This is a genomic window from Ruegeria sp. HKCCA4812 (assembly GCF_013034245.1).
GTDB lineage: Bacteria > Pseudomonadota > Alphaproteobacteria > Rhodobacterales > Rhodobacteraceae > Ruegeria.
This window is the reverse complement of the sequence record NZ_WQFQ01000004.1, coordinates 57,672-114,410: the sequence shown is the minus strand read 5'-3', so window position 1 is coordinate 114,410 and position 56,739 is coordinate 57,672. Positions and strand designations below refer to the sequence as shown.

General features: G+C 59.7%; 52 protein-coding genes and 2 tRNA genes (2 of these 54 running past the window's edge). 24 read left to right on the top strand and 30 right to left on the bottom strand.

Annotation, left to right across the window (positions count from 1 at the left end; all coding sequences use genetic code 11):
• From cueR to GOW04_RS13010, 6 genes are all read right to left on the bottom strand, one after another.
• Window positions 1–162, bottom strand: partial view of a Cu(I)-responsive transcriptional regulator gene (gene cueR, locus GOW04_RS13035; RefSeq protein WP_171118663.1) — the 5' portion only. 228 nt of this gene lie to the left of the window's left edge; the window shows 162 of its 390 coding nt (coding positions 1–162); the start codon lies at window positions 160–162; its stop codon lies beyond the left edge, outside the window.
• On the bottom strand, window positions 159–2,627 hold the full coding sequence (locus GOW04_RS13030; RefSeq protein ID WP_171232839.1) for a heavy metal translocating P-type ATPase: 2,469 nt from the start codon (window positions 2,625–2,627) through the stop codon (window positions 159–161). The genes cueR and GOW04_RS13030 overlap by 4 nt, the downstream gene beginning before the upstream one ends.
• A gap of 78 nt (window positions 2,628–2,705) precedes the next feature.
• Window positions 2,706–3,470 carry an SDR family oxidoreductase gene (locus GOW04_RS13025; protein ID WP_171232838.1) on the bottom strand — a complete coding sequence of 255 codons (765 nt, stop codon included), beginning with the start codon at window positions 3,468–3,470 and terminating at the stop codon, window positions 2,706–2,708.
• Window positions 3,467–4,399 carry an SDR family oxidoreductase gene (locus GOW04_RS13020; protein ID WP_171232837.1) on the bottom strand — a complete coding sequence of 311 codons (933 nt, stop codon included), beginning with the start codon at window positions 4,397–4,399 and terminating at the stop codon, window positions 3,467–3,469. Before GOW04_RS13020 ends, GOW04_RS13025 begins: the two co-directional genes overlap by 4 nt.
• Window positions 4,396–5,298: a bile acid:sodium symporter family protein gene (locus tag GOW04_RS13015; RefSeq protein WP_171232836.1), complete on the bottom strand. Its 903-nt coding sequence runs from the start codon at window positions 5,296–5,298 to the stop codon at window positions 4,396–4,398. Before GOW04_RS13015 ends, GOW04_RS13020 begins: the two co-directional genes overlap by 4 nt.
• Window positions 5,295–6,611, bottom strand: coding sequence for an NAD(P)/FAD-dependent oxidoreductase (locus GOW04_RS13010; RefSeq protein WP_171232835.1), 1,317 nt, complete (start codon window positions 6,609–6,611; stop codon window positions 5,295–5,297). Before GOW04_RS13010 ends, GOW04_RS13015 begins: the two co-directional genes overlap by 4 nt.
• Before the next feature lie 65 nt (window positions 6,612–6,676).
• On the opposite strand from GOW04_RS13010, the gene GOW04_RS13005 reads away from it, so the two are divergent.
• Both GOW04_RS13005 and GOW04_RS13000 read left to right on the top strand, forming a co-directional pair.
• Entirely contained in the window at window positions 6,677–7,336 is a 660-nt protein-coding gene (locus tag GOW04_RS13005; RefSeq protein ID WP_171232834.1) for a TetR/AcrR family transcriptional regulator, read from the top strand.
• A gap of 256 nt (window positions 7,337–7,592) precedes the next feature.
• On the top strand, window positions 7,593–8,288 hold the full coding sequence (locus tag GOW04_RS13000; RefSeq protein WP_171232833.1) for a THxN family PEP-CTERM protein: 696 nt from the start codon (window positions 7,593–7,595) through the stop codon (window positions 8,286–8,288).
• Window positions 8,289–8,676: 388 nt separating this feature from the next.
• Here the strand turns inward: GOW04_RS13000 and GOW04_RS12995 are convergent, their stop codons facing one another.
• Both GOW04_RS12995 and GOW04_RS12990 read right to left on the bottom strand, forming a co-directional pair.
• Entirely contained in the window at window positions 8,677–9,297 is a 621-nt protein-coding gene (locus GOW04_RS12995) for a pyridoxamine 5'-phosphate oxidase family protein (RefSeq protein ID WP_171118650.1), read from the bottom strand.
• A gap of 12 nt (window positions 9,298–9,309) precedes the next feature.
• Window positions 9,310–9,774: a nuclear transport factor 2 family protein gene (locus GOW04_RS12990; RefSeq protein WP_171206217.1), complete on the bottom strand. Its 465-nt coding sequence runs from the start codon at window positions 9,772–9,774 to the stop codon at window positions 9,310–9,312.
• Window positions 9,775–10,066: 292 nt separating this feature from the next.
• Between GOW04_RS12990 and GOW04_RS12985 the strand changes: the two genes are divergently transcribed.
• From GOW04_RS12985 to GOW04_RS12975, 3 genes are all read left to right on the top strand, one after another.
• On the top strand, window positions 10,067–10,630 hold the full coding sequence (locus GOW04_RS12985; RefSeq protein ID WP_152458914.1) for a TetR/AcrR family transcriptional regulator: 564 nt from the start codon (window positions 10,067–10,069) through the stop codon (window positions 10,628–10,630).
• Between the two features lie 139 nt (window positions 10,631–10,769).
• A complete protein-coding gene (locus GOW04_RS12980; protein WP_171232832.1) occupies window positions 10,770–11,927 on the top strand; it encodes an acyl-CoA dehydrogenase family protein in 1,158 nt (385 codons plus the stop codon).
• Window positions 11,928–12,118: 191 nt separating this feature from the next.
• A complete protein-coding gene (locus tag GOW04_RS12975) occupies window positions 12,119–13,390 on the top strand; it encodes an FAD-binding oxidoreductase (protein ID WP_171232831.1) in 1,272 nt (423 codons plus the stop codon).
• A 2-nt stretch (window positions 13,391–13,392) separates the two neighbouring features.
• Here GOW04_RS12975 and GOW04_RS12970 read toward each other — a convergent pair whose 3' ends face one another.
• Window positions 13,393–14,094 carry an SDR family oxidoreductase gene (locus GOW04_RS12970; protein ID WP_171232830.1) on the bottom strand — a complete coding sequence of 234 codons (702 nt, stop codon included), beginning with the start codon at window positions 14,092–14,094 and terminating at the stop codon, window positions 13,393–13,395.
• A 103-nt stretch (window positions 14,095–14,197) separates the two neighbouring features.
• Here GOW04_RS12970 and GOW04_RS12965 point away from each other — a divergent pair, with 103 nt between their 5' ends.
• Complete coding sequence (locus tag GOW04_RS12965; RefSeq protein ID WP_171232829.1) at window positions 14,198–15,049, top strand: LysR substrate-binding domain-containing protein; 852 nt, start codon at window positions 14,198–14,200, stop codon at window positions 15,047–15,049.
• Here the strand turns inward: GOW04_RS12965 and GOW04_RS12960 are convergent.
• Entirely contained in the window at window positions 15,040–15,942 is a 903-nt protein-coding gene (locus GOW04_RS12960; protein ID WP_171232828.1) for a LysR family transcriptional regulator, read from the bottom strand. The two genes, GOW04_RS12965 and GOW04_RS12960, sit on opposite strands and share 10 nt — an antisense overlap.
• 75 nt (window positions 15,943–16,017) lie before the next feature.
• On the opposite strand from GOW04_RS12960, the gene GOW04_RS12955 reads away from it, so the two are divergent.
• The 5 genes from GOW04_RS12955 (at window position 16,018) to GOW04_RS12935 (ending at window position 23,191) form a co-directional block, all read left to right on the top strand.
• Window positions 16,018–19,230, top strand: coding sequence for a reductive dehalogenase (locus GOW04_RS12955; protein ID WP_171232827.1), 3,213 nt, complete (start codon window positions 16,018–16,020; stop codon window positions 19,228–19,230).
• A gap of 125 nt (window positions 19,231–19,355) precedes the next feature.
• Complete coding sequence (locus tag GOW04_RS12950; RefSeq protein WP_171232826.1) at window positions 19,356–20,222, top strand: xanthine dehydrogenase family protein subunit M; 867 nt, start codon at window positions 19,356–19,358, stop codon at window positions 20,220–20,222.
• Window positions 20,219–20,698, top strand: a complete 480-nt coding sequence (locus tag GOW04_RS12945) for a (2Fe-2S)-binding protein (RefSeq protein WP_152458906.1) — start codon at window positions 20,219–20,221, stop codon at window positions 20,696–20,698. The genes GOW04_RS12950 and GOW04_RS12945 overlap by 4 nt, the downstream gene beginning before the upstream one ends.
• Entirely contained in the window at window positions 20,698–22,953 is a 2,256-nt protein-coding gene (locus tag GOW04_RS12940; protein ID WP_171232825.1) for a xanthine dehydrogenase family protein molybdopterin-binding subunit, read from the top strand. Before GOW04_RS12945 ends, GOW04_RS12940 begins: the two co-directional genes overlap by 1 nt.
• Window positions 22,946–23,191, top strand: coding sequence for a MoaD/ThiS family protein (locus tag GOW04_RS12935; protein WP_152458904.1), 246 nt, complete (start codon window positions 22,946–22,948; stop codon window positions 23,189–23,191). The genes GOW04_RS12940 and GOW04_RS12935 overlap by 8 nt, the downstream gene beginning before the upstream one ends.
• Here the strand turns inward: GOW04_RS12935 and GOW04_RS12930 are convergent.
• Window positions 23,188–23,892, bottom strand: a complete 705-nt coding sequence (locus GOW04_RS12930) for a DUF374 domain-containing protein (protein WP_171232824.1) — start codon at window positions 23,890–23,892, stop codon at window positions 23,188–23,190. The two genes, GOW04_RS12935 and GOW04_RS12930, sit on opposite strands and share 4 nt — an antisense overlap.
• A gap of 141 nt (window positions 23,893–24,033) precedes the next feature.
• Between GOW04_RS12930 and GOW04_RS12925 the strand changes: the two genes are divergently transcribed.
• Window positions 24,034–24,109, top strand: a tRNA-Trp gene (locus GOW04_RS12925).
• Between the two features lie 427 nt (window positions 24,110–24,536).
• Here GOW04_RS12925 and GOW04_RS12920 read toward each other — a convergent pair.
• Window positions 24,537–25,463: an alpha/beta fold hydrolase gene (locus GOW04_RS12920; RefSeq protein WP_171232823.1), complete on the bottom strand. Its 927-nt coding sequence runs from the start codon at window positions 25,461–25,463 to the stop codon at window positions 24,537–24,539.
• 218 nt (window positions 25,464–25,681) lie between these two features.
• On the opposite strand from GOW04_RS12920, the gene lptF reads away from it, so the two are divergent.
• Window positions 25,682–26,821, top strand: coding sequence for an LPS export ABC transporter permease LptF (gene lptF, locus GOW04_RS12915; RefSeq protein WP_171232822.1), 1,140 nt, complete (start codon window positions 25,682–25,684; stop codon window positions 26,819–26,821).
• Window positions 26,822–26,824: 3 nt separating this feature from the next.
• On the opposite strand, the gene GOW04_RS12910 is transcribed toward lptF, so the two are convergent.
• The gene (locus GOW04_RS12910) at window positions 26,825–27,658 is read right to left on the bottom strand and encodes a LysR family transcriptional regulator (protein ID WP_171232821.1); all 834 of its coding nucleotides are present in this window, start codon (window positions 27,656–27,658) and stop codon (window positions 26,825–26,827) included.
• 101 nt (window positions 27,659–27,759) lie between these two features.
• On the opposite strand from GOW04_RS12910, the gene GOW04_RS12905 reads away from it, so the two are divergent.
• Window positions 27,760–28,362, top strand: a complete 603-nt coding sequence (locus tag GOW04_RS12905) for an HD domain-containing protein (protein WP_152458899.1) — start codon at window positions 27,760–27,762, stop codon at window positions 28,360–28,362.
• A 39-nt stretch (window positions 28,363–28,401) separates the two neighbouring features.
• Here the strand turns inward: GOW04_RS12905 and speB are convergent, their stop codons facing one another.
• The 10 genes from speB to GOW04_RS12855 form a co-directional block, all read right to left on the bottom strand.
• A complete protein-coding gene (speB, locus tag GOW04_RS12900) occupies window positions 28,402–29,244 on the bottom strand; it encodes an agmatinase (RefSeq protein WP_171232820.1) in 843 nt (280 codons plus the stop codon).
• Window positions 29,241–30,410 carry a carboxynorspermidine decarboxylase gene (gene nspC / locus GOW04_RS12895; RefSeq protein ID WP_171232819.1) on the bottom strand — a complete coding sequence of 390 codons (1,170 nt, stop codon included), beginning with the start codon at window positions 30,408–30,410 and terminating at the stop codon, window positions 29,241–29,243. The genes speB and nspC overlap by 4 nt, the downstream gene beginning before the upstream one ends.
• Before the next feature lie 107 nt (window positions 30,411–30,517).
• The gene (locus GOW04_RS12890; RefSeq protein ID WP_171232818.1) at window positions 30,518–31,741 is read right to left on the bottom strand and encodes a saccharopine dehydrogenase family protein; all 1,224 of its coding nucleotides are present in this window, start codon (window positions 31,739–31,741) and stop codon (window positions 30,518–30,520) included.
• A gap of 25 nt (window positions 31,742–31,766) precedes the next feature.
• Window positions 31,767–33,656 (bottom strand): biosynthetic arginine decarboxylase, encoded by a 1,890-nt coding sequence (speA, locus tag GOW04_RS12885; RefSeq protein WP_171232817.1) that lies wholly within the window; start codon window positions 33,654–33,656, stop codon window positions 31,767–31,769.
• Between the two features lie 101 nt (window positions 33,657–33,757).
• On the bottom strand, window positions 33,758–34,843 hold the full coding sequence (locus GOW04_RS12880; RefSeq protein ID WP_171232816.1) for a DUF1513 domain-containing protein: 1,086 nt from the start codon (window positions 34,841–34,843) through the stop codon (window positions 33,758–33,760).
• Window positions 34,844–34,845: 2 nt separating this feature from the next.
• A complete protein-coding gene (locus GOW04_RS12875; protein WP_171232815.1) occupies window positions 34,846–35,856 on the bottom strand; it encodes an imelysin family protein in 1,011 nt (336 codons plus the stop codon).
• A gap of 3 nt (window positions 35,857–35,859) precedes the next feature.
• Window positions 35,860–37,407 carry a di-heme oxidoredictase family protein gene (locus GOW04_RS12870; protein WP_171118571.1) on the bottom strand — a complete coding sequence of 516 codons (1,548 nt, stop codon included), beginning with the start codon at window positions 37,405–37,407 and terminating at the stop codon, window positions 35,860–35,862.
• Window positions 37,367–37,852: a bacterioferritin gene (gene bfr, locus GOW04_RS12865; RefSeq protein WP_152458892.1), complete on the bottom strand. Its 486-nt coding sequence runs from the start codon at window positions 37,850–37,852 to the stop codon at window positions 37,367–37,369. The genes GOW04_RS12870 and bfr overlap by 41 nt, the downstream gene beginning before the upstream one ends.
• Window positions 37,800–38,093: a bacterioferritin-associated ferredoxin gene (locus GOW04_RS12860; protein WP_152458891.1), complete on the bottom strand. Its 294-nt coding sequence runs from the start codon at window positions 38,091–38,093 to the stop codon at window positions 37,800–37,802. Before GOW04_RS12860 ends, bfr begins: the two co-directional genes overlap by 53 nt.
• Window positions 38,094–38,179: 86 nt before the next feature.
• On the bottom strand, window positions 38,180–39,451 hold the full coding sequence (locus GOW04_RS12855; protein ID WP_171232814.1) for an imelysin family protein: 1,272 nt from the start codon (window positions 39,449–39,451) through the stop codon (window positions 38,180–38,182).
• Window positions 39,452–39,700: 249 nt separating this feature from the next.
• Between GOW04_RS12855 and GOW04_RS12850 the strand changes: the two genes are divergently transcribed.
• Window positions 39,701–40,258 carry a DUF2796 domain-containing protein gene (locus GOW04_RS12850; protein ID WP_171206194.1) on the top strand — a complete coding sequence of 186 codons (558 nt, stop codon included), beginning with the start codon at window positions 39,701–39,703 and terminating at the stop codon, window positions 40,256–40,258.
• Between the two features lie 478 nt (window positions 40,259–40,736).
• On the opposite strand, the gene GOW04_RS12845 is transcribed toward GOW04_RS12850, so the two are convergent.
• Window positions 40,737–41,687: a GlxA family transcriptional regulator gene (locus GOW04_RS12845; protein ID WP_171206193.1), complete on the bottom strand. Its 951-nt coding sequence runs from the start codon at window positions 41,685–41,687 to the stop codon at window positions 40,737–40,739.
• On the opposite strand from GOW04_RS12845, the gene GOW04_RS12840 reads away from it, so the two are divergent.
• The 5 genes from GOW04_RS12840 to GOW04_RS12820 are packed head-to-tail and all read left to right on the top strand — an operon-like array spanning window position 41,686 to window position 46,330.
• Window positions 41,686–41,859 (top strand): hypothetical protein, encoded by a 174-nt coding sequence (locus tag GOW04_RS12840; RefSeq protein WP_171168785.1) that lies wholly within the window; start codon window positions 41,686–41,688, stop codon window positions 41,857–41,859. The genes GOW04_RS12845 and GOW04_RS12840 overlap by 2 nt on opposite strands.
• On the top strand, window positions 41,856–42,566 hold the full coding sequence (locus GOW04_RS12835) for a GntR family transcriptional regulator (RefSeq protein WP_171118563.1): 711 nt from the start codon (window positions 41,856–41,858) through the stop codon (window positions 42,564–42,566). Before GOW04_RS12840 ends, GOW04_RS12835 begins: the two co-directional genes overlap by 4 nt.
• Before the next feature lie 7 nt (window positions 42,567–42,573).
• Window positions 42,574–43,491, top strand: a complete 918-nt coding sequence (locus GOW04_RS12830) for a dihydrodipicolinate synthase family protein (RefSeq protein WP_171232813.1) — start codon at window positions 42,574–42,576, stop codon at window positions 43,489–43,491.
• Window positions 43,492–43,496: 5 nt separating this feature from the next.
• Window positions 43,497–44,993 carry an aldehyde dehydrogenase gene (locus tag GOW04_RS12825; protein ID WP_171232812.1) on the top strand — a complete coding sequence of 499 codons (1,497 nt, stop codon included), beginning with the start codon at window positions 43,497–43,499 and terminating at the stop codon, window positions 44,991–44,993.
• Window positions 44,990–46,330, top strand: a complete 1,341-nt coding sequence (locus tag GOW04_RS12820; protein WP_171232811.1) for an FAD-binding oxidoreductase — start codon at window positions 44,990–44,992, stop codon at window positions 46,328–46,330. The genes GOW04_RS12825 and GOW04_RS12820 overlap by 4 nt, the downstream gene beginning before the upstream one ends.
• Window positions 46,331–46,340: 10 nt before the next feature.
• Here the strand turns inward: GOW04_RS12820 and GOW04_RS12815 are convergent, their stop codons facing one another.
• The 4 genes from GOW04_RS12815 to GOW04_RS12800 all read right to left on the bottom strand — a co-directional run bounded on the left by GOW04_RS12815 (window position 46,341) and on the right by GOW04_RS12800 (window position 50,542).
• Window positions 46,341–47,075, bottom strand: coding sequence for an SDR family NAD(P)-dependent oxidoreductase (locus tag GOW04_RS12815; protein ID WP_171232810.1), 735 nt, complete (start codon window positions 47,073–47,075; stop codon window positions 46,341–46,343).
• The gene (locus GOW04_RS12810; RefSeq protein WP_171233014.1) at window positions 47,072–47,803 is read right to left on the bottom strand and encodes an SDR family NAD(P)-dependent oxidoreductase; all 732 of its coding nucleotides are present in this window, start codon (window positions 47,801–47,803) and stop codon (window positions 47,072–47,074) included. Before GOW04_RS12810 ends, GOW04_RS12815 begins: the two co-directional genes overlap by 4 nt.
• Before the next feature lie 15 nt (window positions 47,804–47,818).
• Window positions 47,819–48,922, bottom strand: a complete 1,104-nt coding sequence (locus tag GOW04_RS12805; RefSeq protein ID WP_171232809.1) for a mandelate racemase/muconate lactonizing enzyme family protein — start codon at window positions 48,920–48,922, stop codon at window positions 47,819–47,821.
• Window positions 48,923–48,994: 72 nt separating this feature from the next.
• The gene (locus tag GOW04_RS12800; RefSeq protein WP_171232808.1) at window positions 48,995–50,542 is read right to left on the bottom strand and encodes a trimethylamine methyltransferase family protein; all 1,548 of its coding nucleotides are present in this window, start codon (window positions 50,540–50,542) and stop codon (window positions 48,995–48,997) included.
• 226 nt (window positions 50,543–50,768) lie between these two features.
• Here GOW04_RS12800 and GOW04_RS12795 point away from each other — a divergent pair, with 226 nt between their 5' ends.
• The 4 genes from GOW04_RS12795 (at window position 50,769) to GOW04_RS12780 (ending at window position 53,692) form a co-directional block, all read left to right on the top strand.
• Window positions 50,769–52,241, top strand: coding sequence for an NAD(P)/FAD-dependent oxidoreductase (locus GOW04_RS12795; protein ID WP_171232807.1), 1,473 nt, complete (start codon window positions 50,769–50,771; stop codon window positions 52,239–52,241).
• Window positions 52,242–53,228, top strand: a complete 987-nt coding sequence (locus tag GOW04_RS12790) for an alpha/beta fold hydrolase (RefSeq protein ID WP_171232806.1) — start codon at window positions 52,242–52,244, stop codon at window positions 53,226–53,228.
• 72 nt (window positions 53,229–53,300) lie between these two features.
• Window positions 53,301–53,377: transfer RNA gene (locus tag GOW04_RS12785), tRNA-Met, on the top strand.
• Between the two features lie 78 nt (window positions 53,378–53,455).
• Window positions 53,456–53,692 carry a hypothetical protein gene (locus GOW04_RS12780; protein ID WP_171168771.1) on the top strand — a complete coding sequence of 79 codons (237 nt, stop codon included), beginning with the start codon at window positions 53,456–53,458 and terminating at the stop codon, window positions 53,690–53,692.
• A 561-nt stretch (window positions 53,693–54,253) separates the two neighbouring features.
• Here the strand turns inward: GOW04_RS12780 and GOW04_RS12775 are convergent.
• Both GOW04_RS12775 and GOW04_RS12770 read right to left on the bottom strand, forming a co-directional pair.
• Window positions 54,254–54,871 (bottom strand): DUF4329 domain-containing protein, encoded by a 618-nt coding sequence (locus GOW04_RS12775; protein WP_171232805.1) that lies wholly within the window; start codon window positions 54,869–54,871, stop codon window positions 54,254–54,256.
• Between the two features lie 1,079 nt (window positions 54,872–55,950).
• Window positions 55,951–56,739 carry the 3' portion of a hypothetical protein gene (locus GOW04_RS12770; RefSeq protein WP_171232804.1) on the bottom strand. The gene runs 531 nt beyond the window's last position, so only the last 789 of its 1,320 coding nucleotides appear in the window; its start codon lies beyond the right edge, outside the window; the stop codon is at window positions 55,951–55,953.

Genomic DNA, 56,739 nt, shown 5'->3' with positions numbered 1-56,739 from the left:
AGCCCGGGCCCGGCCCAGAAAGTTCAGCTTGTGCACATCCTGATCGCGAAATCGGCGATAGCCGTTGTCGTCGCGCAGCGGTTTGATCAGGTCGATGTCTTCATAGTACCGGATCGTCTTTGCAGGCAGGCCGGTGCGGGCGGACACATCTCCGATATTCATGCGTGCACCTCCTTGGCGGGCGGGATCGGGGTTTCCGGCACGCTGGCTTGAACGCGACGCAGACGCAGCGCGTTCGAGACGACAAATACGCTCGAAAGCGCCATTGCGCCCGCCGCCAGTGCCGGAGACAACAGATGGCCTCCGAACGGGTACAGCGCACCAGCGGCGACCGGGATCAGCAGGACATTGTAACCGAATGCCCATCCCAGGTTCTGGCGTATGTTCCGCATCGTTCTGCGGCTGATCTCGGTTGCATTTGCAACCCCGCGCAGATCGCCGGACATCAGAACGACATCAGCCGTTTCGATGGCCACATCGGTGCCCGTCCCGATGGCGATGCCGATGTCAGCCGTTGCCAGCGCCGGGGCGTCATTTATGCCGTCGCCGACGAAAGCCAGCGTTCCGAACTGGTCCCGCAAGGCGGTGATCGCATCCACCTTGCCGTCGGGCAGCACTTCGGCGGTGACGTGATCAATCCCCAGCCGATCAGCCAAGGCCTGCGCGGTGCGCGCGTTGTCTCCGGTGACCATGGCCACGGTCAGACCCATTTGGTGGAGCCGCTCCAGCGCCTCTTCCGTGCCGGGTTTGACCGGGTCGGACACAGACAACGTGGCTGCGGCCTGCCCATCCAATGCGACGAACAATGGTGTAGCCCCTTCGGCGGCGCGGGCCTCTGCCTCGCTTGCCAGGGGGCCAAGGTCGATCCCGCGTTGTTGCATAAGCCGGTGCGACCCGATCAACACGTTGCGACCTTCAACCAGCCCCTGCATGCCAAGCCCGGTAAGCGACAGGACGTCCGTCGCCTGTGGCAGCGTCGGAGGCCCGGCCCGGGTGATCGCCGAAGCTATCGGGTGTTCCGACCGCGCCTCGAGGGCGGCGGCCAGCCGCACAACCTCATCCTTGTCAAACCCGTTCGCCGTCAGAACATTGTCCAGTTCTGGACGGCCCAGTGTCAGGGTCCCGGTCTTGTCCAGCGCGATGACGCGTGCCTGCTGAAGCTGCTGCAAGGCATCACCTTTGCGGAACAGAACCCCCAGTTCGGCCGCGCGCCCGGTGCCGACCATGATCGAAGTCGGAGTGGCCAGACCCATGGCGCAGGGGCAGGCTATGATCAGCACGGAAACCCCGGCGACAAGCGCCAGCGGCAGGGCGGGGCTTGGGCCGAAGATCAGCCAGGCCGCGACGGTGATCACGGCGACCAGGATGACCGCCGGGACAAAGCGATATGTGATCCGATCGACCAGGCCCTGGATCGGCAGCTTGGCCCCCTGCGCCTGCTGCACCATGCGAACGACCTGAGCCAGCACCGTGTCGCCCCCCACGCGCGTCGCCCGAACCCGCAAGGCGCCGGTGCCATTTACGGTTCCTCCGACAACAGCCGCGCCGGCTGATTTTCCAACGGGTATCGGCTCGCCCGTGATCATGCTTTCATCGACGTAAGAGGTGCCCTCGAGCACTTCGGCATCCACCGGCACACGTTCGCCCGGGCGGATGTGCAGGATGTCGCCCAACGCAATCTCGGCGATAGGGCGGTCTTCTATCCGGCCATCGATTTCGACCCGCGCGCTTTTGGGCTGAAGGCCCGCCAGTTTACGAATCGCGGCCCCGGTTTTGCCCTTGGCGCGCGCCTCCATCAGCCGGCCCAGAAGGATCAGAACGACAATCACAGCCGCCGCCTCGTAATAGACGTTGGCAGTTCCGACCGGTAACGCGCCGGGGGCAAATGTGGCTACGACCGAATACAGATAGGCCGCACCGGTTCCCAGCGCGACCAGCGCGTTCATATCCGGCGTGCCCCTCAGCAACGACGGGATGCCCTTGCGATAGAACACGCGACCGGGTCCCAGCAGCAGGGCCGTTGTCAGGGCGAACTGAATCAACTGGCTAGTCTGCGTACCGATGGTGGCGTGTACCCAATGGTGGAAGGCGGGGATCATGTGCCCGCCCATCTCAAGTATGAACACCGGCAGGGCAAGAGCGGCCGCCAGCAAAGTGGCCCGGGTCAGCCCTGCTGTTTCAGTGTCTGCGCGGTCTTCGGGTGTCGCAGCGGCTTGAGGCCGCGCCGGGTATCCGGTGTCGGTGACCACCTGTGCCAGCGCCTGTGGCGTCGTTGTCCCAGCAGCGTAAGTCACCGCGGCAGTTTGTGTCGCCAGATTGACCTGCGCTTCGATCACACCGGGGCTGGCCGCCAGCGCGCGCTCGATCTTGGCCACGCACGAGGCGCAGTTCATACCTTCAATGATCAGATCCGCCCGGCTGGTCTCGGCCGGATACCCTGCCGCGTCCAATGCCTTGGTCAGCGCCGAAACCGGCCCGTCAAAAGCCACCTGTGCGGACTTGGTTGCAAAGTTGACCGAGGCCGTTTCAACCCCGGGCACATCACGCAGCGCCTCTTCAACGCGTCCCACGCAGGATGCGCATCCCATGCCCGTGATTTTCAGCTCTGTCAGTGCTTTTTGCGCCATGCGACTCGCCCATGAAGTTTCCTTACTCACCAGATGGGGGTTCCAGTGACAGGAAGGTCAAGGGCCTGGGGCAGTTTTTTAATGCCCCGAGCCGCGCACGTTTCGTTCCATCATGCGCTGATAGAGGCGCGGTGACAGACGGTTGAGCCACCAGGACAGGCGCGCCACGCGGCCAACCGGGATCATGGGCTGCGATTTGTCCAGCCCGCGCAGGATCGTTTCGGCGGCGGCCTCGGGGCTCATCTCGTCCATCCCGTCCTTCGCCGATCCGGGCCGCGCTGTGCCATCCGCCTGCTCTTGTGCGTTGCCGGGGTTGGTGGCCACAAAGGACGGGGCAGCGATCAGAACCTCAACTCCATGAGGGGCTTCTTCCGAGCGCAGCGATTTGAAGAACCCCTCCAGCGCGTGTTTCGAGGCAGCATAGGCCGTCCGATGGTAAAGCGGTGCAAACCCGGCCACCGATGAGATGGCCAGATGTGTCCCCTTTGATGCCCGAACCGGGTGCAAGAACGCGCGGGCCATTTCAACGGCCGCAAAATAGTTGATGTCAAACAGAGTTCGGTGGCTGGCCGCGTCGGATTTTTCAAAGCCCCGGATTTGCGTGACGCCGGCGTTGTAGATGACCAGATCGATACTGTCGCTGGTCGCGATCACCTTTTGAGTTGCCATGGCAAGCTGGTCGGGATCCGTCAGATCGCAGCCAACAGGCAACTGGTTCGGCCCGGTGACCAGACCTGAAACATCGAGATCCAGCAGCACCACTCGCCACCCGCGACTTTGCAGAGCATGGCTGAGGGCCCGCCCCAAACCGCCCGCCCCGCCGGATATGACAGCCGTCTTCATAGCCCCGCCTGCTTTTGCCAGAGCGCGAATACCTGGGCGCTGGTTTTTTCCGGCGTGTAACCGAAGTCGGATTTCAGGGCGGTGTTGTCCAGAACCGGTCGATATTGCAGAAATCGCACCTGTTCCGGCCCATAGCGGGACAGACCCAGCGGACGCGCAGCGGCCAAAGCCGATTTCAGCGCCCAAGCGGGCAGGCGCAGAACCGGTTTCCCCATGGCGCGGGCCAGATCGGTCACGCCCATCGCGCCGTCCCCGGCGACGTTGTAAACGCCAACTGGCCCGTCGGTTGCCGCGCGCTTCAGGATGCGTGCCAGATCATGCGTCCAAATAAACACAAACGGGCTTTCGCTGCCGACCACGGCCAGCAGGCGGGGTTTGTGAAACAGGGCGGTGATCTGGTTTTCGGACCCGGCCCCCAGAACCGTGCCCACGCGCAGCACGACCTGTTCCAGATCGGGGGCGGTTTTGCGAACGTCGGCCAGCATCTCTTCGACCTGCCTTTTGTGATCGGAATACGGGAACTCTGGGTTGCCGCGCAACGGATCACCCTCGCGCAGGGGCACGGGGTTGTCTGGGTGATAGCCGTAGGCCGCACCCGAGGATGTGACCACCAATCTTCGTACTCCGTTGGTAAGGGCCGCGTTCACCACCTTGCGGGTGCCCTCGACATCAACCGCATATGCCGCTGCCCGTTCCATTTTTGGCGGAGGCGTCACGATGGAGGCCAGATGCACTATGACCTCAGGCTTCACGTTGGAGATCACGCGCGCGGGCGCGTCGGTCGTTACATCCAAGGGCAGATAGTGGACGTTTTCCGGCATGCTGTCGGGGAGTTTGATATCCGTTGCAAAAACATCGTGCCCCTTAAGTTCGGGCAACAGTGCCTGCCCGACCATGCCGGCGGCGCCTGTGATCAGGATACGGCTCATCGCGCGGCCTCGGTTCGGGCCATGACCGACGCCAGGGCAATCCCCGAGATCGCGTGCCAGATGCCCCAGAACGCGGCCACGACGGCCATGCCGCCCAGCCCGTGGAAAAAGGCAAAGATCAGCACCAGCCCAAGGCCGGAATTCTGAATGCCGGTTTCGATGGTGATGGCACGGCGATCGAAAGGGGACAGCCGGGTCAGAGTGGCCACAACCCAACCGCCCCCCAGCGCCAGGGCGTTGTGAAGGATCACAAGCCCGGCAACAGCCCCGGCAAAGCTGAGGAAGAACCCCCAGTTCGCGCCCAGGGCAAGTAAGATGAAAGCCGCAAAAATACCCATCGACAGGTATTGCAGCGGCGCACGCAACCGTGCGGTCAGGGCCGGGCGGCGCTGGTTCAGTGCGATGCCCAGGACCAGAGGCAGGATCAACATCAACCCGACAAGGATTGCGATTTGCACCGGGTCAATCTGGGTCTGTTGCAATAACGCGCGTGTCGGCGGATACAACCCGCCCCAAAGCGCAATGTTGAAGGGCGTCATGAAAATCGCGCCGATGGTCGCAAAGGCGGTCATCGACACCGACAGCGCCGCATTGCCACCGGCGCGGTGCGTAATGAAGTTCGAGATATTGCCCCCCGGACAGGCTGCGACAAGGATCAGCCCAAGCGCAATTGACGGTCGCGGGGCCGTCACCCACACAAGCGCAAAAGTCAGCGCCGGCAGGACCAGAAATTGGGATACCAGCCCGACGATCACTGGTTTCGGCGCGCGTCTGAGGCGATCAAAATCCCTTGGTGTCAGATCGATCGCAATCGAGAACATCACGATCGCCAGTATCGCATTCAACAGCGTCAGAGAGGCCGGGCTGAAATTCAGCGTAATTTCGTCGATACCACTCATACGGCGGCTTTCCGCAGCCGTTCGATCCACCCGGTGACAGCCTTTCTGTAAGTGGCCTTGTCCACGTAGTAAGCCATTCGCGGCAGATCGATATAGCTCATGCCTCCGGTGGCGCGCTTATAGTCTTTTTGTTTTTCGGATTTCAGATCGGCCGCCACCGGGCAGCCCTTCTGAAGACCTTTGATATAGCGCGCCACCATTTCGGCCTGCTCGTGCCTGCCCTGCCAGCCCAGACCCGTGGCCTCGACCATGCCCAGCACAAAAAGATCGTCCCGTTCGGGGTGCATCGCGTTCAGGTACAGATGTGGGGCATCGCCCTGCCAGTTCAGCAGGCCCCGGTCGATGAACGGATAGTGCAGCTTGTATCCGGTCGCGGCGAGAATCATGTCATAGTCTGCGCGCGTGCCGTCCTTGAAATGCACGGTTTTGCCTTCCAGGCGGTCGATATCGGGGCGAATGCGCAGGTCGCCATGGCCCGCGTGATACAGGACCAGCGAATTGACCACCGGGTGGCTTTCGTACAGCTGGTAATCGGGCTTGGGAAAGCCGTATTTCTGCGGATCACCGACAAACCAACTGAGGATGAGGCTGTCCAGCTTGCGCTTCAACCACATCGGCAGGCGGATCTTGCCGCCCATCGTGTCGGCCGGTTTGCCGAAAACGTATTTCGGCACGAAGTAATAGCCGCGCCGCATGGACAGATCGCAGCGTTCTGCGTGATGGATTGCGTCAACCGCAATGTCACAGCCGGAATTGCCCGCGCCCACGACCAACACACGCTTGCCGTCGAACTGACTGGGGTACCGATATTGCGAGGCATGGATTAACTCGCCGTCAAACGTGCCGGGAAAGCTGGGCATATTCGGTTCCGACAAGGTGCCGTTTGCAATCAGAACCCCTGCGAATTCGGCCTGATGCTCACCTTCGGCGTCCCGCCAGCCAACCCGCCAACCGTCACCGGATTTGCCCAGCGGAGTGATCTGGGTGACTTCTGCATTGAACCTGTAGCTTTCACGCAGGCCGAAACGATCGGCAAAGGACCGGAAATAGTCGCGCATCGCCCGATGCGAGGGATACTCGGCCACCGCCTCATCCATCGGGAAATCCTCGAATTCGGTCATGCGTTTTGAAGAGATCAAATGCGCCGATTCATACATGGTTGATCTGGGGGCATCGATATCCCACAGACCGCCCACATCCGAATGCAATTCGAACCCCTGAAAGGCGATGCCCTGTTCCTTGAGCACCTTGGCTGCGGCCAAACCCATCGGCCCCGCCCCGATCAGGGCGAATGCGTTGCGTGTCTGTGTCATGAACCCTCCCGAAGTTCGTGATGCTTAACTTGAACGAACGACCAAAATAAGGCAAGATGAAATTCATGAGTCCAAAAAACATAGAAAAACCAAGGCAAAGAGCACCGTCCAAGCGATCGCTTGAAACCAAGGCGCGGATCATGGATGCGGCTGAAACCGTCTTTGCCGAACGGGGATTCGAGGGTGCGTCTATCCGGGATATCGCGGCCTTGGCGGGGGTTCAGATTGGTCTTGTGCACCATCATGGTGGTGGCAAGGAGGAGTTGTTTTACAAAACCGTGGCGCGGCGCGCGGACGCGCTGGCGCAGCTTCGGATCGACGCGTTGAACACGGCCAAGGCCGTCGCTCCGCTGACGCTTCACAGCATTCTGGACAGTTTTATCCGACCCTATGTGGACCTGGCAGAAACGGGTGGGCCCGGGTGGATGGCATATGGGCGGTTGGTGGCCCACGTATCGGTTGACCCCAGGTGGCGCGATATCGCAGCAGAGTGTTTCGACCCTACCGCCCAGCTGTTCATCACCGAGATCGCCACGCTTTACCCGGATGTCGATCCTGCGGTTTTGGCAAGTGGCCAGGTTTATTCGGTCTCGGCGATGCTGGCCCATCTCAACAGTGGATGGCGGGTCAAAGCCCTGTCGCAGGGCGGTGACGTATCAGGCATGGACCGTCTGGTGGACTTTTGCGCCGCCGGTATCGAAGCAATGGTACGATCCGACCGTTGATGAACCATCACGCGGCGCCCGGTTGAGTGTTCAATCGTTCAGATGGCGCCTTGTATCCGAAGTAGCTGTTTCCAAAATTTGGACAATTGGCACAGGCCAGATGATTGTGTCCTTTTTGGCGCTCTTTGGGGCGTCATTCGCCTTGATTGAGGTGAAAACGTGGCGTCAATGTGGCGCGTGAGCTAGAAATATAATTCTGTTGTGCTACTCTGTCACAGAGTGGTTTGTAACGAGTATTAGTACGTAAGGTGGGCACATGACATTCATACGAAACATAGCTGCGATCGCTGTTGCAGGTGTGATGACTGCAAGCGGTGCGTCGGCGCTGACCATTTCCAGCATCTCGCCCTCTTGGCAAAACGTAAATCCAAGTTCCGGCGTTACTGAAAGCACCTCTGGTTCTACGATTTCTCTTCGCTGGGGAAGTGGCAGCAGCTCGAGTGGTTACGATTTCACGCCAACTGGCACGCCAATTTCAGGTCTGATGCCTGGAACTGCTTTTGCTCTGGGTCAGTTCTCGCATCTGAATTTCCCGATCACGGGAACAACCCTAAGCTCCGTCGACCTTCTTGTTGACATATTGATCAGCGGTGGCCCTTTGGTGTCTTCGTCGTTTGCCCTGACGCATAACGAGACATTGAATCGTCCAACGAACTGTCCGGCGGATTCTACCCCTTGTGATGACATCGTGACCATTACCAACAATTTGGGCTCTCAGAACTTTAATTTTCGTGGACAGAATTATGTGTTCTCGGTCCTCGGGTTCTCTCAGGACGGCGGCAGCACCATTTCGAACGGCTTCAGCACAACGGAAAACATGCAAAACGTCGCAACGCTGTATGGGGAATACACGGTAGCCCCCGTGCCGCTGCCCGCAGCTGGCTGGCTGCTTCTTGGCGGCATCAGCGGTCTGTTTGTGATGGGGCGGCGGAAAAAGCGCAGCACGGCCTGATCTGGCTTATTAATGCTCTCATCATTCTTGGTGGTGAGAGCAGACCTGGAACCGGGCCGCTCTTTGGCCAGGTTCTTCAGTCTTTCAGCCTATGCGCCCCGTGGGCCCGAGTTGATGGCATTGGCCTGAAACGACAAGCGCGCTTGCCGGGTTCCTGCCGCAGTGACGCTCGGTCATCATTCTTGCTGCAAATGTTCGAACAAAATCTTGCTGAATACCGATGGCGGCGATGTTCGTACCGCACTGGGTGAAGCGAAAAAACCAAACATGATGATCAGAATGATCAGGGCAGTACCGGCAAGGCAAGCCGCCGAAAGGTGAAAGACCGAGCGAACCATTGCGACACTCCCTTTTCTTGAAATCCGGAAATTCTGTGAGGGCTGAAACGTCAACCTGACTTTGCCAATTGCTGTTTCAGCCTTTGGTTTTCCGCCTGCAACTCTGCCAACTGCTGCCCCAGCCTGTTCAGATGAGGGCGCAACTCTGCTTCGGTGAAGCGCGGCGTGATGTGGCTTGGGCAGTTCCAGTCCAATGCCTCGACGCGGATGATCACGGCCCGTTCGGCCGGTCCCTCGGCCTCTTCCGGGTAAAGGGTGGCGGCCGCTGTTTCGCCTTCCGTGAACTCTACGCGCCCAAGGATCTTGAGGCGGCGTCGGTTGGCGTAATCCATCAGGATCATTGCAATACGATCATTGCCGTCCAGATTCCCGCGCGAGATATACTGTTTATTGCCCGAAAAATCCGCATATCCGATGGTCTGAGGGCCAAGTACCTTCAGAAATCCTGTCGGCCCGCCCCGATACTGCACATAGGGCCAGCCGGTCTCGGACACTGTGGATTGATAGAACCCGTCCCGCGCCTGAATGAACTCTTTCTCGGGGTCTCCGATCAGATGGCCTTGCCGCGGGCCACCTGCAATGAACTTGGCATAGGTTCTGGCCGATCCCATCCTTTCTTGATGGGCGCGGACAGCGGGTGTGAAGGTCAGTTCGGAAAAAGCGCGGGGCATTGGAAAATCCTTTCAAAGACCCAATTCGGACAACCCGGGGTGGTCATGAGGGCGTTCGCCCAAGGGCCAATGGAACAGCCTGTCATCTTCAGCTATCGGAAGATCGTTGAGCGAGGCATGGCGATGTGACATGCGCCCGTCATCGGCGAATTCCCAGTTTTCATTGCCATAGGATCGGAACCACTGACCGCTGTCGTCGCGCCATTCATAGGCATAGCGTACGGCAATGCGATTTCCGGCAAAGGCCCACAGTTCCTTGATCAGACGATAATCCAGTTCCTTCCGCCATTTGCGGGTCAGAAAGGCGTGGATGTCGGCGTGGCCGGACAGGAATTCAGCCCGATTCCGCCATTGACTGTCATCCGTATAGGCGGGCGTCACGCGGTCGGGATCGCGACTGTTCCAGGCATCTTCCGCCGCGCGCACTTTTTGAGCGGCAGTTTCCAACGTGAAGGGGGGCAAGGGGGGTCTGGACATTCCGCAAAGGCTTTCAGGTGAGGGAGGCGGCAAGAAGAGCCATGGTCAGAAGGAAGGGGACGTACTGAGGTGGAAAAATGCTGGCGCGACGTTTCATCGGTCAAATCCTCGGGTGTACAGATCAGTTAACTTACAGGTAAAGTGTACCGATCTGTAAACTTTTTCAAGTGGAAATTTCATGGTGAGACAAGGCGCCTGGTAAAACTATTTCAAAACAATGCTTTGGCCTGAGGTCATTGTACTTCACGCTCCATGGTAATATGTACAGAACGGTACACCATGGAGCCGAATCATGCGCCCAAACAAACGGGATGAGTTGGTCAGCAAGGCCCTGAAGGTCTTTTACCGCGACGGGTTTCACGCAACCGGCATGGACAAGCTGGTTGTGGAAACAGGCGTGTCCAAGACGTCGATGTACAAGCATTTCCGCACCAAGGAAGACCTGATCATCGCCGCGCTGCGCTTGCGGGATGAGAACTTTCGCAACTGGTTCTTTCAGCGCATCGACGAGATGGCGGAGACACCGGCCGATCAGATCATCGTCAGTTTTGATGCCCTGAAAGAGTGGTTCGAAGAGGACGGGTTCCGGGGCTGCATGTTCATCAAGGCCGGGGCCGAGTATCAGGACAAGGATCACCCGATCCATGAACAGGCCGCCGAACACAAACAGCTTTTGCTGGAACACTTCGCGGCCATAGCCCAACAGGCCGGCGCGCATGATCCTCGGAAGCTCGCGAGTCAGATCGTGTTGTTGCAGGAAGGAGCCATCGTTTCCGCCGTCCTGCTCAAGAACTGCGATCCGGCGGAAGACGCCAAGGATGCGGCCAAGCACCTTTTGGCCAAAGCACTGGCTTAACCCCGCCAGTCAAAAGGTATTCTCTGACATCGCAGGCCGAGACGTTGCGTTGTTCCTCAAAGGGACGCGGCGTCACAAGGATTGGCGTGAACCGAACACGGCGCTAGCCTTCTCGGAAAGACCGATTGGAGGGCGTTCAATGTCACTTTTCACTTCGACTGCGGCATGGGTCACTGATGAACACCGCATGTTCGCGGATATGGCGGGTCGGTTCATGGATGACGAACTGTCGCCCAATATCGAAACCTGGGTTGAAAACGGCGTTGTGGATCGCGATTTCTGGCGAAAGGCCGGCGAAACCGGGCTGATGGCGGGTGCGATCCCTGAAGAATATGGCGGCGTCGGCGGCGGCATGGGCTTTGACGCCATCACGGCCTACGAACAGGGCGCGCGGGGTGATGCGGGTTGGGGCTATGGCATTCAGTCGATCGTGACCCACTATCTCACCGCTTATGCTAGCGAAGATCAGAAGAAGAAGTGGTTGCCCAAACTGGCGTCGGGTGAATTGGTCGGCGCGTTGGCAATGACCGAACCCAGTACCGGTTCGGACGTGCAGGCGGTGCGGACGACGGCCGAGAAGGACGGCAACTCCTACCGGTTGAACGGGTCTAAAATCTTCATCACGAACGGACAGACTGCGGATCTGATCATCGTGACCGCCAAGACCGACAAGACCGCTGGTGCACGCGGCGTTTCGTTGATCGTGGTGGAAACCGACGGGTGTGAAGGTTTTCGCCGGGGGCGGAACCTCAAGAAACTGGGCATGAAGGGCAATGACACTGCCGAACTGTTTTTCGAAGATGTCAAAGTGCCGATGACAAACCTGTTGGGACCCGAGGAAGGGCAGGGTTTCTATCAACTGATGAAACAGCTGCCGTGGGAACGGCTGAATATCGCGATCATGGCGCTGGGCGCGATCGATTTCGCCATCGCCGAAACAGTGAAATACGTGCAGGAACGCAAAGCCTTCGGGCAGCGGGTGATGGATTTTCAGAATACCCGGTTCAAACTGGCGGAATGCAAGACCAAGGCCGAGGTTCTGCGCAGTTTCATCAATGATTGTATCGGGAAACTGGAAGCAGGCGAACTGGACGCGGCAACTGCTTCGATGGCCAAATACTGGGGATCCGAGGTGCAGAACGAGATCATGCATGAATGCCTGCAACTGTTCGGCGGCTACGGGTTCATGATGGAATACCCGATTGCGCGTCTTTACGCGGATGCCAGGGTGCAGATGATCTATGGCGGCACCAACGAGGTCATGAAAGAGCTGATCGCGCGATCGCTCGACGTCTGAGCCCACCATGCGGGCTCTCCCGCCCGTCGTCATCATTCCTGACGGAATGACTCCTCCGGTTGGGCCCGGCAGGCCCGGGCAAAGCCCGTTCCTGCCGGGCCTGTTTCGTTGCCGCAGCACGGGTCAAAAGGCCGCTTGCAAAGGGAGGGGCATCGGTATGATGATCCGCCGACAAGACTCAGAGGCCCGACGTGAACGATCCCGAACATGCACTTTGGCAGACCACTTGCACCGAGACAGTCCCCGCACCGCCCCTGACCGCTGACGCAGCGGTTGATCTGGCTGTCTTCGGAGGTGGCTACACCGGTTGTTCAGCGGCTTTGACCGCAGCCCGCGCCGGCGCGTCGGTCTGCCTGCTCGAGGCGCAGGAAATCGGGTTTGGCGGTTCGGGGCGCAATGTCGGTCTGGTCAATGCGGGGCTGTGGCTGCCGCCGGACGACATCCGTGCGCATATCGGTACTGAACCGGGGAACCGTTTGATCGACTTGCTGGCCAAGGCGCCGTCGGATGTGTTTGCCTTGATCGATGAATATGGCATTGCGTGTGAGCCCGTGCGCAACGGAACCCTGCATTGCGCTCATTCCGCGTCGGGTTTGAAGGACCTGCATACGCGTCATGCGCAGTTGAGCGAAGCCGGAGCACGGGTTGAGCTGTTGTCGGCGGACCAGGCGGGTGAACGCACCGGCAGCCAGGCCTTTCAAGGTGCCTTGTTCGATCCACGGGCAGGAACCATTCAGCCTTTGGCCTATGCGGTGGGTTTGGCGCGCGCGGCGTCACAGGCCGGGGCGCGGATACACACGCAAAGCCCCGTGCAGACCATGACATATGAGGGCGGGTACTGGGTTCTGGTGACACCGGGCGGGACGGTTCGGGCAAGATCGGTCATTCAGGCGACGAATGCCTATCATGTTGCGCTGCCGGATACCGCGCCTGCCTATGTGCCGGTCTACTATTTCCAGTACGCCACGGCCCCGCTGACCGACAATTTGCGCGCCAGTATCCTGCCAAGGAAAGAAGGGTGCTGGGATACCGGGCTGATCATGACGTCATTCCGGCTGGATCAGGCGGGTCGGATGATCATTGGCGGCATGGGGGATCTGGGACATGCCGGCCGGGTTGCACATTCCGGTTGGGTCCGGCGCAAGCTGGCCGAGCTCTATCCGCACTTGGCCGACCAGCCGTTGGAACACGGGTGGCACGGGCGGATCGCAATGACATCGGATCATATTCCAAAGATCACGCAGATCGGCCCCAACGCTTTGGCCGCACACGGGTATTCCGGTCGCGGCATCGGCCCGGGCACGGTGTTCGGCCGCATGATGGCCGAAAGCCTTCTGGCCGGTGATCCCTCGCTTCTGCCGGTTCCCGCAGTGTCGGAACACCGCGAAAACTGGACGCGCGTGCGCCGCGCCTTTTTTGAATCCGGCGCGGCGCTGACGCATCTTGTAAAGGCGCGGTTCTAAGCTCAGACAGACCGGGTGATACCGCCGTCCACCCGGATATTCTGTCCGGTGATGTAACCGCCGCCCTCCGAGGCGAGCAGAGCGACGACCGAGGCGATCTCGTCGTAGCTGCGCCCATAACGACCCATCGGAATGCGGCTGCGGAATTCTTCTTTCTCGGGCAGGCTGTCAATGAAGCCCGGAAGAATGTTGTTCATGCGGATATTCGCGGCGGCAAATTTGTCCGAGTACAGCTTGGTGAAGGCGGCCAGCCCGGCGCGGAACACGCCCGAGGTCGGGAAAACCGGATCCGGCTCGAACGCGGCAAAGGTCGAGATGTTGATGATCGAGCCTCCCCCCTGCGCCTGCATGATCGGGGTCACAAGCCGGGTTGGGCGCACCGCGTTCAGGAAATAGACATCCATGCCGGTGTGCCAATCCTCATCCGTCAGTTCAAGGATCGGGGCGCGGGGGCCGTGACCGGCAGAATTGACCAGAACGTCAATTCGCCCCCAATGGGCCATGGCGGCATCGACAAGTTTCTGCAAGTCTTGCGCGGACTGGTTCGAGCCGGTGACGCCGACGCCGCCCAGATCATGGGCCAAAGCTTCGCCTTTGCCCGAGGCCGACAGGATGCCAACTTTGAACCCGTCTGCCGCCAACCTGCGTGCGGAATCCGCACCCATGCCGCTGCCGCCGGCTGTGATAAGAGCTACTTTTTCCATCTGACATCTCCGTTTCCACTTGTTCCCAAGATGGCGATCAAGGCCCCGTTTGACCAATCAGTTCTGCTGGTCCTATGCTGTAGAAAATCTACAAGATCATGCCATGACCGCCCTTCCTCCCCTGAATGCGTTGCGGGCTTTTGAAGCCGCCGCGCGGCATCTGAACTTTCGGCTGGCTGCCGAGGAACTGGGCGTGACACAAGGCGCTGTTGCCCAGCAGGTGCGCGGGCTTGAGGCGCGATTGGATCAGGTCCTGTTCGACCGCCTGCCGCGTGGCTTGCGGTTGACCGAAGCCGGGCGCCGGTTTCACGCGCCTTTACGCCGGGCCTTCAGGCTGATCGAAGAGGCCGTGGAAGACCTTTCTCCGGACCGTCGGATCACATTGTCAGTCACGCCAAGCTTTGCCTCAAAGTGGCTGGTGTCGCGATTGTCGGGGTTCACCGACTTGCATCCGGATATCTCGGTTCAGGTGGATGCGCGCGAACGTTTGGCGGACTTCAACTCGGATGGCGTGGATCTGGCAGTCAGACAGGGCAGAGCGCCTTTTGGGTCTGATCTGGATGCAACGCCATTGTTTTCGACCGAATTCATCCCGGTGTGCAGCCCCGCCATCGCCGCGCAGGTGGACGATCCATCTGACCTTCTGGGGCAGGTGCTGCTGAACGATACCCACGGGCTGTGGCCTTTGTTCCTTGAGAGGGTGGGTGTAAGCGGCAAGCCTAGGATGATGAGCTTCAGCCAGACCAGTCTTGCAATTGACGCTGCCCTCTCGGGGCAGGGGATCGCACTGGCCAATGCCCCACTGGTCGCGCCCGAGGTTGCATCGGGCCGTCTGGTCCAGCCGCTTGAGGATGTCTTGATCGAAGATCTGGGGTTTTATATTGTCGCGCCGCGCAAGCCGCGACAGCCGCAACTGGTCAGGATCATGCGCGACTGGCTGTTGTCTCAGGTCTGAAGAGACGCGGCGATCGCCTCGATCCGGGCCCGCACCCAGCGATGTGCCGGATCATTGGCCGACCTCTGGTGCCAGACCATGTAGATCGACACCGGCGCGCATTCGAAGGGCAGTGGCGCGCAATCCAGCATGGCCAGCGGGCCCTGTTTCATCAGCGCCGTGTCGGTCGAGATCAGGTCGCTGCCCTGTATGAAGGCCGGGATGGCGTTGAAATGCGGCAGGGTCACCACCGCTGGCCTGATCTGGCTTTGATCGACGCCACGCATGACGGCGCGGGCATTGCGGCCATCGGCAAAACGCACCTCGACATGATCGCAGTTGCAATAGGCGTCCCAACTGTCCGGGGGCGTGCGCTGTGTGGCGTCATAGAACAGCATCAGCGGGCTGGTCATCAGGCGTTTTTGAAAGATGTCCGGCCCGTCCGGCGGCAACGGGGTCAGCATCAACTGGCATCTGTCACTGCGCAGCAGCTCGGGGTCGGGAACGCCTGAAGGAATGAATTCCAGCCGCAGACCTGCGTCTTCGGCACGTGTTTCTCTAAGCAGCTGCGGAAAGATCAACTCGCGTGGCATGTCATTGGTGGCGATGCGGATCCTGATCTGTTCAGACTGCGGGTCGAACGGCCGCCCTTCGGTCAGCGCCCGCATTCCGTCCAGCACCTTTCGCGCGGGCTCCTTCAGGGACAAGGCGCGCTCGGTCGGTGTCAGGCCCTGACCGGACCGGACAAACAACGGGTCGCCCAGCACCAGCCGGAGCTTGGCCAGCGTGTGGCTGATGGCCGATTGCGTGACGCCCAGCCGATCCGCAGCTTTCGAAACCGAGCTTTCCTCGAGAATGGTCAGAAAGGTGCGCAGAACCTTGCCGTCGAGATCAGTGAAATCGATTTTCTTCATACCGCTTATGATTATGCATGAATGGTTTCGCTGTCCATGACGGGGTAGGGGATGGATGGCAACAGGAGGCGTACAATGGGAATCCGCTTTTTCTCGGACAAGAACCGGCCCGTTCACATGGGGCGATACCCGTTGGAGCGTTTGACCCGACAAGATACCATGCCGGATTTGTCGCGCGTGCCCACCATGGGCGAACTGAGTTTCCACCGGCCGGAACGGCCCGACAGCATCGTCAACGCCATGGGTGAGTTTCAGGCGATGCTGGACGCGATCCGCGACGGGTTGGTGAACCCGATTGCATCCGAGATCCCCTCAGACCCGCAGGAGCGCGCAAACCATCTGAAGGCATTTGGGTATTTCAACGACGCATCGATGATGGGCTGCGGGCCGTTGCCGTCGGATGCACTGCTGGACGAACCACGTCGCAATCCCGATATCGACCGGCTTGCCCACGCGCTGCGCACGCGCCAGACCAAAACGCTGGCCTCTGGGATCGATCTCATCATGGCCGATCTGAAAGACAGTATGGAGGCCGCGCCCAAGCCGATTGACGACCACCGTCACGCCATCGTCTTTCTTTACGAACACAATCGCGACCCTGACCCTTCCGAACCCGGTGCGGACTGGATCATCGACGCGCAGGATCACCGTGCCTGCCTGCTGGCCGCCGAGAATGCCGTCGTCATCGCCAACTATATCCGACTGCTGGGTTTTGACGCCCGCGCGCACAGCGTGATGTCGACCGAAGTTGATCTGGGCAAGCTGGCCGTGGCTGCCGGTCTGGCCTCGGTCGAGGGCGAACAGCTGGTTGCGCCTTGGCTGGGCACCCGGTTTGGCCTTGCAGCCGTGACGACCGAGATGCCCATCGCGCATGACCGGCCGCTGAGGCCCATGGCGCAACAGCCGAGGTTTCGAACCCAAGGTCCGGCATGGTGGCTGGGCACGGGATTTGCCAAGAACGCCCTCAACCGTGACCCATATGCCAAACGACGCTATGTGGATGGGGCCCATCCCTTCGAAAAGCTCAAACGGGTCGAGGCTCCGACAACCTATATCGACGAAGAGAATGTCGCCCGCGTTCCCAAGCGCGCCGACATGTTCGCCCGCGCCCAGTTCGGCGACATGGGCAAGTCATTGCAGGACGCCGCGAAAGGCGGGTACTACGTGCGCAAGGCCGCGCCCAGCTTTGCCCAGCGTCGCGCGCTGGGTGCATTCGTTCTGTTGCAGGATGGTGAAAGCGCCGAGGTCGCCGGATCCACCGATGCCGAGCGCAATGCGGCGAACATCAAGGCGGCGACCTATTTCCTGGGGGTCGATGCGGTGGGACTCAGCCGCTGCCCGGAATGGGCGTGGTATTCTCATGACGCCACGGGCGAAGAAATCGTGCCGCCTCATGATCAGGCCATCAGCATGATCATCGATCAGGGCTATGAAACGATGGAAGGTGCCAGCGGTGACGACTGGATCAGCGTCGCCCAATCCATGCGCGCCTATCTGCGCTTTTCGCTGCTGGGCGGCGTGATCGCCCAGCAGATCCGCAACCTGGGCTACAAGGCCAAGGCGCATACGGTGATGGATGGCGAGGTGCTGCAACCGCCGCTGTTGCTGCTCTCGGGGTTGGGTGAGGTCAGCCGGATCGGAGAAGTTATCCTTAACCCCTATCTGGGCCCGCGCCTGAAATCAGGCGTGGTGACGACCGACATGCCGATGACGCATGACAAACCCATCGATTTCGGCCTGCAAACCTTTTGCGAGTCCTGCAACAAATGCGCCCGCGAATGTCCCTCGGGCGCGATCACCGCGGGACCGAAGCTGATGTTCAACGGTTATGAAATCTGGAAATCCGACAGCCAGAAATGCGCCACGTACCGTGTGACGACCCCGGGCGGCGCGATGTGCGGGCGCTGCATGAAGACCTGCCCGTGGAACCTCGAAGGTCTCTTCGCTGAACGCCCGTTCCGCTGGGCTGCGATGAACATCCCCGCTGCCGCGCCCGCGCTGGCCAGGCTGGACGATGCGGTCGGCAATGGCGGGCTGAATGACATCAAGAAATGGTGGTGGGATATCGAGTTGCAGCCCGACGGCGCCTATCGCCCCACGACGCACCCGTTGAACCGGCGCGATCTGCAAAAGGATCTGGACCTGAAATACGAGGATCAGACCCTGGCTGTCTATCCCTCTTATCTGGCTCCGCACCCCTGGCCCTATCCCTTTGCAATGGACCGAGAGGCCGGGATTGCAGCCTATGAGGCCATGGTGACGGCCGACGAGTACAAGGCCCGCAAGGCAAGCGGGGACATGTCGATCATCCATCGCTATCAGATCGCCGGTGATGCGCCTGTGATGCGGGTCGCCGTGACCAAGGTTGAAAAGATGACGGCGGATGTCACGAAATACGAATTTGCATCGCTGGACGGTGCGCCCCTGCCGGGATGGACAGCGGGCGCACATCTGGACGTTCTGGTCGCGCCGGAATTTCTGCGGCAATATTCCATGTCGGGCGACCCATCGGATCGTACGACCTATCAGATCGGCGTGCTGCGCGAGGATGACGGGCGTGGCGGGTCCGCGCTGCTGCATCGCATCTTCACCGAGGGCCGAAAGGTTTTCGTGTCCAAACCGATCAACCACTTTGAATTGGATGAAACGGCAACCAGAACATTCCTCATGGGTGGCGGCATCGGAATCACCCCGATGATCGCATTTGCCCATCGCCTGCATGCGATGGGCCGCAAGTTCGAATTGCACTATTCGGCCAGCACACGGGGCGGGGCGGGGTATCTGGATGACCTGGCCGCCATGCCCTGGGCGGATCGCGTTCATTACCATTTCTCGGATGAAGGCACCCGCGCCGACCTGAATGTGATTCTGTCCGGCTACCGGGATGGATGGCATGTCTATACCTGCGGGCCGGATCGTTACATGGACGGCGTGATTCAGGCGGCCGAGCAGCAGGGCTTTCCCGAAGAGGCACGTCATCTGGAATATTTCTCGGTTCCTGAAACGCCTGAATATGAAAACCACGCGTTTGAACTCAAGCTTGCGCGTTCGGGCCGGACACTGCCCGTGCCCGCAGACAAGGACGCGGCGCAAGTTCTGAACGAAGCCGGTTTTCATGTGGATGTGAAATGCGCTGACGGCATCTGCGGCGTCTGTAAATGCGGTGTCATTGCGGGCGAGGTCGAGCATCGGGATTTCGTTTTGTCCCGCAAACAGCGCGAAGGCGCCATGATCCTGTGCCAAAGCCGCGCGGCGGAACCTGATGGGGTGATCGAAATCGATCTCTGAACCCTGTCCAAAAGCGACATTTGGAAGTTGAATTTTGGTCGCTCGGCCCATGGACGCCGGACGAGGGGTGAATTAACGTCGCCGCGAACCCAGATATTCCTGACCAACAGGTACGAGGTAGCTTCATGGATTATCACAGCCCCGCCAGCTTTGCCGAAGCTTCGGCTTTGGCCGCGAACGCGACGGGCATCACACGTTTTCTGGCGGGCGGTACGGATGTACTGGTGCAACTGCGCTCGGAACTGGTGACGCCCGATACGCTCATCGACATCAAGAAAATCAACGGCGTGCGTGCCATCACCCGCAATGCCGACGGCAGTTGGACGATCGGCGTGGCCGTTACCGGCGCCGAGATGAGCGAGCACCCCGAGCTTGGCCGCGACTGGCCCGGTGTGGTCGAGGCGATGGACCTGATCGGTTCAACTCAGGTTCAGGGCCGCGCGACGCTGACGGGCAATCTGTGCAATGGCTCACCTGCGGCTGATTCCGTGCCCGCCATGGTGGCCGCAGGCGTGACCGTCACCGTAACCGGCCCCGATGGCACGCGTGACGTTGCGGTCGAGGACATCCCGACCGGGCCCGGCAAGACCTCGCTGGCGAAGGGCGAGTTGATCTCGGCCGTCAACATCCCTGCCCGAGGCGAGAATGGGGGCGACGCCTATCTGCGTTTCATCCCCCGTACCGAAATGGACATTGCAGTGGTGGGCGTTGGTGTGAACCTCCGTCTGGATGGTGACGTCATCACCGAGGCGCGCGTGTCGCTGGGTGCCGTGGCACCGACCGTTCTGTTGGTTGAAGACTGTGCCAAAGCGATCATCGGCAGTACTTTGGACGATGCCGCACTTGACGCACTGGCCGCGGCCGCGTCGGCCGCCTGCAATCCGATCGATGACAAACGAGGTACGATCGCATTCCGTACCGAAGTCGCTGGCGTTCTGGCCAAGCGTGCCGCAAAGATCGCCTATGCCCGCGCGAAGGGAGAAAACGCATGAGCAAGCTCCACGTATCCACCACCGTGAACGGGGACGCAGTCGAATACCTGTGCGACCCGCGCGAAACCCTGCTGGACTGTCTGCGCGACAAACTGAACCTGACCGGCGCCAAAGAGGGCTGCGGCACTGGTGATTGCGGCGCGTGTTCGGTCACCGTCGATGGCCGCCTTGTGTGCTCGTGCCTGATGCTGGGTGTCGAAGCCGAAGGCAAGCAGATCGAGACCGTCGAAGGGATTGCGGATGGTGACATCCTGCACCCGTTGCAGAAGAAGATGATCGAATATGCCGCGCTTCAATGCGGCATCTGCACCCCGGGCATTCTGGTGGCGGCGAAGTCGCTGTTGGAGAAGAACCCCAATCCGACCGAGGAAGAAACGCGCTATTGGCTGGCGGGCAACCTGTGCCGCTGCACCGGCTATGACAAGATCATTCGCGCCGTGATGGACACGGCCGCTGAGATGCGGGAGGCGTCATAATGGCTCTAGACGATCGCAAAACTGATTTCACCTTCGTTGGCACCCGCCCCGATCGCCCTGACGGTCTGGACAAGGTGACGGGCCGGGCCAAGTTCGGTGCGGATATCTCGGCCCCCGGCATGTTGCACGGCGCGATTCTGCGCTCACCCCATGCCCATGCCCGGATCGTCAGGATTGATACCTCGAAAGCCGAGGCATCGAAGGACGTCAAAGCCGTCGTGACCCGTGCCGATTTCGCCGATGTCCCATTCAAGCCCGGGCTCGAAGGTGAATTCTGGAATGTGCTGGAAAACGTCATAGCGGGGGAAAAGGCGCTCTATGACGGGCACGCGGTTGCTGCGGTGGCGGCCACATCTGCCTTGGCGGCACGTGACGCGCTGAAACTGATCGAGGTCGAATACGAGGTGCTGCCGCACGTCACCGATGTGGACAAAGCGATGGCCCCGGATGCGCCGGTGATCCGGGAAGGTGCTGCGGATTATTCGGTGCCGGAAGGGATGCACCCGAACGTCGTGCGTTATCACGAAAGCGGGCACGGCGATGTCGAGGCTGGGTTTGCCGAGGCCGATCTGGTCATCGAAGACAGCTTTGTGACCGAGGCGACCCATCAGGGGTACATCGAACCGCATGCCTGTCTGGGCATGCTGGGCAATGACGGCAAGGGTGAGCTGTGGTGCACAACTCAGGGCCACTGGATCGCGCAGAAAACCTGTGCGGCGTTGCTGGGGATCGAAACCTCGCAACTGCGCGTGACTGCGTCTGAAATTGGCGGTGGTTTCGGCGGTAAGACCACGGTGTTCATCGAACCCGTTGCTCTGGCGCTCAGCCGCAAGGCAAACCGACCGGTCAAGATCGTGATGACCAGGTCCGAGGTTTTCCGGGCCACCGGGCCGACCTCTTCGGCGTCAATGGACGTGAAGATTGGCATGAAGAAAGACGGCACGATCACGGCGGCGCAGGGTGTCTTCCGCCTGCAAGGCGGGGCCTTCCCCGGCGCCCCGGGCGACATGACGGCCATGTGCGCCTTTGCGCCCTACAACCTGACCAACGTCAAGCAGATCGGTTACGACGTGATGTCGAACCGTCCGAAACAGGCCGCCTACCGCGCGCCGGGTGCACCCATGGGCGCCTTCGCCGTAGAATCCGTCATTGATGAGCTCTGCAACAAGCTGGGCCTCGATCCTATTGATGTGCGTCTGAAAAATGCCGCGCATGAAGGCACGAAGGCCAGCTATGGCCCGACCTACGAACGCATCGGTCTGGTCGAAACCCTTGAGGCTGCCAAAGCGCATCCCCATTACTCGGCACCGCTGAAGCCGGGGCAGGGGCGCGGGGTTTCCTGCGGTTTCTGGTTCAACCACGGGGGCGAGACCAGCGTTTCACTAGCACTGTCCGAGGATGGTTCTGCGCAGTTGATGGTCGGAACACCCGACATCGGCGGGTCGCGCGCATCCATGGCCCTGATGGCGGCCGAGGTTCTGGGCATTCCGTATGAAAACATCCGCGTGACCATCGCGGACACGGCGACGCTGGGTTACAACGACGTGAGCCATGGTTCGCGCGTGACCTACGCGTCGGGCCTCGCGACGATCAAGGCCGCAAGACACGCGGTCGAGAAACTGTGCGAACGTGCGGCGGCCAAGTGGGGCATCCCGGTCGATGCGGTGAAATGGGAAGACGGCTGCGCGGTGCCCTCGGGGCCCAATGCAGGGGATTTCGACCCGATGCCTCTGGCCGACATCACGGCGGATATGGGATCGACCGGAGGCCCGATTTCGGGCCATTTCGAAGCAACCCCCGAAGGCGCGGGCGTATCCTTTGGCACCCATATCGTCGATGCCGAGGTCGATCCGGAAACCGGCAAGACATCGATCACCCGGTACACGGTCATTCAGGACGCCGGCAAGGCGATCCACCCGACCTATGTGGAAGGGCAGTTCCAAGGTGGTGCCGCACAGGGCATCGGCTGGGCACTGAACGAGGAATACATCTATGGCGAAGATGGCCGGTTGCAGAACTCGATCTTCCTTGACTACCGGATTCCCGTTGCCAGTGACCTGCCGATGATTGACACGGTGATCGTCGAAGTGCCCAACCCGGGCCACCCGTTCGGGGTGCGCGGCGTGGGCGAGACGGGCATCGTGCCGCCCCTGGCCGCCATCGCCAATGCGGTGTCCAATGCGGCGGGTGTTCGGATGAAGCAACTGCCGATGTCTCCGCCGCGCATTCTGGCGGCCCTGAAGGAAAATGGTTGAGGTCCACCTCTGGTCCGGCCTCCGGTCACTGACCGGGGGCCAGCAAGTGGTTGAGGTCGAGGCCAAAACCACCGGAGAGCTTTTGCGGGCTCTGGTCCGGGCCCACCCGCAGTTGCAGGCCCCCATTGACGCGGGGGTCTCCATCGCGATCGACGGGCGTGTCATTGCCACAGGGCTTACCGAGCCGATTCCCGAAGGCAGCGAAGTCTATCTGATGCAACGTCTCAGGGGCGGTTAGGCGTCAGATGACCAGGGCTCGCGCCCGACCATCCGGTCAGCTTCTGCCGTGATATCGTTCATGTGCTGCTCCAGGCTCAGGCGCAGGGTTTCGATTTCCTCTTCGCTGGCCTTGCGGGGCACCGTTTCAGTCCATTCCCGGCACAGAAACACGCCTTCATTTCGCCAGGGGCGGGGCATCAGAAGGTGATCCCAGGTTCCCGCTTCGCGACCATGTTTCGTGGAGAAGGTGATACCGAATACGCGCTTGCCCGAGGTGCGCGCCCATACCAGCGGAACCGTCGACAGAACCCGTTCCGGCCCGCGCGGTCCGTCTGCCGCGATCCCGATAGAGATACCCTGCTTCATCTTGCCCAGAACCTGACGTGACAAGGCGACGTGGCGTGTCTTGCTGGCCATGGCGATCGTGTCCATGCCAAACAGCTTTTGTACCCGGCCCACCATGCTGCCCGCCCGGGCAGAGGAGGTGATAGAACAGATGCGCCCCTTGTCCAGCGGGAAGAAATAGGGCGACTGCGCCAACCGTTGGTGCCAAAGCACAACGATGACAGGTTCACCTTGTTCGACCAGCTGATCCAGTTCTTCGTATCCGATGCGCTGCCAGCGTGTGTTTCGGTTGACCAATCGAATGTAAGTGGCAATCCGGCGGGCCACCCAGTTCAGCACGGCTTCGCTGTCTGCGATCTTCTTGCGGAGGTTCACACGGGGTTCCTTTTGCTGACCGGACCTTGTCTTAGCGCACTGCACATTTTGCGCAACTTGTTTGTCGGCTCAGATAGTGGTGTGGAATTCGAAAAAGCCTCTTGAGTCCGCCGCGCGGCTGTCATATCTGGGGCTCACCACAGGGGTATAGCTCAGTTGGTAGAGCGACGGTCTCCAAAACCGTAGGTCGCGGGTTCGAACCCTGCTGCCCCTGCCATCCGCATCAAAACACCAATCGGCAATCGTGCCTGGCGCGATTCCAGCGCGCGCGGCTTTCGACTATGGCAGGGGCGAACCGGCAATCAGGACGCATGCAGGCATAGTGAGCCGCAGTGCAACCAAATCCTATATGCCATCAAAAAATTCCGGCCCAGAGTGTGAACAGCGTCACTGACGGATGTTGGAAAGTCTGGTTGTCTGAGAATGTCAAAGAGTTGGCGTTCAGGTTCTGCACAGAACGCAGGTTTTCAGTTTCTCCCTTGTGACTGGGGCGCGCTTGTGGTCGAGCGCGCCCTTTCCGTTTTTGGTCAGCAACGCATACTGACGATATCAGAACGTGCAGAGATTCTGCCCAAAGCCGGTGCTTGAGCAGAACCCGCAAAATCGGGCTTTGCGCCAGAGAAAGGCGTGCAGCGGCCGGTCAGTCAGGCCAGCAGCGCCAGATCCCCGATATTTGTCTTGTGCCGGGTCGGCATCGTTTTTGCCGGATGGCCGTCGATCGTCAGGGCGAGGTCCTCATAAAACCCGCCGCTGTCGAACCACCAGCGATGCGACTTCATCATCTTGCGCTGTCCTTTGGGGACGTCTCGTTGATATTGGTGGTCACAGAAAATATCCCAGTGACCTTTCGAGGTCAGCTTCGGCATCCCGACACGACCGGCGCGACGCCGACCGCCGTGAACAATCCCGCCGGCCAGGGCCAGCACCTTGTCTTTCCGGCTGTAGTAATTGGTGAATCGCTTGCACCGTTTTTTCAGGACCAGATCGCCCCATGCGCCCTTTTCCAGCCATTCTGAATCGATGTCCGCTGACGCGAACATGACCTGATCCGCCGACCATACCTTGTTGCCGGGCCCGGCCGAATCCCCGAAGTCAGAGAATGCGCGCAGTACCACCAACGCTCCCATGGAATGAGCGATCAGATGCACCTTGGGGCGCGGCGACATTCCCAACAGCGGCAAGATTCCGTCCCCCACCAGATGCGGTGCCACCGCCTTGGCATCGGAGCGGTCCGAGTCATAGGTGTGCACCGATCCGTCGCTGGGCCAGTCAAAGGCAACGACCGCGCCCTGATACCCGTTACCCCTGAGATTGGTTTCTATTTTCCCCAGCCGGTCCAGCATGTCCTTCTGGCTGGTGTTGAAGCCGTGAACATAGATCAGGACGGCCGAATCCCCGCCCTCCTGTCGCACGAGATCCAGCCATTTGGCTTTTTTGACAATACTTCCCTTACGAATTTTTCCACCGGGGCTTTGCTGGGTGATGTGAACATATCTGGTCTTTGCCGCCGGCTTAAACGTGAACTTTTTCTTCTGCGCGTTATAGGTGCGGCGGGAAAAAAACAGTGCCATTATTCAAACTCCATTCTAATCAATCCGTAAAATGTGCCATGAGCCGCCGTTTTCACAAAGCGTAATCTCCCGGCCCTTCTGGTGCCAAAACGGGGATGTGCGATGAAGCCGGTATGCGCCAAGGTTGCATACAGGGGCATCCTGACGTCCAATGCCTGTTTCCTCTGCCGGCTTAATGCCCTAGTGTCCGCTGCAAACGAACACACGCACGAGGCCCCATGTCGCGTTTTGATGGATATTTCCTGCGGCAATTGCTGATTCTGTTTGGCTTTTTCACCTTGGTGCTTGTCGGTGTGTTCTGGATCACCCGGTCTGTCAGCCTGTTTGACAGGGTCATTAGCGGTGGGCAGTCGGCAATGGTCTTTCTGGAATTCACCGCGCTGACTTTGCCGACCTTGATCCGCACGGTCATGCCCATGGCGGTGTTTGCCGCCGCCGTCTATGCCACAAATCGCCTGAGCCGCGAAAGTGAGCTGACGGTTATGCTGGCCACCGGATCCAGCCCTTGGCGGCTTGCCCGGGCTGTGCTGCTGTTCGGTGTGATTACCGGGGTGATGATGGCGATCATCAGCGTGTTCCTGCGCCCGGCCTCGGTGGAACAGCTGGAAATCCGGCAAGCCGAAGTGGCCGGAGATGTGACGGCTCAACTGCTGAACGAAGGCGAGTTTCTGCACCCCGCCGAAGGTGTCACGGTTTACATAGGCAGCATTGATCTGGACGGCACACTCCACGAAGTTTTCGTGTCTGACCGCCGCGATCCTGAAAACGCGGTCAGCTATTCAAGCGTAACCGCCTATCTGGTCAACAATGATGCCGGCATCCACCTTGTGATGGTTGATGGGGTTGCATTGCGCCTGAACAAGGAAGGCAAAGTGTTGTCATCGACCCTGTTCCAGGACGCGTCCTACGACATCTCGGAACTGACGAATACAAATCCGATGGCCCGGCGCAGCCTCGAAGCTATTCCAACGGCGGACCTGATCCGCAACCGGGATGAGGTTTCAGCCACGGAAGGGTTCAGCCAAGGCAAGCTGATCGAAGAGCTGCACCAGCGGTTCTCGTGGATCGCGATATGCATCGCCGTGGCCCTGGCCGGGTATTCCACCCTGATGCTGGGCAGTTTTTCCCGGTTTGGATTGTGGCCGCAGATATTGGGCGCCTTCACCATCCTTGTGCTGCTTGAAGGTGTGCGCGGGTTTGTTTCCCCGGTGGTGATCGATGACCCGGAGCTTTGGTTTCTGCTTTACCTTCCCGCAATCATAGGGGTGCTGATCTCGGGCCTCTTCCTGCTTGTTGCTGGTCGGCCGCTGATGCGAAAACGGCAGCGCGCGCCGCAGATCATGCCGACGCCGGCCTGAGTTCTAGCCGCGAAGATCCACCAAACAGCTGTGAATGTCGTCAAATTCCTCGCGATCACCGCGGGTGACCAGATACATGGGCAGCGGCAAGCTGATACTGTCCTCGACCCGCTCCAGAGCACCCGAGGCCAGATGTTCGGAAATGACGTAATCGGGGAAATAGCCGTTTCCGCCTCGGTGCAGAACATATCGCAGCGCCATCATGCAATTGCCAAGAAACACTGTCTGACCCGACGCCCGTCGCGCAGCCGATCTGACATGGTCCTGATAGACCTCGCCCAGTTCAAGGTTGACGAAGATCATGTCATCGTCCGTGCCGTCAGTCTTTGGCGTCCGGACCAGGGACAAAAGCTCGGGTTCAAGCGCGTACCACGTGACACGCCGGTCCGCCGGCTTTTCATGTGTGATCGCCGCGTCCAGCACATGGGTTGCCACCGCTTCTACCATGTTCAGGTCGTGGTCATAGTTGAGCGTCAAAAGCAATTTGCCAAAGCGCTGTTCAAACCGAACCGCCAGGTCCACCAGCAACGGATCCCAGATGCTGAGCTGGCCCCCCAACCGCAGCGCCGGGCGGTTCTGTGCCTGTACCGGCAGGTCGCGCGATGCAAAGCCCCAAAGGGACAACATCTGTTCCGCATAGGGTTTGAACTGCCGGCCGAACTCGGTCAGCACCGTTCCGCCGGCACCGCGCGTGAACAGCGCCCTGCCGGTTGCCTCCTCGATCAGGCGAATACGCGCGCTGACAGCGGTCTGCGTCACATTCAACTTGCGGGCGGCGGCATGAAAGCCACCGGCTTCGGCCACGCAGAGAAAAGTTTCCAGAGCTTTGAAATGCATGTCGAAAGTATTTTTTGATCATTGTGATAAAATCAATTCATTTTTTTGGAGGCTGGTTTCGAACTACGCTTTCGCTCAGGACACATGCAAAAGGATCAGCCATGCTGGACAAAAGCCACAAACCCACCTGGACCAGTTTCGAGACAGCCACCAAGGCCGACTGGGACGCCGTGATGGAGTACGAAGAGGCGTATAATGCGGCCCTGCCAGATCGCATCCTCGATGCCATCCGCTCGTTGGACGAAGAATGGACGCCCTATCCGGTGAACCGCTACCAGCACAGCCTGCAAGCCGCGACACGTGCTTACGAGGACGGTGCGGATGAAGAACTGGTGGTGGCGGCGCTGATCCACGATACCGGCGATATCCTGTCACCCTACAATCACGGAGAGCTGTCAGCGGCGATGATGAAGCCTTACGTCAGCGAAAAGACATATTGGATTCTCAAGCATCATTGCGTGTTTCAGGGATATTACTACAACCACCATCTGGGCGGCGACCGCAACGCGCGCGACAAATATCGCGACAGTCCTTATTGGGAAGATTGTCGCTATTTCTGCCATGAATACGATCAGAAGGCGTTCGACCCGAATTATCCGACCAAGCCGCTGGAGTTCTTCGAACCCATGTTGCGCCGCGTCCTGAACAGGGGCGAAGGCCATATGGAGCTGAACGAAACCGCCGATGACGGCAAAACCGGCTAGGAACCGGATCGGGCGGGCCAGCCCGGCCCGCCTGCCTGATCAGCAGCTTGCCATCAAGCGATAGACGATTTGCGCCGCGGTGAAATCCCACGCCGCGTTGCCGTCGGGGGCCAGTTCGACCACGTCGAAGCCGACGCAGCGGCGGCCCTTCAGGGCGTGTTCGACGAGGCGAAGCGCCTGATAGTATCCCAGCCCGCCCGGAACGGGCGTGCCGGTCGCGGGCATCTGCGCCGGGTCCAGCCCATCAACGTCAAAGCTGACATAGACCAGTTCGGGGAAATCCTCGGGCAGGTCGACGGCATGGATGTTGCCGGTGACCAACTCTTCGGCATCCACGTGGAAGACGCGGTTCCTCAGGCGGCTTTTTGCTTCCTCGGTGGAAAAGGCGCGCACGCCGAACTGGGCCAGTGGGATACCCTCCTCGGCCAGCAGATGCATCACCGAGGCGTGCGAGTGTTTTTCGCCCTGATAGGCGTTGCGCAGATCGGCATGGGCGTCGATCTGCACGATGCCGAGGGGCTGGCCTAGCGCGCGAGTCACACCCATGACCGCGCCATAGCTGAGCGAGTGTTCACCACCCAGCGTGACCGGCACCTTGCCGGCGCGGATGGCGGCCTCGGTGCGCTGGGCGAGGCGCTCCATAACGTCCGGCAGCGGGCCGTCGCAATCCAGCGGGGGCTCGGTAAAGATGCCTTCGACGCAGGGTTCGGCGTGGCCGGTGATGCGTTCGAGTTCGTTGCTGGCCTCGATGATCGCTTCGGGGCCTTTGGCGGTGCCGGACCCGTAGGATACGGTGCGTTCCAGCGGCACCGGGATCACGCGGAATCGCGCGTCTTCGCTGCGTTCGGTCTCGGTCAGTTCGCTGTCGAGGAAAATGCTCATGAAAGCCTCTCTTTGAAGTCGTCGTAGCCGAATTGCCTGATGATTTTCAGGTCGTCGGTTTCGCTGTTCCACAGGGCGATGGTGGGCAGGGGCACGCCGTTGAACGTGTTGGTCTTGACCATCGAGTAATGCGCCTGATCGAGGAAGGCAAAGCGCTGCCCGATTTTTAGCGGCTCGGCCCAAGTGTAGTCGCCGATCACGTCGCCAGCCAGGCACGAGGGGCCGCCCAGACGATAGGTGTGGCCGGTTTCGGCCTCGTCCATCAGGGCGGGGCGATAGGGGGCCTCGATCACGTCGGGCATGTGGCAGGTGGCCGAGATGTCGGTGATTGCCAGATCCATGCCGTTGTGCGGCAGGTCGAGGATTTCGCCCACCAGGATGCCCGCGTCCAGCGCCACGGCCTCGCCGGGTTCCAGATAGACCTCGACGCCGTATTTGGCGCGGATGCCCTTGATGAAATCCACCAGCCCGTCGCGGTCATAGTCGTTGCGGGTGATATGGTGGCCGCCGCCGAAATTGAGCCATTTCAGGCCGTTCAGGAAGGGCGCGAGTTTCGGTTCGACCGCGGCCCAGGTGCGCGCCAGAGGCTCGAACCCCTGTTCGCAGAGCGTGTGCATGTGCAGGCCATCCACGCCCTCCAGCGCCTTGGCGTCCAGCTGGCTGACCGGGGTGCCGAGGCGTGAACACGGTGCGCAGGGGTCGTATTTCGCGACCTCGCCTTCGGAGTGTTCAGGGTTGATGCGCAGCCCGACCTGCCGTCCGGCGGCCTGTGCCTTGGACAGAAAGCGGTCTTTCTGCCCGGGGCTGTTGAAAATGATGTGATCCGAGAGCGCAAGGATTTCGTCGATGTCGGCGTCCTTGTAGCCCGCGCAGTAGGTCGCGACCTCGCCGCCATATTCCTCGCGGCCCAGCCGGGCCTCGTAGATGCCGCTGGCGCAAGTGCCGCCGAGATACTGTCGCACCAGAGGGGCCAGCGCGAACATCGAGAAAGCCTTGAGCGCCGACAGGACATGTGCGCCGGAACGCTCACCGATATCGGCCAGAACCGCCAGATTTCGCTCCACCGCCTTTTCGTCGACGACGAAGCAGGGTGACGGCACGCGTGTCAGGTCGAAGTAGCGGAAGGCTCCGGCGTCTCCGGCCTGTGTGGTCATCATGTCGGACATGTCGGGCGTCTCCGATTGTGAAAAGGCCGGGGGGGCTTGCCCCCCGGACCCCCCGGGATATTTTCAGCCAGATGAAGCAGGGCGGTCGCGCGGACCGCCCCGAGGGATCAGAACTCGACGGGCCCGTCGAGTTCGTGGACCTGCCACGGCAGGCCGTGTTCGTTCAGCATGTCCATGAAATCGTCCGGGTCGAGCTGTTCCATGTTCCACACGCCCGGTTCGCGCCAGTTGCCTTTCAGCACCTGTGCCGCGCCGATCATGGCGGGGACTCCGGTGGTGTAGCTGACGGCCTGGCTGCCGACCTCGGCATAGCATTCCTCGTGGTCGCAGATGTTGTAGATGTAATAGGTTTTCTCGCCCGAGCCGTCCTTGGCCTGACCCGTGGCGATGTCGCCGATGCAGGCCTTGCCCTTGGTTTCGGCGCCCAGATCGCCGGGATCGGGCAGCAGGGTTTTCAAAAACTGAATCGGGATGATTTCCTTGCCGTCATGCATCACCGGGTCGATGCGGGTCATGCCGACGTTCTCCAGCACCTTAGCGTGAGTGATATAGGCGTCGCCGAAGGTCATCCAGAAGCGGGCGCGCTCGATCTCGGGGAAGTGGGTCGAGAGCGACTCCAGTTCTTCGTGGTACATCAGGTACATGTTCTTGGGGCCGATCGCCGGGAAATCGAACTCGACCTTATGGGTCATGGCCGGGCTGGTTTTCCATTCACCACCTTCCCAATGGCGAACTTCGGCCAGCACTTCGCGCAGGTTGATCTCGGGGTTGAAATTGGTGGCGAACTCCTGATCGTTCGAGCCGCCATTGGCGTCCAGCACGTCGATCTGACGAATAGTGTCCAGCTTGTGCTTTTTCAGCCATTTGGCGAAGACGCTGGTCACGCCCGGATCGAAGCCCGAGCCGAGGATGGCGGTCAGGCCGGCTTCTTTGAACCGTTCCTGATAGGCCCATTGCCAGTGGTATTCGAACTTGGCCACATCCTCGGGTTCATAGTTCGCGGTGTCGAGATAGTGGATACCGGCCTCAAGGCAGGCGTCCATCAGGACCAGGTCCTGATAGGGCAGGGCGAGGTTCACCAGGATTTCTGCACCAGTGTCCTTGATCAGCTTGACCGTGTCCGCGACCTTGTAGGCGTCCAGTTCGGCGGTGGCGATGTCAACGCCCACGCGCTCTTTCACCGATTTGGCGATGGCGTCGCATTTTGACTTGGTCCGGCTGGCCAGTGTGATTTCGGTGAAGATGTCCGAATTCATCGCCATCTTGTGCACGGCGGCGTGGGATACGCCGCCCGCGCCGACAACCAGTGTTTTGCCACTAAGTGAACCCATGGGGGTAATCTCCTCTCACAGGGGGTTATTCGTAATAGGTGTAGCCGTTGATCGAGTCGCGATAGGCGCTCATCAGGGTTTTGCGGTCCTTGGCTTTCAGAGTACCGGTCGAGATCGCCTCGTCCACCATTTTGCGGAAGGCGGCGACGCAGTCGGTGGGGTCGAATTCGACATAGGACAGCACCTGGCTGATCGTATCGCCCTCTTGTTCGTGCAGCAGGTCGAACCCTCCGTCAGCGCGCAGGTCGATGGTGACGACGTTGGTGTCGCCGAACAGGTTATGCAGATCGCCCAGCGTTTCCTGATAGGCGCCGACGAAAAAGACGCCCATGAAATATTCATCATCTTCGGGCAGGGTATGCACCGGCAGACTGGGTGAAACACCGTCGGCCAGGATGAACCGGTCGATCTTGCCGTCGCTGTCGCAGGTGATGTCGGACAGGACTGCGCGGCGGTCGGGTGTCTGGTTCAGGCCCTGCAAGGGCACGATCGGATGCAGTTGGTCAATGGCCCAGACGTCTGGCAAGGACTGGAACAGAGAAAAGTTGCAGTGGTAGATATCGGCCACTTTCTCAAGCTGGTCGTCCACGTCGGTCTCCAGATCGTCACTGGCCGCCAGCGCCTTGAGGCGGGCCATCAGCGACAGGTAGATCCGCTCGGCCCGGGCCATCTGGCGCAGGTCTACATATCCACGGCGGAACAGGGCGCGCAATTCGTTGCGATAGAAGGTGGCGTCGTTCCAGCATTCCTGAAGACGGTCTTTGCTGAGATAGCCGTGCACCGCGGCAAGGTCTGAAACCATGTGGTGATCGTCGGCTTCAACCTCGGGGCCGTTGGGCGCATCATAGAGCGTGCTTTCCAGCACGTTGAACACCAGCATCGACGACGTCGCCACCACCGCGCGGCCGCTTTCGGTGACCAGCGTCGGGTGGTCCATCTCGGCCTCGTCCATGGCATAGGCCACGGTTTCCACCACGTTGGCGCAGTATTCCTCGACAGTGTAGTTGATCGAGTTCTCGGCCGCCTTCTTCTCGCCCGTGTAGTCCACCCCCATACCACCGCCGAGGTCCAGATGGGTCAGCGGCACGCCCTCGCGCGTCAGTTCGGTGTAATAGCGGCAGGCCTCGCCCACCGCGCGGCGCACATCGTTGACGTCCTGCACCTGAGAACCCAGATGCGAATGCTGAAGCTTCAGGCAATGCAGTAGCCCCGCCTCTTTCAGCTTGTCGACTGTAGCGACAAGTTGATCGGTGTTCATGCCAAAGGCCGAGCGGTCGCCCGAGCTTTCCTCCCACTTGCCGCTGATTTGGTTGGTCAGTTTCACCCGCACGCCAATAAGCGGTTCGACCTCCAATTCCTTGTAGACCTCGATCACCGTGTCAGCCTCTTTCGGGCTTTCCAGAACGATCACCGTGTTGAACCCGATCTTGCGGGACAGGATGGCCAGCTGGATGAACTCGGCATCCTTGACGCCGTTGCAGACGATCAGCGCTTCGCTGGCCAGCCGATGTGCCAGCGCGATCACCAGTTCGGGTTTGGACCCGGCCTCGAGCCCATAGTTGTACTTCTTGCCGAATTCGACGATCCGGTCGACGACCTGGGCTTGCTGGTTCACCTTGATCGGGAACACACCGCGATAGCTGCCCCTGTAACCGACGCGGGCGATAGCTTCGCGGAAGCTTTCGTTCAGATGGGCGATCTCGTGTTCCAGATAGGAAGACACGCGCAGAACCATCGGGGCCTTGATGCCGCGGTCGTCCAGATCGCTGAGAATACCGGGCAGGCTGATCGCGCCAACCTCGGGAGCCAAGGGATTGCGCAGACCGATTTCGCCCTGCTCCGTCACCTCGATGAGGCCTTTGCCCCATTTCTCAACTCCGTAGATGGAATGCGGTGCGTCGGGCGTCTGTTTCAATCAAGTCGGTCCTTAACGTAGGGGTGCCAGTTTCGCGCCCGCCAATACGGCAGCTGTTTGATTCTTCCAAGCCTAAACTATGTGACGGAAAAATCCGAGTTTCATGCCGCTGGGGTGATCGGGACCAGATGGTTGTCCCACTGGCACTTCGCGCGGGTCCGGATCACGGGGTGCGCAGTGGCCAACGCGCCGAACACACCGGTTCCGGTGGTGAAAACCAAGCCGTTCGGGCCCGATCCAAGCCCGCAGACATCCTCAAGCTCGAACGCATCGCTGAATGTGCCACTGGCCACGTCGAACCGATGCAGCGCATTGCCGCGCGGACAGGTGATGGCAACGGTTGCACCATCCGCCGAAAACGCGATGCTGCCGGCATAGCCTTGCAGCGTGCTCTGATCCTGCTCAGGCGCTGACAGAAGGTGCGGGGTTTCCCCCTGACGGTGCAGGCCCAGCAAGGGCGGATGTTCGGCCTTGCTGCCCTGCCACTGCATCGCAAAGCCCACCAGCCCGTCGCGACGGACCGCCAGATGGCGGATCGAGTTCTTATGGAGCGCAGGCGCCAGCGACACCTGTTCCTGAACCAGGCCCGACATGGAAAGGTAGGTCAGGTTGGGCTTCATCGTCGGCAGGTTCAGCTTCGTGCGCCCGGTTTCGGGATGGGTTTCGATCCCGCCATTGGCAATCACAAGCGTTTTCCCACCCGGCATCAACCGCATGTCATGCGGCCCGACGCCGCCGGACGGGAATTCACCCGAGCGCGCAAAGGTTTCGGCGTCCCAGACGCCTATGATACCTTCTCCGGCCTCGTAATCGTTTTCGGTGGCAAAGAAAATCGCGCCATCGGCTGAAAAAGTACCGTGACCATAGAAATGCCGGCCTTCCGGCGCCGTCAGCCGCGCGATCGGTGATCCCGTCACGCAATCAATCACCACGGCAAAGGTGCCCGGACGGCGCGCAAAGGCCACGGCCTGTGGTTTGACCGGATGTGCCGCCGCCGCATGACCGCGCGCGGGCAGGGGCACGGAAAACAGCAGCGTTCCCTGTGCATCCAGCCCGGCCAGTCGATACGAACCATCCGGAAACAGCCCTGCGGCCAGAAACTCCGGCCTTCCCACCGAGGCCCATCCATGGATCGGAGGCAGAGAGGTTGCAGCAAGCCCTGCAAGAAAACGGCGGCGCGATGTCATGGTCAGTCCCCGTCCAGAGAATTGAAGCCTGCGCTGATGCCCAGCGTCGGGCCAAGTTCAGTCGACGCAATGGCGCGAATATCGTGGATGGACTGTCGCAGGGCCTCGATACGGAACCGGGCCTGCGGATCCGAAACGCCCGCCAGCGCCGGGTCGTCAATGGCCTGGGCATTCTCGATGGCGCGCGCAAAGGCAGCATCTAGATCCGCGGCGATATCGGGATGATCAAAGGCCAACCGCGATGCAAGATCACGAAGGGCCACCAGTGAAAGTTCGACATGGCGCAAGGATCGCTTCGACCGCCACGCTTCGGCGCGGTTCGGGCGCGGGCGGTCGAACGTGCCCAACGGGCGACCAAGCCGAGTGTCGGCCGTGAATTCAAGACCCGTGGACAAAGCCTTGAACAGTTCCTGCATCGCTTCGTCCTGCGTTCGGTAGCGGCCGTTTTCACCGGGCCGGGTCAGGCCGGGGGCATAGCTTTGCCAGTCATCGGCCATCGCCCGCGCGTTGGCATCAATATCCGCCGCGATCGCCTGAATCAGCGCGCAGCGGTAATCTGCATTGCCCTGCTCTGCAAAGGCGGGATCGAACAGCATCCGTTCGAGCGCAAAGAACCCGCGCCCGGCTATGGATGTCTCGGCATAGGCTTCCGGGTCTTGCACGGCGTCATCCTCGGTTGCGATATGCTGGGACAGGGCTTTGGTGGTGAACCCTTTCGTGTCGGGCCAGAACGCCATGGCAAACGCACGATCATCAACCTCGGTCGGACCGAACCGCAGGTGATTGGCGGAAATCCAGCTGTCGAAGGCCGCATCATAAGCCGCGCGCAACGCAGGTGAGGTCGGATCGCAATCCACCCGCGAAGCACTGACCAGAGCCCCGGTCGTTTCCGGCAGCTTGTCGAACCTGGGCAAGATATGTGTCTCGGCAACGTCCATCAGGATGGGTGCGCGGTCCTGCGCCTGTGCGGCAAGCGGCATCATCAACGCGGCAACAAAGGTAAGAATACGCATGGGTCAGAGGCTCTCCAGAAAACGGATCAGGGCGTCGCGGTCAGTTTTCGGCATCGACACAACCGCATCGCGCGCGGCCTGGGCTTCGCCGCCGTGCCACAGGATCGCCTCGAGCAGATTGCGCGCCCGCCCGTCATGCAGAAACTGCGTGTGGCCCGAGACGCGTTCGGTCAGACCTATGCCCCACAAAGGCGGCGTCCGCCATTCGCGCCCCGTCGCGCGGGCCTCGGGGCGGTGATCCGCCAGACCTTCGCCCATGTCATGCAGCAGCAGGTCGGTATAGGGCCAGATCAGCTGAAAGCTGTGCTCGGGCCGATCTTCCAGCCGGTGGGTGACATGGGCCGGAGTATGACAGGACGCGCAGCCGATCGTGTGAAACACCTCTTTGCCGCGCAACACCTCGGGGTCGTCGACATCACGGCGGCCGGGCACGCCCAGATTGCGGCTGTAGAAATCCACCAGGTCCATGCCCTGCTGATCGATCTCGAACGCGCGGGTATCGGTGTCGCCATGCGGGGCCTCGACGCAGTTCACCTGCAAATCCGTGCAGTCCCCCTGAGGTGCTGGGTAAAGCGGGCTTGAAATACCGATATCCCCGGCAAAGGCTGCGGCGGATTGCTCCATGACCGTCGGCATACCTGCCTTGTGCCCGAACCGGCCCATCATCGGGGCGCCGTATTCAACAGACCAGACGATGTTTGGACGGCCCGAGATGCCATCCCCATCCACGTCGTCGGGATCAGCCCGGGCCAGCAGGTCTTCGACCGGGATCGCCTCGAGCAGGCCAAGCCCGATCATCTGCGATGCGACCCGCGGGCTCAGCATCGCATCCGGGTGCAACGGGCCATAGCCCAGGTCAGCGGCCCTGTAAGACGGGCGGCGCAGTGACGCGGTCTCGCCGTCAGAAAGTTCAACGGGGACTTCTTCGTAAGAGATATCCAGCCGATATTCCGCCGGATGTCCGGCAAGCGCGAAATCCTGCATCTGCCCGCCATAGTTGGGTTCGGGCCGGGTGGCGATGTAGTCTTCGATCCCGGCATACCCGTCTTCCGGCGCACCGGGGATCGAGACCCGAAGGAACATCGAGACCGCGTTGTCATCAGGGCCGTTGGGTGTGTGCCCCCGCCCATCCTTGATATGGCAACGCTGGCAGGATCGCGCGTTGTACAGCGGCCCCAACCCGTCAGAGGCCAAGGTGGATGATGGTGATGAAACCCAGATTTTCTTGAACAACCCGTTGCCGACCTTGAAATCCAGCTCCTGCTCGAAGCTCAGATTGCCCGAGGGTTGCGAGAACGCATCCGCGTCGTTGCGGACCCGGACAGTCGCCGCCCCGGCAGAGAGCTCTTCGAACGGCTGCGACACGCCATAATCCTGCGGGGGCGCGGTCACGGCCGCAATGCGGGCGCGTTCCTCGTCGGTGCGGGGGGTGAATTTCAGATGCAGGTCCCGCAGCTCGGCTGACAGGGAGGGGGTGGCAGCCAGGGCGACCCCCGACAAGGCAAGAAGGCTATTCGCCTTCGTCCATTTTCGATGCGTTGAGTTGCGCATAATTGGCTTCGCCGATCCTTTCATACAGGTCGAGCTGCGTTTCGAGGAAGTCGATATGTCCCTCTTCATCGGACATCAACTCTTCGAACAGCGACATGGAGACAAAGTCGCCGGCCTCCCGACAATATTCGCGCGCTTCCTTGTAAAGTGCCCTGGCGTCGATCTCGGCCGCCAGGTCGCATTCCAGCGTTTCCTTCGGCGTCTGACCGATCCGCAACGGGTCCAGTTTCTGAAGGTTGGGGTGACCTTCCAAAAAGATGATCCGTTCGATCAGCTTGTCCGCGTGGCCCATCTCTTCGATGCTTTCCTCGCGGCTTTTCTTGGCCATATGGCCAAGGCCCCAGTCTTCTTGCAGGCGGTAATGCAGCCAGTATTGACTGACGGCAGTCAGCTCATGCCGCAGAGACCTGTTCAGATATTCGATGACCTTCGGATCGCCTTTCATCAGCCTTCTCCTGTGTTGCTCCGGCACGCAAAGTGCGGAGTTGCATGGGGACTTCCAGATTACCGCTGGCCCGCATCGTGTCTAGGAACAACGGCATGCACCCGCCACAATCCGCCGATTTGCCAAGGGCATGGTAGATTTTGCCGGGGGTGATGATGGTCCGCGGATCCGCCGTGCGCATCCAGTCGATGGTGGCACGGATGTCGTGATCGGATATGTTGGTGCAGTGGCAGACAATCATTGGTCTTGGCTCGTTTCGCCGCCTTGTCAGACGATCAGTAAGGTTTGCAGGGGCCGGAAAGAAACCCTCTCCGGCCCGCTTGAAGATTAATGGAAGACGGCGTCCGGGTTATCCAGGCTGTCTGACCCTTCAAACGCAACCCCGTCCAGTTCCAGCGCAGTTACGATGCGTTCGATCGTTTTGGTCTGATCGATCAGGCCGTTGACGCCGCCCATGATCAGGGCCTCACCGCCTTCGTTGCCGCGCTCAAGCATCTGGTCATAGGCAAATCCCGCCTCGGCCGTTGTCTTGATCTTGCCCAGGGCCTGCATGGTGGCGGCCAGTTTCGCTTTCATCTCGGTATCCAGCGCCGGATCCGTGGCGATGACCAGATCGGCCAGAGATGCGCCCGAAACCGGGGTGCCATCAATGCGGGTATAGCTGCCCAGATAGACGTTCTGGATGCCCAACCCGTCATAGTAATGGCTGTTGTGGGTGTTGTCAGAAAAGCAGTCATGTTCTTCTTCAGGATCGTTCAGCATCAGGCCAAGGCGCATCCGTTCGCCGGCTTGCTCACCATACGAGAGAGAGCCCATGCCGGTCAGGATCGCGCTGATGCCTGCTGCTTCGTTCTCCATAAGGGCTGCGCGCGCCGCTCCGCCGTCTTTCCACTGATCCGCCATCCAGGCCAGATCGCTGACCAGCAGTTCGGTCGCAGCGCTCAGATATTGCGCGCGACGGTCGCAATGGCCGCCGGTACAGTCCTCGCCCTGCGCATAATCGGTCGCTGGGCGGTTGCCGGCGCCGGCGCCATGGCCGTTCATGTCCTGACCCCACAGAAGGAACTCGATGGCGTGATAGCCGGTTGCCACATTCGCCTCGATACCATCGGCTTCGTGCAAGGTGTCGCTCAGCAGTTCGGGGGTGATTTCGCTGGCATCAATGGTCTCGCCCGACAGTTGGAAGCTGGGGTTGGCGATGACGTTCAGCACGGCAAATTCGTTTTCGTCCGTTGCGCCGCCATAGGCCGCGTCGACATAGTCGATCAGACCTTCGTCCAAGGGCCAGGCGTTCACCTTGCCTTCCCAGTCATCTACGATGGCATTGCCGAAGCGATAGACTTCCGTCTGCTGATAGGGGACACGCGCAGCAACCCAGGCCGCGCGCGCCGCGTTCAACGTTGCGTCCGAGGGATCGGCGATCAGTGCGTTGACCGCATCCTGCAATTTCCTGGCTGAAATCAGGCTGTCCTCAAATTTGGCTTCCGCAATATCGGCATAGGTGTTCAGTACATCTGCCTTGGTGGGGGCATCACCCGAGATTGCGGCGGTTGCCATGCAAAATGTCAGGGCGCTGGCAGTGGTGAATAACTTGGTCATAGGAGTTCGGTGCTTTCCTGTCAGAACTGTCGGATCGCGCGGGGATGCCCCGCGGGTTTCGCGAAGAAATAACTGAGTGATTTAGTCGGCAATGTCAACCTGAGTTTTATTGTCGGATATAGGCAATAGTGGTTGAATCCCACGCTCCTCCCCGAATCTGGCGAGCTCCGATCCGAGGGTTAACGTTGCGTGGCAGGTGATTCGCGGTAAAATCACTGTTGTGATTCTGTTAAAGGCGGTTTTTGGTTAATGAAGTGCTCTGTTCTGGCGTTGTCTCTTTTTCCGGCAGCTCTTGCCGCTCAGGCGACGCAGATCACGCCCACCCATCAACATGGGTCCGGTCAATTGGAAATCGTGTTTACGGACACGGAATTTACGCTGTCCCTTAAGGTTCCAAGCATTGACATAATCGGGTTCGAGACCCCGGTGGCAAGTGATGACGAGCGTACGCGCGTCGCCATCGCGATTTCCGAACTGTCCAAACCACTGGATCTGTTTGTCGTCCCGCCCGACGCCGTGTGCTTTAACGCATCTGCAAACGTGATCCTGACGCATGATATTCCGGGGCAGCAGGACAACGCGGGCGAGGGGGGCGCGTCATCCGTGCCGGGCGAACACTCGGAATTCCAGGCTGACTACGTTGTTCAATGTCAGGATATGGATGCGCTGACCACGATGGAATTTGCGTATTTCCAGCGGTTCAGCGGGACAGAGAAGCTGAACGTTCGCGTCGGATCAGGCGCGGCGACCAGCACCCATGAAATCACGCGCGCCGCGCCCAGTCTCGATATGACGCAATTCCGTTAGAGATGGTGCTTGTACGCCCGTTTGGCGTTTTGAAGCGCGCAACCGAAGCAGTTGAGCCAAGATTGCCTCGTCCATGCCTGGGGCTGCGCAGAAAACGAACACGCTGGATTGAAGGCGGAAAAACTGCTCCTCGGTGCGATCCTTGAATGCAGCAATGAGCGAAACTCACAGATTATTTATTTTTCACAAATGGTTATGGCCTTTCAGGTTGCCGGACTTCGCTGAATCAAAAGTCTCCAATTGAGGCAAAGATTAACGAATAAGGGCACAAGAATCGCATGTATGACAAGTTCTCGCAAAACTTATGCCAATATCCAAATCTATTGGTACATCATCCTGCCGATCTGTTGACTAGTCCGGTTTTAATGAGGGGGTATCTCGGCAGGGTTAGGGGGATGCCCGTTCAGGCCCTTCATGGGCCGACAAAACGCGGCATCCCCTGCCGTATCGTTTTCGACAAGTCCACTAACCGATATTGTCAGTCGATCTTGTTACGTTGCGCGTGCGGGGTGACGCCAAAGCTTGACCGGTAGACGCGCGAAAAATGGCCCGGGTTTTCAAAGCCGCAGGCCACGGCAACCTCGGTGACGGATGCTTCGGTCTGAAGCAACAGTTTCTGGGCGCGCTCCAGCCGCATTTCCATGAAGTATTTCTTGGGCGACGTGTTGAGGTATTTTCCAAACAGCCGCTCAAGCTGCCGGGTTGAAATGCCAAGCTCTTCTGCAATGAACGAGGGGGAAACCGGGGTTTCGATACTGTCCTGCATGATGGTGATCGCCTTGGCGAGGTGCGCATTGCGCATTCCGTTGCGTGATTGCAGGGAAACCCGTTGTTTGGCCGTGGCATTGCGTACCGCGTTGTAGACCATCTGATCCGCCACATCGATGGCGAGTTCTTCACCGTGATCGCGTTCGATCAGGTGCAGCATCAGATCCGCTGTTGCGGTCCCGCCGGATGCGGTAATGTGCTTTTCATCGGCCACGAACACGCTGCGTACCAGGTTGACCTCGGGAAAGGCTTCCATGAACGCGTCGTGATATTCCCAGTGGATCGCTGCCTGCATTCCGTCGAGAAAGCCAGCCTCGGCCAGCACCCATGCCCCCGAGCACAGGGCGCCGATTTTCGTGCCGCGCGCGCGTTCGCGGCGTAGGGTTGCAAGTAGGGGGCGGGTGACGTGGTCACGCATGTGAATGCCCGACAGAACAAACAGCTGATCACATTTGGCCAGGCCCTGAAGGCCGGAATGCACCAGCGTGATGGATCCGTTCGAGCACACGGCCTGCTCGCCATGTTCGGACACAAAGGACCAGCGGTACAGTTCTTCGCCGCTCACAAGATTGGCGATCCGCAAGGGTTCGACCGCGCATGAAAACGCAAGGTGCGAGAACTCCTCGACAAGGATGAAAGTGATGTGCCGCGTCTGAGGCATGAGCAGTACCGTTTGCAAGCTGGGACAAAGTCCGGAACATGAGTCGATTTCGCAGGCACCTATGCTGCACGAATTTTTATTGTATACAAGTTGTATTTTTATGGAATACAAAACCGTGACCGCACGCGATTCGACCGCGTTCGCCGAACAGAAGGATGAGGCCAAAGCATGAAAGACGAAGCCAAGTCTCGTAAAAGCGCGCTGAGAGAGCACCTGAGAGTGTCCATCCTTACGCTGCGCCTGCGCCCGGGCGCGGATCTGGACGAGGCGCATTTGTCAGAGGAATTCGGCTTGTCGCGCACGCCGCTGCGCGAGGTGTTTCGACAGTTGGCTGGCGAAGGCTATCTGGATCTGCGGACAAACCGCAGCGCCCGGGTTTCCGAGATGTCCTATACCACCCTGCGCGACTTCTTCCTTGCTGCGCCGATGGTATACGGAGCGATCCTGCGTTTGGCGGCTTTGAATGCGTCGAACGCCCAGATCAATGATTTGAAAGAGGCCCAGCAGGCGTTCAAGGCGGCCCTTCGGTCCGGGTCCGGCGAGGACCGAGCCTTGGCCAACAACCGCTTTCATGACGTGACCGGCGAAATGTCCGGCAATGTCTACCTGCTGCCGTCGTTCAACCGGTTGCTGATCGATCACGCTCGGATCGGCATGACGTTCTATAGGCCACAGACCGGTGAAATGTCGGAAAACCTGTCGCTGGCCAGCCAACAGCATGATGCGATCATCGCAGCCATCGAGGCGCGCGATGAGGCGACGGCGGCCAGGCTGGCGGAAGATCACTGGAACCTGTCACGCGATCAGATCGAGATGTTCGTGATGCCTGACGCGCTGGATGTCCCGATGGGAATCCCGCCCCTTTCGAAACCTGCATGAGGACGGAATGAACCCGATTTTCAAGTTTGAGGGGATCTATACCCCTGTGGTCACGCCTTATCACGACGATGGCAGCGTGAATTGGGACGCCTTGTCCGACGTGATCGAATACCTGATCGAAAACGGCGTGCATGGCCTGATCTCGGGTGGTTCGACCGGTGAGAACTATGCCCAGACCGTCCACGAACGTGTGGAACTGGCCCGGTTCACGCATGAGCAGTTGAAGGGCCGGTTGCCATTGGTGGTTGGCACAGGCGCGATGCTGACGCCGGATTCGATTGCCCTTGCCGCCGGCGCGCGCGAAATCGGCGCCGATGCGATCCTGCTGGCCAGCCCGCCGTATTCGGTGCCGACTGATCGGGAAAACGCGCTGAATGCGCTGGCCATCGACAAGGCCGCCGATCTGCCTGTTATGCTGTACAACTACCCGCACCGCACCGGTACGATGATGGGCGAAGAGTTCCTTGACCGTGTGGGCCGCAGCCGCAACTTCTGCGGCATCAAGGAAAGCTCGGGCGATATCAACCGGGTGCATTTGCTGGCCCGCGACTATCCGCATATCCAGCTTGGTTGCGGAATGGACGATCAAGCGCTCGAATTCTTTGCCTGGGGTGCGCCGTTCTGGGTGTGCGGCGGGTCGAACTTCCTGCCCGCAGAACATGTGGCTCTGTATGAGGCCTGCGTGGTCGAAGGGAATTTCACCAAAGGCCGCCGGATCATGTCCGCGATGATGCCGCTGATGCGGGTGCTGGAACAGGGTGGCAAGTTCATCCAGACCATCAAGCATGGCGTCACCATGAATGGAATTGATGCCGGCGCTATGCGGCCTCCGCTGAAGTGCCTGAACAAAGACGACAAACGCGCGCTGGAACAGGTCACGCGCGTGCTGAAAAAGACAATCGCCGACATCGTGGCTGAAGGGTAAGAGACATGGATCTGCTGACACAGGACGAATACAAATCCATCGCCGCGGGCCTGACCCTGCCGACCGGGGCGTTCATCGACGGAGCATTCCGCCCGGCGATCTCGGGTGAGACGTTTGCAACCGTGAACCCGGCCACCGGCGACAAGCTTGCCGATATCGCATCCTGCGGTGCGGCGGATGTGGATTTTGCAGTCGAAAAGGCGCGTGAGGCCTTCGACGATGGCCGCTGGTCGAAACTGCACCCGTCCGAGCGCAAGGACGTGCTGATCCGGTTGGCCAAGCTGATGACCCGCAACGCCCGCGAACTGGCTGTGATGGAAAGCCTCGACAGTGGCAAGACCATCTATGACTGCGAAACCGTGGACGTGCCGGAAACCATCCACTGCATGAAATGGCATGCCGAGGCGATCGACAAGATCTACGATCAGGTCTCACCTGCTAGCGACGACCATATCGCCATGGTCCTGCGCGAGCCGATCGGCGTCGTGGGGCTGGTGCTGCCGTGGAACTTCCCCCTGCTGATGCTGGCGTGGAAGATCGGGCCTGCCTTGGCGGCGGGATGTTCAGTGGTTGTGAAACCCGCGGCTGAAACCTCGCTGACCGCGCTGCGTATGGCCGAACTGGCGATGGAGGCTGGCCTTCCCCGCGGCGTGCTGAACATCGTACCGGGTGGTGGTGCCGACGTGGGCGAACCCATCGGGCGGCACATGGATATCGACATGATTTCCTTCACCGGCTCGACGATGACGGGCAAGCGGTTCCTGACCTATTCGGCGGAAAGCAACGCCAAGGAAGTGGTGCTTGAGATGGGCGGCAAGAACCCGGCCATCGTCATGGACGACGCCGAAAACCTCGACCGGGTGGCGGCGCATGTGGTGAACGGTGCGTTCTGGAACATGGGCGAGAACTGCTCGGCCTCGTCGCGCCTGATCGTGCACAAAGACGTGAAAGCCGAACTGCTGGACCGTATCGCGCATCACGCCAAACAGTGGAACATCGGCGACCCGCTGGATCCTGAAACCCGCATGGGCGCGCTGGTCAGCGAAGGGCATTATAACAAGGTCTGCGGATATCTCGATCAGGCCCAGAACGTGGTGATCGGCGGCAAGGCCGATAAAGGCTTTGTCGAGGCTACCGTCGTCGAAGTGCCCGGCAACGACTCGACTTTGGCGCGCGAGGAGATCTTCGGCCCGGTCCTGTCGGTGATCGAAGTGTCGGGCTTTGACGAGGCCATCAAGATCGCCAATGACACCGACTATGGCTTGTGTGCCTCGATCTTCACCGCAAACGCCAAACGGGCCATTCGCGGCGCGCGGGCGATCCGGGCGGGCACCGTGACCGTCAACAGCTTTGGCGAAGGCGACATCACCACGCCGTTTGGCGGCCACAAGCAATCGGGCTTTGGCGGGCGCGACAACTCGATCCATGCGCATGATCAGTACACCCAGCTGAAAACCATCTGGATCGATCTTGCAGACGATGCCGACGAGGCCGTGGATTGACACGATACGAGGCCAAAAGACTGCCGCGGCAAACTGGTCCGGCAGGGTGGAATGCCATCCTGCCGCCCCAGGACCCTCTGCCGGTGCTCGAACAGGACCTGACCGCCGACATCACCATTGTCGGCGGAGGGTTTGCCGGGCTGACGGCGGCGCGGCGATTGCACCAACTGGACCCTTCGCTGAAGATCGCCGTGCTGGAAGCGGGCCGATTTGCGGATGGTTCGGCGGGGCGGAATTCGGGGTTCATGATCGACCTGCCGCATGATCTGGCCTCGGACAATTACGCAGGCGATGGGCTGGAAGCAGATCGCGCCGCCATTGCCCTGAACCGCAAGGCCATCGCTTTCGCGACCGAGGTCGCCGCCGATTGCGACCTGCCGCAGGAAATGTTCGACCCTTGCGGAAAATACAATGCTGCCGCCACACGGGCAGGAGACGCCCATAACCGCGCCTTCGCCGAGCATCTGACCAAACTGGGTGAGCCGTACACGCTGTATGACCAAAAGCAGATGCAAGAGATCACGGGCAGCCCGCATTATGTTTCGGGGCTGTTTGCGCCGGGGACGGTGATGATCCAGCCCGCAGCTTATGTACGGGCGTTGTCGGGCCAAATGGTTGGCCAAATCAACGTATTCGAGAACTCACCAGTTGTCAGCTTTGAAAAGCAGGGCGCAGGCTGGGTGGTCAACACCGCCAAGGCCAAAGTCAGCACCGGGCGGATCGTTCTGGCCAACAATGGCCATCTGGAAAGCTTCGGATTCTACCAACGGCAATTGATGCATATCTGCCTCTACGCCTCGATCACGGCCCCGCTGACCGAGGCGCAGATCAAGACACTGGGCGGGCAACCGTGTTGGTCGGTGACCCCGGCGGATCCGATGGGCACCTCGGTCCGGCGTATTTCGGGCAGCTACGGGGATCGCATTTTGATCCGCACCGGATCCAGTTTTCACCCGACGATCGAAACCAGCCGGATGCGGTTGCGCAATGCCGGCTGGGTGCATGACCGGAAGTTCCGGGAACGCTTTCCGCATCTGTCGGATGTTCGGATGGAGCATCGCTGGGCCGGGATGCTGTGCCTCAGCCGCAACGGATCCGCGGCGTTCGGCGAATTGGAGGATGGCGTGTTCTCGGCCTGCTGTCAGAACGGCCTGGGCATCGCCCGAGGCACCCTGCAAGGCATGGGCATCGCAGAGCTGGCGCTGCAAGGCGGATCAGAGATCGCGGATCACTTTCTGGCGCAGCCGGATCTTCCGCGTTTGCCGCCCGAGCCTTTCGCCTCGCTTGGGGCGAACAGCTATCTGATCTGGAAAGAATGGCGGTCCGGCAAGGAATGACGTGTGGGCGTCAGGGCAAGCTCAGCTTGGCCATGCGCCCACCGTCCACCGTATAGACCTGCCCGGTGATGAAACCCGCATCCCCGGACGCCAGAAACGCGACGAGCGCGGCAACTTCTTCAGACCGCCCTGTTCGGGCCACCGGGTGGATCTTGGCGATGTCGCGACGGAATGCGGACGGGTCGGGCATCGACTCGATGAAATCCTCGTTCAATTCAGTATCGATCCAACCGGGCGCTACGGCGTTGCAGCGGATACCTTCGCCCCCGTGATCCACGGCTACGGCGCGGGTCAGGCCGTGCAACCCTGCCTTTGATGCGCAATAGGCGGCGTGACCGGGATTGCTGCCTAGGCCTTCGATGGATCCGGTGTTGACGATTGCGCCCTTTGTGTCGCGCAGATGCGGCAGCGCGGCTTTGATCATCAGGAACGGGGCGGTCAGGTTCACCGTCAGGTTGAGATGCCAGTCCTTAAGGCTCATTCCCTCGACCGAGGCTTCCTGCATCATGCCGGCGTTGTTGACCAGCACGTCCAGACGCCCGGCTTTCGCGATCACTTCGCCGACCACCTGCGCGGGGCTGTCGGGAAGCGTGAAATCCGCAGCGATGCCGTGAAATTCGGTGTCCTCACCACGTTGGGCGGTAAAGACCCGTGCGCCTTCGTCGTGCAAACGCCGGGTAATGGCCTTGCCGATGCCGCTGCGCCCGCCAGTGATCAGTGCCACCTTTCCGTCGAACCGTTTCATGATACCGGTTTTCCTCCGTTGACCTCGACGAGCGTGCCGCAAACATAGCGCGACGCGTCCGAGACAAGGAACATGATGACATCGGCGATATCCTCGGGCTCGGCGATCCGGCCCAGCGGCACGGTCCGGCCCAGTTCGGCCACGGCTGTATCGGGGTCAAAGCCGCGCTTTTCAAAGCCTGATCGCAGCATCGGGGTATTCACCTCGTTCGGGCAAACGGCGTTGATGCGGATACCCTGATGGGCGTGATCCATGCCCATGCACTGGGTCAGGGACGCGATGGCCGCCTTGGTCATGCAATAGACCGCATGATTGGGGCCGGGGCGCAGCCCCCAGCAGGACGCGGTGTTGACGATGGCCCCGCCGCCAGCGTCCGCCATGATCGGAATTGCCGCACGACAAATGCGGAACGGGGCTTCGACATTGACACCCAATGACAGAGACCAATCCGCATCAGTCGTATCCGTGACCGACCCGCGCGTGATGACGCCCGCATTGTTGATCACGATGTCAAGCCCGCCCAATGCGGACGCGGCTGCGCCGGGCAGCTGGTCTGCATATTCGGGAACAAGCAGATCACCGGGCAGATGTGCCTCGGCCTCGATGGCATCGACAGCCCGGTCGGCGACGGCGACCCGCGCCCCGGCGTTGCGCAGGCGTTGAACGATTGACGCCCCGATGCCGCCAGCCGCGCCAGTGACCAGAGCCGATTTTCCTTTCAGGTTCATAACGTCATCCATTTTTCAGAAAGATGCGACAGGTGTGCCGAGCAGGCTTTCATCAGGAACCACGCCCAGCCCCGGCCCGGTTGGCAGCGCGATATGCCCGCCCTCGATCCGGATGCCGTTTTCAGGATCGTAGTTGCCTTCGATATATGGCGCAGCCAGCCAGACGCCTTCCAGCAGGTCGGGCCGAACGGTTGCACCGATATGGGTACATGCAGCGGCGATGATATCCCCGCCCCAGCTGTCATCGCAGGTATGGGGCAGGTTGCTCGCCTCGCAGATGTCGCGGAAGGCGCGCATCGGATGCAGGCCGCCGATGCGGGTGACCTTCATGCCGAACCCGTCGACCAGACCGGTGCCCGCAGCCGAGATCACGGTGTTCAGGCTGGTGCTGTTTTCATCCATATAGATACCATGCGTGACCTGAGGCCGGATCTTCCTGAGATCTTCGATTGTGTTGCAGGGCTGTTCCATGATGAAGGGGATTTCGGGGCATTCGCGGCTGACCCGCAGGGCGTCTCGTGTTGTCCAGCCCCGGTTGCCGTCGATGGCCAGACGCATACCCGATCCTTTGACCACGTCCCAAACCTTTCGAATGGTTTCGATGTCGATCTCGACCGGGCGGCCTCCGACCTTGATTTGCAGACGCGGGTAGCCTTCGGCCATTTTCTCGGCAGCCAGTTTCGCGATGTCGTCGGGTGCACCGACGCCCGTGGCAAAATAGGACGGCACCTTGTCCGAAACCGCTCCGCCCAGTAAATCGGAAACCGGAACGCCCAAATGTTTGCCAAGCAGGTCGTGCACCGCAATGTCGATGGCGGCCTTGGCATAACCATGACCGTTCAACAGCCCATCCATCCGGCGATGCAAGGCCAGAGGCAGGACCTCTGTTCCGATCAGGCCCGGGGCCATTTCGACCAGAGCGGCGCGCGCCCCGGCGGCGTGCGCCTCGGCATAGGTCGGGCCAACCGGGCAGGTCTCGCCCCAGCCGATCAGACCGTTGTCCGACACGATTTTGACCAGCGTGGTATCCAGCGCCCAGACCTGAGCGTTGGCCATAGTATAGGGTCCGTTTTTGACCGGCAGGTCGTGGCTGTAGATATGCAGTTCGGCGATCTTCATCTTGGCTTACGTGTCTTGACCGGAAAAAAGGGCCCACCCGGATGACGGGTGGGCAAGTACGGGGAGTGTGGATCAGTATGTTTGGTTCAACTCGTCCGCCGCCGGGATTTCCCTTTCGCGGCGGGCGATATAGTCCAGAAGGGCCTCGTTCCTGGCCTCGTCCAGCTTTGGTTCTTCATATTCGGCCAATAGTTTCTGTGCATGTTTCAGGGCGCGTTCGGTGATCTCAACTTCGCCTTCGGCGACCCATTGTTCGATCGAGTTGTTGTCGAACAGCTCCGGCATAAAGAACGCGGTTTGAAAGTTGTCCTGCGTGTGCGGATGACCCAGATAATGCCCGCCGGGCCCCACATCCGGAACCGCTGCCAGGGCCTGATCGAAATCGTGCCACTTTGGACCTTCCGCCATCCGGTAAGCCATCGCGCATTGTTCGGCGTCGACGATGAACTTGGCGACCGAACAATGCATGCCCGCCTCGTTCCAGCCTGCCGAATGCCAGATATAGTTGGCCCCGGCGTGAATGACCGCGCTGAGCGTCGTGGCGGATTCGTACCCGGCCTGTGCATCAAAGGTCTTGGCCCCACCCAGAGTGTTCGAAGTGCGCCACGGTACGTCGTAAAAGCGCGCCATCTGGCCGATCATGAAGTTCATAAGGCTAATCTCGGGCGTGCCCGCCATCGGCGCGCCGGATTTCATCGATACGGTCGACAGGTAATGTCCCCAGATCGCCGGGCAGCCCTTGCGGATCACCTGCGTATAGGCCAGTGCCGAAAGCGCCTCGGCGGTCAGCTGCGCCACGGTCGCGGGCACCGATGCCGGGGTGTTCGCGCCACCCAGAACGAAGGGCGAGCACAGAACCGGCTGATTGCGGCGGCAGAAGGCCCGCATCGCACCCAGCATGGTTTCGTCCCACACCAGAGGGCTGTTGCCGTTACAGTTGCCGGTGGTAACCGGATGATCGTCAATGAACCCTTCGCCGAACAGGATATCGCACATATCCATCACATCCTCGGCATTCCTGGGCGAGGTGGTCATGCCCATGAAGGTCTTGTCCGAGTATTTCATCGACGAATAGGTGATGCGCAGGTGCCGCTGGCTGATCGGGTGGTCGTAGGGCTCGACAATGTGATGGGCCGAGCTGTGCAGCGCCGGCATCATGTGCGACAGCTTGTGGAACATCGCCAGATCATCCAGCGTCGGGTTGCGGCGTACATCGTCCAGATCGCGCAGAAACGGCGCACCGGTCATCGGCACGAAGATCGCGTGCTTGCCCCCCAGCGCCAGGTTCTTTTTCGGATCGCGCGCGTGATAGGTGAACTGCGTCGGAATGGTCGAGATCAGCTCGCGCACCATATTGCGGTCCAGATAGACCAGTTCGCCGTCAACCTTGGCTCCGGCTTTTTTCCAGTCTTCCAGCGCGATGGGGTCGCGGAACTGAACGCCGACATTTTCCAGAATGTCCATCGCCGCATTGTCGATGCGTTCGACCTGGGTTGCGTCCATGACTTCGCAAACGGGAATGCCTCGGGTCAGGCCCGGCAGCATGTCGAAATTTGGAGCGGTGCGTTGAGCTCGGCGGGCAGAACGTCCGCCGGAACGCGTGGCAGTGCGAGTGGTCAAGGGGCAATCCTCCAATTTTGAAACAAACTGACGGATTCGCGGTGCAACCACCTCTCTGATTGCGATATGTGCTTGCAATAAGCGACACGGGTCATTCCAAATAGTTTTGTCCCTGCGTAACGAAAAGACGCCGGGTCATTGTTACCTGTGTGACCTACTTCACAGCCAGGCAAGTGCATACATCTGCAACAGATAAACGCAGGGTTGTTTCAGAAGGCACTCACTCATGCACAACAAAACAGAGATGCTGATCGTCGGCGCCGGGTTTGCCGGACTGACGATGGCGCTTGAGGCACGCAAGCGCGGCATCAAGGATATCGCGATTTTGGAAAAGGCCGATGATATCGGGGGGACATGGCGCGAAAATACCTATCCCGGTGTCGCCTGTGATGTGCCGTCGCATCTGTATTCCATGGCGACCCATCTCAACCCGCATTGGAGCCGCGCCTATGCCGGTGGCGCGGAAATCCAAGCTTATCTGCAAAATGTCGCGCGTCGGGAAGGGTTGTATGACCTGTGCCATTTCCGGCAGGAGCTGAAATCGGCCAGGTGGGATGGAACGCGATGGCAAGTGGAAACGATGGATGGCCAGCACTGGTCGGCGCGGTTTCTGGTCTCGGCCATTGGTGCACTTCATTATCCCAGCATCCCGGATATCCCCGGCGCCGACAGTTTTTCGGGGCCCAGTTTCCACTCGGCCGAATGGAATCACGATGTCGATCTGACCGGCAAGCGCGTGGCGGTCGTTGGAACCGGCGCATCCGCCGTTCAGTTTGTACCCGAGATCGCCAGGATTGCAGGCCATATCACGATCTTTCAGCGCAGTGCGCCTTACGTGATGCCGCGCCCGGACGGCCCGATTGCGCCCTGGGTGCGCAGCCTTTACGCTTGGCTTCCCATATTGCCCCGCATTCGGCGCAAGCTGATATTCATGATCTTCGAATTTCGCCACCGCGTGTTTCGTGGTGAGGAACGCGCGGTGAATTTTGCCTTGAAAATGTGGCGAAAGGCATTGGAGCGCGCCATCACCGATCCGGCCGAACGGCGGATTCTGACCCCCGACTACCGGATCGGCTGCAAACGTATCCTGAGTTCGAACGATTGGTACCCGACCCTGGCCCGCGACAGTGTCAGCGTTGTTCCGAAGGGCGTCGCTCGAATCGAAGGTGACACGGTCATCGCGGCGGATGGCACCCGGACCAAGGCGGATGTCTTGATCTGGGGCACCGGGTTTCACGTAACCGACGTTGTCGAGCGTCTCGACATTACCGGTACGGACAGGCTGACGCTGCGCTCTGCCTGGTCGGATGGCATGTGCGCGCATCTGGGTACCGCAGTTGCGGGTTTTCCAAATTTCTTCCTGCTTCTGGGGCCGCATACCGGGCTGGGGCACAACTCGGTCGTGCTGATGATCGAGGCCCAGGTTGGCCATATCGGCCGGGTCCTGAGCGAGATGCAGCGCGAAGGGCTGTCCGCAATCACTCCTGACGCCGCAAAACAGGCGGCGTTCACGCGGGAAATGCACAGCCGCCACGCGGACGGCGTCTGGCAGGCCGGGGGTTGTACGTCCTGGTACATGGATGCGGAAGGCCGAAACACGACCTTGTGGCCCGGCACCGTTGCCGAGTTTCAGAAACGCATGGCACAATCAGGGTTGGAGCAATACAGACCCGCCGCCCTTGGCAGTGGAGAAAACTGAATGACAACCGTTCTGATCGTAATCGCCGTTTTTGTCGCCTCCCTGTTTGTCATGAACCTGTGGACACGGAAGATTACCCGCCGCGGTCTTGAAACCGTGCCGCAGCTAGGTCAGATCACACCCGTTCGCGGCGGCAGCATCCACTATGTGGAAAAGGGAAACCCCGAGGCGCAGACCATCGTTATGATCCACGGCTTGGCCGGGCAGTTACAGCACTTTACCTATGCGCTGGTGGATCTTCTGGCCGACGATTACCACGTTATCGCGCTGGACCGGCCGGGATGCGGGTATTCAACGCGCGATACGGCCGAGCTGGCGCAATTGCCCCACCAGGCTGGCATGATTGCCGAGTTTCTGGACAAAAAAGGCGTGGACCGCGCCGTTCTGGTCGGCCATTCACTGGGGGGCGCGGTTTCACTGGCGATGGCACTGGACCACCCGGCCCGGATCGCTGGTCTGGCGCTGCTGGCGCCGCTGACGCATAAACTGCCCGAAACCCCGGCGATCTTCAAACCGCTCGAGATCCGCTCCGAATGGATGCGCAGCCTGATCGGCAACACGCTTGCCGTTCCCCTTGCGTCCAAAACCGCGCCGCACACGTTAAGTGCCGCGTTTGACCCGGAAACCCCGCCTGATGACTTTCTGGACCGGGCAGGTGGCGCGCTTGGCCTGCGACCTTCCGCCTTTGTCACGGCCTCTCAGGACGTTGCCGGCGTCGATGCCAGTATAAACGTGCAGGTCGCGCGCTATCCGAATCTGACCGTCCCAGGGAGCATCTTGTATGGCCGCCAGGACGCGATACTGTCGCCGCCGCTGCACGGGCCGACAATGACCGAATTCGGGCTGAGTTACGAAGAGCTGGACGGGTTCGGCCACATGATTCCGATCACAGAGCCCGAAATCTGCGCCGCCTTCATCCGCAGGATGACCGAAGCGACCACATCCCCCCAGACATCCTTGCAGGACAAGCCATCAGAGCAGGCGTGAAAGAAATCTTGAGGTTGGTTGATTTCCCTCTTGACCCTCCCGGGCCCCTCGCTTAAATCGCCTCTCACTCAAGGCGGAGTAGCTCAGTTGGTTAGAGCAGCGGAATCATAATCCGCGTGTCGGGGGTTCAAGTCCCTCCTCCGCTACCAAATCTCTCAAGTCCAACATCTGATTTCAGAAGCAATTCATGTTCTGTCTTTAGGTTGCCCTGCCATCATTACCACCACTTGGGTTTTCAAAACCAATTGGAAGGAAAAATGATTCAAAATGGATCACTTAAGGAATCCAGTAGCGTAGTGCTCGGTGTGGATTATCAAGCTGCTGGTTTGGCGGTAGCGCTGGACAACGCGATTTTCCTCGACAACTGCAAGCTGCAAGACGTACACCTCCAAGCTTTAGAGGCCTCGGACGGCATAGAAAAAGCGTTGTACAGATCCACGGACGTGCTCCTCGACCAGATATGATCTTTCGATCTGGCAATCTATTGGGCAATGACAACTGATGAACGTCCACAACTGGTGAAGAACGGATAGAAGAAAGAGCCCGGACAGAGCCAAGGATAACTCGCGGCGATCTATGAATGAGCACAAGTTTTGTCGGCCCATTATCCGTGCGGCAAGACTTTGTGAAGATTACCATTGCTGAGATTGACGCAGCCGCTGCGAAATTTCACCTTGTCCGCGCTTTCCCTTTTCACCCAGCGGAACTGAACGTCCGAACTGTGCCGTCTGCGACTTGCTGCGCGAGGATGGAAGAAAATGTCGCAAAGGCAGTTAGTGGCTCATCCCGCCTTACACACAGCACTTCGGATGGGTGGGACGCCAACATTGCTTCAGTTTCCTCAACGATGGTGATTGGCCTTCAGTCTTCGCAAGAGCAAGAAGACCGAGTGTTGTCAGCGCAGGAAAACCCGAGGGGAGAAGAACCGTTCACGCGAGTGTCAACCGCTCTCTTCCTCGGAAGCTCTTACTTGTAGTCTTCAGTATCGTAGCAAGGTAATGGTCTGGCAGGGTCTTTGCGCGAAACTAGTCACTTTCGTATTCGAGAAGATCTTCATAAGAGTAAACCGATGAGATTTCCCCTTCCAAACCCGGAACGAAACCAGGGTCTTTTGGCAAACACCCGATATCGCAGATTTGTCTCACTTCCATTCGCTCCGTATCGACGTACCACAAACGTCCACCCGGAGTTGACACAAAGCCGTCGATGCCCTCGTCTTCATCGGCCTCAATGTCTGCAACGCTTGGAACTTCCGAACTATATTCCGGGTCGAACCTCCCGTGCGTGTGGTAAGATAAAACAAGCACCAAACCATTTTCTGCTTGATCCCAAACGCAGCTTTTGTTGTCGCCACGTTGAGCAGGAGTAGCAACAAGTTTCCCGGCTGGGTCATATGCAAGGTAGCCGCAATACTCTGTGTTATTGTTGAAAGAAATACCCTGTAGGCTAGACAGTGTCGCTTTCGCTACGCTGATTTCTTCCTGTGATTGGGCCAGGGTGGTCGCGGGTGGCCAGAGTATCAAGACAACTAAGGTATAGCGAAGGCGGCGTGCGGCTTCACATTTGCCTTCTGCGAGACCAAGTTGATGAGCCGTAAAAAGAAGGCAAAGTCCTGACAACGCAATAATGCTAAACTCGATCATGTTTTGCTCCTTATTATGAACTTATTAAAGCAGCGCTAACGCTGTAGGGATAGCCTGAAGAAAGGTGCCGACTGCGACCAAGGCAATCCATCCATCGCTGTTGCAAACTCCTGGACGTCGTTTTGTGCCTTCCTAGGGTTTTCCAGTCCGCCTTATCGTTCGACACTAATCTATCTGCGTTGTCTTCGGTCGCTTGGGCCGCTGCGTGTACAGCGAATAAGCCGCTCTACCTGCCGCTATCAACGTTACCGTGGAACCAAACAACGTTAACAACGGCGACCTGTTTCAACCATAAATCTCAAGCCGTTTCGCTCCGTTAGTCTTTTCGAAAGAACCGGTGCAGCAGCATAGGCCAACAACACCCAACACAACCAATTGCTCGCAACCTGTGCGTTTCAGGGACAGCCAAACAAAAAACCGCTATGAAGGCGAATGCGAGCAGACAAACAAACGCGGCCACCCAAAAAACATCAAGTAAATCCTGCATCTAAGTTGCTCCAATTCTTTGCAAACGGAAGTACTATGCCGATGATCTGGTCTGTCGTGCTGCGCAAAGTGTTTGCAAGATTGATCCGATCAGCCAGCAGCGGCGTAAACCTGTCACCCCGAACACTTGCCCCGCGCTTGCTCCTATCCCTCAGCAGCGCGGGTTTTTTCTTGCCTGCGGCGCTACGACACGGGGCCGGTTCAGGCCACAACGCTACATCCGTTTTACTACCACCCTTCGGGGGGCCCGCGTTGCTCTTGTCCCCTCTAGCTTGCTTGCAGCGCGGGTCTATTTCAGGCGTGATGTGAACTTGAAGTATTGAGTTGTTTAGACAGCCAGCCTGTCGCTTAGGCCCTCTCCATTAATCACAAAGGTCTCTATCGCCCAAACTCTCTGGGTCCGGTATGCCTCCGGCGTGACCCAGATTTTCTCGATTTCGGTTAAGCAGTCTCCAAATCTCTTGGCCGGTTTTCGGTTCAAAGCGAAAGACCCCAGTTTTGAATAGCAGAATTACGCAGTTCATCCTTTGGCAAACCACCAGCACACAAGGAAATCACATCAAACTCACGGTCGCCAAATACCCGAAGTCAAATCACTCGTCATTGCCTGTGCTGGACCTAGTAAGCAGGCGTTCTCGGATGGTGCGCCAAGAGTCTGGAACAAGAAACGCAGTTCCGTTGGGAGTTAAATTGTAAATCCGGTACATTAACGCCCTGGGATTCGCTACTGATTTACGAGCGACTAAATCGAATGCAGCTGGTTCATTGAGCGCTACGCCCTCGTCACCAACGTGAGGCACAGTCAAGAAGTTGTGCGCAATTTCGTGGGAAACTAAGGTGCCGAACGAATTGTCCATAGGAGGGTCCACATTCAGAGTAACACCCGCGATGCTCCCGTTTGGTCCAGATTGGGCACTTCCGCCAAGCGGCATTTCTCCGGGTTGCTGAGTGCGTATTGTCAGGACATGCTCGGCCCGATCCGGCCTGCCAGCAGCAGACTGCTCCTGGTTGAATTCGGCCAGGCGCTGCGCAACGGGAGTCCGATCAGGCCACGCGAAATCAATTGGTATCGGCTCAATTCGGTAGCGCAGCCCGGCTTCCTGATCCCCATCCAGAGGCGCCAAACCTGATCGAATAGGAAAAATTCGAGACAAGTCCTCCAGAGCCTGAAATAGAATTTCCCATTTCTTTGCTGGAAAGGGAAAGATCTCAACGACAACAAGAATTCGCAGATCCTTCGTCGGATGAAACTGTGGTTGCCCAAGAGACTTTTCGCCGACAAGAGTACCGTTGCGATAAAGCCGTGCAGTAAAACGATACCGTCCAGGCTTTGAGATTTCCCGACCGCGGATATAGAAGTTGATATTGTCGTCTTCGGCGAA

Bases quoted from the DNA above. Each gene is read 5' to 3' on its own strand.
- GOW04_RS12970 (WP_171232830.1), bottom strand. From the start codon at position 14,094: ATGGAAAAAGTAGCTCTTATCACAGCCGGCGGCAGCGGCATGGGTGCG.
- GOW04_RS12860 (WP_152458891.1), bottom strand. From the start codon at position 38,093: ATGATTGTCTGCCACTGCACCAACATATCCGATCACGACATCCGTGCC.
- GOW04_RS12950 (WP_171232826.1), top strand. From the start codon at position 19,356: ATGGATTATCACAGCCCCGCCAGCTTTGCCGAAGCTTCGGCTTTGGCC.
- GOW04_RS12985 (WP_152458914.1), top strand. From the start codon at position 10,067: ATGCGCCCAAACAAACGGGATGAGTTGGTCAGCAAGGCCCTGAAGGTC.
- GOW04_RS12880 (WP_171232816.1), bottom strand. From the start codon at position 34,843: ATGACATCGCGCCGCCGTTTTCTTGCAGGGCTTGCTGCAACCTCTCTG.
- GOW04_RS12835 (WP_171118563.1), top strand. From the start codon at position 41,856: ATGAAAGACGAAGCCAAGTCTCGTAAAAGCGCGCTGAGAGAGCACCTG.
- GOW04_RS12905 (WP_152458899.1), top strand. From the start codon at position 27,760: ATGCTGGACAAAAGCCACAAACCCACCTGGACCAGTTTCGAGACAGCC.
- GOW04_RS12870 (WP_171118571.1), bottom strand. From the start codon at position 37,407: ATGCGCAACTCAACGCATCGAAAATGGACGAAGGCGAATAGCCTTCTT.
- GOW04_RS12845 (WP_171206193.1), bottom strand. From the start codon at position 41,687: ATGCCTCAGACGCGGCACATCACTTTCATCCTTGTCGAGGAGTTCTCG.
- GOW04_RS12875 (WP_171232815.1), bottom strand. From the start codon at position 35,856: ATGCGTATTCTTACCTTTGTTGCCGCGTTGATGATGCCGCTTGCCGCA.
- GOW04_RS13020 (WP_171232837.1), bottom strand. From the start codon at position 4,399: ATGAGCCGTATCCTGATCACAGGCGCCGCCGGCATGGTCGGGCAGGCA.
- GOW04_RS12795 (WP_171232807.1), top strand. From the start codon at position 50,769: ATGCACAACAAAACAGAGATGCTGATCGTCGGCGCCGGGTTTGCCGGA.
- GOW04_RS12945 (WP_152458906.1), top strand. From the start codon at position 20,219: ATGAGCAAGCTCCACGTATCCACCACCGTGAACGGGGACGCAGTCGAA.
- GOW04_RS12805 (WP_171232809.1), bottom strand. From the start codon at position 48,922: ATGAAGATCGCCGAACTGCATATCTACAGCCACGACCTGCCGGTCAAA.
- GOW04_RS12890 (WP_171232818.1), bottom strand. From the start codon at position 31,741: ATGGGTTCACTTAGTGGCAAAACACTGGTTGTCGGCGCGGGCGGCGTA.
- nspC (WP_171232819.1), bottom strand. From the start codon at position 30,410: ATGTCCGACATGATGACCACACAGGCCGGAGACGCCGGAGCCTTCCGC.
- GOW04_RS13000 (WP_171232833.1), top strand. From the start codon at position 7,593: ATGACATTCATACGAAACATAGCTGCGATCGCTGTTGCAGGTGTGATG.
- GOW04_RS13030 (WP_171232839.1), bottom strand. From the start codon at position 2,627: ATGGCGCAAAAAGCACTGACAGAGCTGAAAATCACGGGCATGGGATGC.
- GOW04_RS12920 (WP_171232823.1), bottom strand. From the start codon at position 25,463: ATGGCACTGTTTTTTTCCCGCCGCACCTATAACGCGCAGAAGAAAAAG.
- GOW04_RS13010 (WP_171232835.1), bottom strand. From the start codon at position 6,611: ATGACACAGACACGCAACGCATTCGCCCTGATCGGGGCGGGGCCGATG.
- GOW04_RS12810 (WP_171233014.1), bottom strand. From the start codon at position 47,803: ATGAACCTGAAAGGAAAATCGGCTCTGGTCACTGGCGCGGCTGGCGGC.
- GOW04_RS12830 (WP_171232813.1), top strand. From the start codon at position 42,574: ATGAACCCGATTTTCAAGTTTGAGGGGATCTATACCCCTGTGGTCACG.
- GOW04_RS13005 (WP_171232834.1), top strand. From the start codon at position 6,677: ATGAGTCCAAAAAACATAGAAAAACCAAGGCAAAGAGCACCGTCCAAG.
- GOW04_RS12825 (WP_171232812.1), top strand. From the start codon at position 43,497: ATGGATCTGCTGACACAGGACGAATACAAATCCATCGCCGCGGGCCTG.
- GOW04_RS12850 (WP_171206194.1), top strand. From the start codon at position 39,701: ATGAAGTGCTCTGTTCTGGCGTTGTCTCTTTTTCCGGCAGCTCTTGCC.
- speB (WP_171232820.1), bottom strand. From the start codon at position 29,244: ATGAGCATTTTCCTCGACAGCGAACTGACCGAGACCGAACGCAGCGAA.
- GOW04_RS12965 (WP_171232829.1), top strand. From the start codon at position 14,198: ATGACCGCCCTTCCTCCCCTGAATGCGTTGCGGGCTTTTGAAGCCGCC.
- GOW04_RS13025 (WP_171232838.1), bottom strand. From the start codon at position 3,470: ATGAAGACGGCTGTCATATCCGGCGGGGCGGGCGGTTTGGGGCGGGCC.
- lptF (WP_171232822.1), top strand. From the start codon at position 25,682: ATGTCGCGTTTTGATGGATATTTCCTGCGGCAATTGCTGATTCTGTTT.
- GOW04_RS12995 (WP_171118650.1), bottom strand. From the start codon at position 9,297: ATGCCCCGCGCTTTTTCCGAACTGACCTTCACACCCGCTGTCCGCGCC.
- GOW04_RS12775 (WP_171232805.1), bottom strand. From the start codon at position 54,871: ATGATCGAGTTTAGCATTATTGCGTTGTCAGGACTTTGCCTTCTTTTT.
- GOW04_RS12980 (WP_171232832.1), top strand. From the start codon at position 10,770: ATGTCACTTTTCACTTCGACTGCGGCATGGGTCACTGATGAACACCGC.
- GOW04_RS12935 (WP_152458904.1), top strand. From the start codon at position 22,946: ATGGTTGAGGTCCACCTCTGGTCCGGCCTCCGGTCACTGACCGGGGGC.
- GOW04_RS12910 (WP_171232821.1), bottom strand. From the start codon at position 27,658: ATGCATTTCAAAGCTCTGGAAACTTTTCTCTGCGTGGCCGAAGCCGGT.
- GOW04_RS12940 (WP_171232825.1), top strand. From the start codon at position 20,698: ATGGCTCTAGACGATCGCAAAACTGATTTCACCTTCGTTGGCACCCGC.
- GOW04_RS12815 (WP_171232810.1), bottom strand. From the start codon at position 47,075: ATGAAACGGTTCGACGGAAAGGTGGCACTGATCACTGGCGGGCGCAGC.
- GOW04_RS12790 (WP_171232806.1), top strand. From the start codon at position 52,242: ATGACAACCGTTCTGATCGTAATCGCCGTTTTTGTCGCCTCCCTGTTT.
- GOW04_RS13015 (WP_171232836.1), bottom strand. From the start codon at position 5,298: ATGAGTGGTATCGACGAAATTACGCTGAATTTCAGCCCGGCCTCTCTG.
- GOW04_RS12960 (WP_171232828.1), bottom strand. From the start codon at position 15,942: ATGAAGAAAATCGATTTCACTGATCTCGACGGCAAGGTTCTGCGCACC.
- GOW04_RS12840 (WP_171168785.1), top strand. From the start codon at position 41,686: ATGAGCAGTACCGTTTGCAAGCTGGGACAAAGTCCGGAACATGAGTCG.
- GOW04_RS12990 (WP_171206217.1), bottom strand. From the start codon at position 9,774: ATGTCCAGACCCCCCTTGCCCCCCTTCACGTTGGAAACTGCCGCTCAA.
- GOW04_RS12955 (WP_171232827.1), top strand. From the start codon at position 16,018: ATGGGAATCCGCTTTTTCTCGGACAAGAACCGGCCCGTTCACATGGGG.
- bfr (WP_152458892.1), bottom strand. From the start codon at position 37,852: ATGAAAGGCGATCCGAAGGTCATCGAATATCTGAACAGGTCTCTGCGG.
- GOW04_RS12855 (WP_171232814.1), bottom strand. From the start codon at position 39,451: ATGACCAAGTTATTCACCACTGCCAGCGCCCTGACATTTTGCATGGCA.